Annotated in this window: 31 protein-coding genes, 1 tRNA gene and 1 pseudogene; 18 read left to right on the top strand and 15 right to left on the bottom strand. The window is 42.8% G+C overall.

The genetic code is table 11. The annotated features are described in order from the left end of the window. The first annotated feature begins 93 nt into the window (after window positions 1-93). Complete coding sequence (locus ABZD21_RS14410) at window positions 94-1,797, top strand: DEAD/DEAH box helicase (protein ID WP_372775760.1); 1,704 nt, start codon at window positions 94-96, stop codon at window positions 1,795-1,797. A 149-nt stretch (window positions 1,798-1,946) separates the two neighbouring features. Here the strand turns inward: ABZD21_RS14410 and ABZD21_RS14405 are convergent, their stop codons facing one another. Together ABZD21_RS14405 and ABZD21_RS14400 are read right to left on the bottom strand one after the other, a co-directional pair. Next, entirely contained in the window at window positions 1,947-2,198 is a 252-nt protein-coding gene (locus tag ABZD21_RS14405) for a DNA-binding protein (protein WP_372775759.1), read from the bottom strand. Between the two features lie 240 nt (window positions 2,199-2,438). After that, window positions 2,439-5,387 carry a glycoside hydrolase family 3 N-terminal domain-containing protein gene (locus tag ABZD21_RS14400; protein ID WP_372775758.1) on the bottom strand — a complete coding sequence of 983 codons (2,949 nt, stop codon included), beginning with the start codon at window positions 5,385-5,387 and terminating at the stop codon, window positions 2,439-2,441. Window positions 5,388-5,590: 203 nt separating this feature from the next. Between ABZD21_RS14400 and ABZD21_RS14395 the strand changes: the two genes are divergently transcribed. From ABZD21_RS14395 to ABZD21_RS14380, 4 genes are all read left to right on the top strand, one after another. Next, entirely contained in the window at window positions 5,591-6,760 is a 1,170-nt protein-coding gene (locus ABZD21_RS14395; RefSeq protein WP_372775756.1) for an exo-beta-N-acetylmuramidase NamZ domain-containing protein, read from the top strand. Beyond that, window positions 6,757-8,196: a sodium:solute symporter gene (locus ABZD21_RS14390; RefSeq protein WP_372775755.1), complete on the top strand. Its 1,440-nt coding sequence runs from the start codon at window positions 6,757-6,759 to the stop codon at window positions 8,194-8,196. Before ABZD21_RS14395 ends, ABZD21_RS14390 begins: the two co-directional genes overlap by 4 nt. Window positions 8,197-8,303: 107 nt before the next feature. Then, on the top strand, window positions 8,304-9,749 hold the full coding sequence (locus ABZD21_RS14385; RefSeq protein WP_372775754.1) for a hypothetical protein: 1,446 nt from the start codon (window positions 8,304-8,306) through the stop codon (window positions 9,747-9,749). After that, the gene (locus tag ABZD21_RS14380) at window positions 9,697-10,755 is read left to right on the top strand and encodes an endonuclease (protein WP_372775753.1); all 1,059 of its coding nucleotides are present in this window, start codon (window positions 9,697-9,699) and stop codon (window positions 10,753-10,755) included. Before ABZD21_RS14385 ends, ABZD21_RS14380 begins: the two co-directional genes overlap by 53 nt. Here ABZD21_RS14380 and ABZD21_RS14375 read toward each other — a convergent pair. Beyond that, window positions 10,752-12,164, bottom strand: coding sequence for a CCA tRNA nucleotidyltransferase (locus ABZD21_RS14375; RefSeq protein ID WP_372775752.1), 1,413 nt, complete (start codon window positions 12,162-12,164; stop codon window positions 10,752-10,754). The two genes, ABZD21_RS14380 and ABZD21_RS14375, sit on opposite strands and share 4 nt — an antisense overlap. A gap of 186 nt (window positions 12,165-12,350) precedes the next feature. Between ABZD21_RS14375 and trxA the strand changes: the two genes are divergently transcribed. Next, complete coding sequence (trxA, locus tag ABZD21_RS14370) at window positions 12,351-12,716, top strand: thioredoxin (protein WP_372775751.1); 366 nt, start codon at window positions 12,351-12,353, stop codon at window positions 12,714-12,716. A gap of 35 nt (window positions 12,717-12,751) precedes the next feature. On the opposite strand, the gene murF is transcribed toward trxA, so the two are convergent. Together murF and ABZD21_RS14360 are read right to left on the bottom strand one after the other, a co-directional pair. Further along, window positions 12,752-14,071 carry a UDP-N-acetylmuramoyl-tripeptide--D-alanyl-D-alanine ligase gene (murF, locus tag ABZD21_RS14365; protein ID WP_372775750.1) on the bottom strand — a complete coding sequence of 440 codons (1,320 nt, stop codon included), beginning with the start codon at window positions 14,069-14,071 and terminating at the stop codon, window positions 12,752-12,754. 44 nt (window positions 14,072-14,115) lie between these two features. Next, on the bottom strand, window positions 14,116-15,576 hold the full coding sequence (locus ABZD21_RS14360; protein WP_372775749.1) for an SUMF1/EgtB/PvdO family nonheme iron enzyme: 1,461 nt from the start codon (window positions 15,574-15,576) through the stop codon (window positions 14,116-14,118). A 219-nt stretch (window positions 15,577-15,795) separates the two neighbouring features. On the opposite strand from ABZD21_RS14360, the gene porU reads away from it, so the two are divergent. From porU to ABZD21_RS14315, 9 genes are all read left to right on the top strand, one after another. Then, the gene (gene porU, locus ABZD21_RS14355; protein ID WP_372775748.1) at window positions 15,796-19,272 is read left to right on the top strand and encodes a type IX secretion system sortase PorU; all 3,477 of its coding nucleotides are present in this window, start codon (window positions 15,796-15,798) and stop codon (window positions 19,270-19,272) included. A 101-nt stretch (window positions 19,273-19,373) separates the two neighbouring features. After that, window positions 19,374-20,549: a type IX secretion system outer membrane channel protein PorV gene (gene porV / locus ABZD21_RS14350; RefSeq protein ID WP_372775747.1), complete on the top strand. Its 1,176-nt coding sequence runs from the start codon at window positions 19,374-19,376 to the stop codon at window positions 20,547-20,549. Next, window positions 20,549-21,028, top strand: a complete 480-nt coding sequence (gene ispF, locus ABZD21_RS14345; protein ID WP_372775746.1) for a 2-C-methyl-D-erythritol 2,4-cyclodiphosphate synthase — start codon at window positions 20,549-20,551, stop codon at window positions 21,026-21,028. Before porV ends, ispF begins: the two co-directional genes overlap by 1 nt. Before the next feature lie 140 nt (window positions 21,029-21,168). Next, window positions 21,169-21,528 (top strand): CoA-binding protein, encoded by a 360-nt coding sequence (locus ABZD21_RS14340; RefSeq protein WP_372775745.1) that lies wholly within the window; start codon window positions 21,169-21,171, stop codon window positions 21,526-21,528. After that, window positions 21,528-21,860: a thioredoxin family protein gene (locus ABZD21_RS14335; RefSeq protein WP_372775744.1), complete on the top strand. Its 333-nt coding sequence runs from the start codon at window positions 21,528-21,530 to the stop codon at window positions 21,858-21,860. Before ABZD21_RS14340 ends, ABZD21_RS14335 begins: the two co-directional genes overlap by 1 nt. A 59-nt stretch (window positions 21,861-21,919) precedes the next feature. Beyond that, on the top strand, window positions 21,920-24,088 hold the full coding sequence (locus tag ABZD21_RS14330) for a tetratricopeptide repeat protein (RefSeq protein WP_372775743.1): 2,169 nt from the start codon (window positions 21,920-21,922) through the stop codon (window positions 24,086-24,088). 408 nt (window positions 24,089-24,496) lie between these two features. Further along, window positions 24,497-25,093 (top strand): LemA family protein, encoded by a 597-nt coding sequence (locus ABZD21_RS14325; RefSeq protein ID WP_372775742.1) that lies wholly within the window; start codon window positions 24,497-24,499, stop codon window positions 25,091-25,093. Between the two features lie 7 nt (window positions 25,094-25,100). Then, the gene (locus ABZD21_RS14320; protein ID WP_372775741.1) at window positions 25,101-25,541 is read left to right on the top strand and encodes a TPM domain-containing protein; all 441 of its coding nucleotides are present in this window, start codon (window positions 25,101-25,103) and stop codon (window positions 25,539-25,541) included. A gap of 5 nt (window positions 25,542-25,546) precedes the next feature. Beyond that, entirely contained in the window at window positions 25,547-26,341 is a 795-nt protein-coding gene (locus ABZD21_RS14315; protein ID WP_372775740.1) for a YgcG family protein, read from the top strand. A 159-nt stretch (window positions 26,342-26,500) separates the two neighbouring features. On the opposite strand, the gene ABZD21_RS14310 is transcribed toward ABZD21_RS14315, so the two are convergent. The 4 genes from ABZD21_RS14310 to ABZD21_RS14295 all read right to left on the bottom strand — a co-directional run bounded on the left by ABZD21_RS14310 (window position 26,501) and on the right by ABZD21_RS14295 (window position 29,816). Then, a complete protein-coding gene (locus tag ABZD21_RS14310) occupies window positions 26,501-27,277 on the bottom strand; it encodes a zinc ribbon domain-containing protein (RefSeq protein WP_372775739.1) in 777 nt (258 codons plus the stop codon). A 24-nt stretch (window positions 27,278-27,301) separates the two neighbouring features. Further along, window positions 27,302-28,399 carry a Nif3-like dinuclear metal center hexameric protein gene (locus tag ABZD21_RS14305; RefSeq protein ID WP_372775738.1) on the bottom strand — a complete coding sequence of 366 codons (1,098 nt, stop codon included), beginning with the start codon at window positions 28,397-28,399 and terminating at the stop codon, window positions 27,302-27,304. A 94-nt stretch (window positions 28,400-28,493) separates the two neighbouring features. After that, window positions 28,494-28,832, bottom strand: coding sequence for a MerR family transcriptional regulator (locus ABZD21_RS14300; RefSeq protein ID WP_372775737.1), 339 nt, complete (start codon window positions 28,830-28,832; stop codon window positions 28,494-28,496). A 12-nt stretch (window positions 28,833-28,844) separates the two neighbouring features. Further along, complete coding sequence (locus tag ABZD21_RS14295) at window positions 28,845-29,816, bottom strand: peptidoglycan DD-metalloendopeptidase family protein (RefSeq protein ID WP_372775736.1); 972 nt, start codon at window positions 29,814-29,816, stop codon at window positions 28,845-28,847. Window positions 29,817-29,991: 175 nt separating this feature from the next. On the opposite strand from ABZD21_RS14295, the gene alaS reads away from it, so the two are divergent. Then, complete coding sequence (gene alaS / locus ABZD21_RS14290) at window positions 29,992-32,616, top strand: alanine--tRNA ligase (protein ID WP_372775735.1); 2,625 nt, start codon at window positions 29,992-29,994, stop codon at window positions 32,614-32,616. A 77-nt stretch (window positions 32,617-32,693) separates the two neighbouring features. On the opposite strand, the gene ABZD21_RS14285 is transcribed toward alaS, so the two are convergent. The 6 genes from ABZD21_RS14285 to ABZD21_RS14260 form a co-directional block, all read right to left on the bottom strand. Next, window positions 32,694-34,721, bottom strand: a complete 2,028-nt coding sequence (locus tag ABZD21_RS14285; protein WP_372775734.1) for a S9 family peptidase — start codon at window positions 34,719-34,721, stop codon at window positions 32,694-32,696. A gap of 483 nt (window positions 34,722-35,204) precedes the next feature. Continuing rightward, entirely contained in the window at window positions 35,205-35,948 is a 744-nt protein-coding gene (locus ABZD21_RS14280) for a tetratricopeptide repeat protein (protein WP_372775733.1), read from the bottom strand. Beyond that, window positions 35,927-37,015 carry a glycosyltransferase family 2 protein gene (locus ABZD21_RS14275; RefSeq protein WP_372775732.1) on the bottom strand — a complete coding sequence of 363 codons (1,089 nt, stop codon included), beginning with the start codon at window positions 37,013-37,015 and terminating at the stop codon, window positions 35,927-35,929. Before ABZD21_RS14275 ends, ABZD21_RS14280 begins: the two co-directional genes overlap by 22 nt. After that, a complete protein-coding gene (locus ABZD21_RS14270) occupies window positions 37,012-37,638 on the bottom strand; it encodes a lysophospholipid acyltransferase family protein (protein ID WP_372775731.1) in 627 nt (208 codons plus the stop codon). Before ABZD21_RS14270 ends, ABZD21_RS14275 begins: the two co-directional genes overlap by 4 nt. Before the next feature lie 107 nt (window positions 37,639-37,745). Next, window positions 37,746-38,807, bottom strand: coding sequence for a mechanosensitive ion channel family protein (locus tag ABZD21_RS14265; protein ID WP_372775730.1), 1,062 nt, complete (start codon window positions 38,805-38,807; stop codon window positions 37,746-37,748). Window positions 38,808-39,304: 497 nt separating this feature from the next. Beyond that, a tRNA-Ser gene (locus ABZD21_RS14260) sits at window positions 39,305-39,389 on the bottom strand. A 139-nt stretch (window positions 39,390-39,528) separates the two neighbouring features. Here ABZD21_RS14260 and ABZD21_RS14255 point away from each other — a divergent pair. Next, window positions 39,529-40,305 carry a Bax inhibitor-1/YccA family protein gene (locus ABZD21_RS14255; protein ID WP_372775729.1) on the top strand — a complete coding sequence of 259 codons (777 nt, stop codon included), beginning with the start codon at window positions 39,529-39,531 and terminating at the stop codon, window positions 40,303-40,305. Window positions 40,306-40,406: 101 nt separating this feature from the next. Then, a pseudogene (locus ABZD21_RS14250) lies at window positions 40,407-41,133 on the top strand (GNAT family N-acetyltransferase); the annotation flags it as partial.

Genomic DNA, 41,133 nt, shown 5'->3' with positions numbered 1-41,133 from the left:
ATCGGTGGCAAGGGGATATATTGCAAAGTTAGTTTTTTGTCATCAGTGCTATTTGGACCGGAAGGGCGGTTAGCTCTTCAACTTAAAAATACGATGATGACATTTGAACAAACGGGTCTAAAGCCCGAACTACTCAGCGCCATTTCAGAAATGGGCTTTGAGCAACCGACTCCTATTCAGGAGAAAACGATCCCACACCTTATAAACAACGACAACGACTTGATTGCATTGGCGCAAACAGGAACCGGTAAAACGGCTGCTTTTGGATTGCCTCTGCTTCACAACGTTGATCTAAACAGCAAAGCCGTTCAGGCATTGGTTTTGTGTCCAACCCGTGAGCTGTGTTTACAGATTACCCGCGACTTAGAGGCATTCTCGAAAAACCTGAGAGGGTTTAAGAATGTAGCCGTTTACGGTGGTGCCGATATCGGCAAGCAAATTCGCGAACTACGCAGTGGCGCACAAATTGTGGTCGGAACGCCTGGTCGCGTACATGACCTTATTCGTCGCAATGTGCTAAATGTGAGCGATATCCGATGGTTGGTGCTTGATGAGGCAGATGAGATGCTCACCATGGGGTTCAAAGAAGAAATGGATGCCATTTTGGCGAATACGCCAGCGATTAAGCAAACCTTATTGTTTTCTGCAACCATGCCGGCTGAAATCACCAGCATGTCTAAGAAATATTTGCGTAATCCAGAGGAATTATCTGTTGGAAAGCGTAATCAAGGCTCTGATAATGTACAACATCACTACTATGTTGTGCACGCTAAAGATAAATATGCGACACTAAAACGTATCGCAGACAACTATCCGAATTGCTATGCGATTGTATTCTGCCGTACCCGCATGGAAACACGTGAAGTTGCTGAGCAATTTATGGCTGATGGTTACAATGCCGATGCACTTCATGGTGACTTGTCGCAGGCGCAACGCGATCATGTAATGGGGCGTTTCCGCAGCAAAAACCTGCAAATGTTGGTAGCGACTGATGTTGCTGCCCGTGGTTTGGATGTGACCGAGTTGACTCACGTAATCAACTACAGCTTGCCGGACGACCCGGAAGTTTATATTCACCGTAGCGGACGTACCGGACGCGCCGGAAAGAAAGGTATTTCAGTTTCGATTTTGCACATGTGCGAAACAGGAAAGATGCGTCAGATTGAGAAAATTTCGCAAAAACGATTCGAACGGAAATCGGTTCCGGGTGGCGAGGAGATTTGTGAAGTTCAATTGATGCACCTGATCGATAAAGTTGCTCAGGTTGAGGTGAATGAATCTCGAATCGATCCATATTTGCCAGCCATTATGGAGAAATTTGAAGGATTAAGCAGCGAAGATATTCTGAAACGCTTTGTGTCGGCCGAATTCAACAGCTTCTTGTCGTACTATAAAAATGCGCCTGATCTGAACGTGAGAGAGAAAGAATCTCGTGGACGCGATCGCGATCAGCGCGGTAGTTCTCGTGGTGGAGACCGGATGGACTTTTCGCGTTTGTTTATTAACGCCGGGAAAAAGCAAAATTTGAATGCGTCTCGTTTGTTGGGTTTGATTAATGAGAACCTTCAACGCAAAAACATCGAAATCGGTAAAATCGACATTCAACGTAAGTTTTCATTCTTCGAGATTGATAGTCGTTACGAAGCTGAATTGATTAATGCGATGAGCCGTGCTTCTTTGGACGGACATGGATTGAAGGTTGATCGGGTTACCGCCGAAGAACGACCACCATTCCAACGCAACCGAGGAAAGAAAAAAGAATTTTCAGGAGCGTCGGGAAAACGTAGCAGAAAATAGACCAAATTAAACAAGATTCATATCTGCACCGCATTTTGATCAGTTACTGATCAGAATGCGGTTTTTTTTGTGCTTGAGAAATGGCAAAAAGAAAACCGCCAGCAAGTTGCTGACAGTTCCCAAACAAAAACTAAAAATGTAAATTCGAATTAATGCACTTCTTTTAAAAGTTGTTCTGCTCGCTCTAATATTTGTGTGTCGTCTAATAAAACAATTCCGCCATTTGGCCCCGGTTCTACATGTATTCCAACAGATCGTCCACGATCATAATTAGCTCCTCCAAAATAATTCCTGACGGTTTCAACTTCCAAATTAAACTCTTCGGCTAATTGGTGAATTGACCCCTCAGGTAGACTGTCTTTGATTTTACGAAGCTCGTTGAAGGTGATTTTTCTCTCCATGACAGTAAGATTTTATGGTTATCAAATACTTATTAACTCCCATAAAGTTAGAATTAATAAATTAATAACATATCTAAAAGGGAGCGCACGCATGGTTTGAATGGGCGTGGTGGTGACAGATAAAATTTGTTGTAACCTTTTATTGGTGTCGAAATACTTGTCTTGATGGGGATTTTGAGGGGTGGAGGTGTTCGAAAGAGACTGATGTGTTAAAAAACATTTTAACAAATTTTAATAGTCTCACAGTCCTCTGAAAAGGCTGTCGTAAATAATTTGATGAAGGGCAGGACGGATGTTTAGTTGGCTGATTTTATTGTTGTTGCGAGTTGGGTTCACCCGGTTGGAGAGGAAGACCAACAGAATCTTATATTTCGGGTCCATCCAAACGAAAGTGCCGGTAAACCCGGTGTGTCCAAAACTCTCCGGACTGGCACTAACCGCCGGAAAAGCATTTTCCAGTGTGTTCTTATGATTGTCAATAAAGGGTTTGTCGAACCCTAGTCCACGGCGGTTGTCGTTTTTGGGGTATTGAATCCGGGTAAACTCGGCTATGCTTGTGGAGTCGATGAATTTGACTCCTCCATAATGCCCATATTGAAGGTACATCTGCATCAGTTTTGCCAGATCATTCGCACTTGAAAATATACCCGCATTTCCGGAAATACCACCTAGCATGCTGGCGCCTTCATCATGGACATATCCGTGCAATAATTCATGTCTGAATAGGTCGTCCTGCTCTGTTGGTACAATCTGCCGCAACGGAAAGTGTTTGTAAGCATTGTAAGTGATGGTTGATGCACCCAGTGGTCTGTAGAAATTATCAGACAGGTAGTCTTCGTAATCCCGATGGCTTAATTCCTCGATAATATTTGGGAATATAAGGAACCCCAGATCGGAATAGGTGTACTTTGCTCTGCTTAGCAGGGTTGAATTTTTTATTTCCTCATAAATCCGTTCTTTGTTGTGGCGATCCATGTAGAGGTGAGAGCAAACGCGGATATTAAAGTCGTTGTCCGGAGTATCGCGAAACACGGACAATCGTGAATTGCCATTTTTCTTCAATTCATTCTGCCAGAATGGGATCCATGGTTTTAGTCGGGCCTGGTGTGCCAGAACTTCACGTGACGTCATCTTTTCCTTATCTGTTCCCCGAAAAGGTGGCCAATAAAACGAAAAGGGCAGGTCGATATTGAAACTTTTTTCGTCATACAATTTCATTAAGGCCGGCAATGGACCTGAAATTTTTGTAACAGAAGCGATATCGTAAAGGTCGGATTCTTCTACCGGCTCACGTTGTTCGTAGGTGTGGTGTCCGTAGGATTTGTTGAGAATAACTTTTCCATCAATCGCAATCAGAATCTGACAGCCGGGGAAGGCTTTTTTGTTAATCCCAAGTTGAGCGATGCTGTCGACCCGGCGTTGCAAATAGGATGATGAGACTTTCACTTCCTCGGGAATTGTATATTTCAGGCGATCTACTTTTTTAAGATCAAGTCCATCGTTCAATCTGAAATAGGAATTGACGTTTACCGGTAGCCTGCCATTTGCAGCGATTGAACCAAATAGTGCCTGCGCTGCCAATTCTTCTGTAATCGAGTTTTCCTGATAGCTAAGCAGCAAGCCGTCAACGGTCTCAATACCCGGGATTTTTGCCAGTGAATAGGCATTCCCGAAAACCGCAAGGATTAGTTTTTTATCGTTCAGTTTTTTTATCCAGTCACTCATTCCGGCGGTTGTTCCATAGTTTCGACTCGGTGACAGGTTCAGGTTGTGTATGCCTCCTATAACTAAGTTGTAGGGTTTTAGTTGCTTCACAAGTCGGTTTATTTCCTCGGGTGTGGCTTCTTTTTTTAGGTTGAAAAAGTCTACAGCCATGAAGCGGGATGCCATTTTCTGAAAGGCTGTTTCTGATATTCGGCCGAAAGAAACTACGGCTACCTTTAGTGTGTCCAGTCGCTCAAGTGGAAGTAGCTGGTCGCGGTTAATCAAGGCGGTCAGCGATTGTTCATGTAGTAGCCTTTGGGTGAGTTGGTAGGATGGCTTGTTCAATTCTTCCTGAATAGCAGTCGCGTCAGTTGTGCGCAGGGTGTCCAGTCCCATCCATTTTTTCAGAGCCAAAATTTTGCGACAGTGTAAGTCAATTTCGGCTTCCGAGAGATCATTTTTCTGAATTGCCTTGTTTACCTCGTTTATCGCATCATTCAGGTCGGGGACAATCTCGAGCATGTCGTTACCGGCTTTTAACGCTAATACAGCCGCTTCTCCTGCTTTGTAGAGTTTTGTCACCCCATGCATATTCATCGCATCGGTAAAAACTAATCCTCCAAATCCCATATCCTCGATTAAGCGCCCCTGGATGATACGTGGTGAAAGAGAGGCCGGTAGTTTTTCGTTAGGTTCCAGGGCCGGTACGCGGATGTGTGCTGTCATGACGCCGCCAATTCCGCTGTCAACTAATTGTTTAAAAGGAAAAAGCTCAACTTCACGTAAGTGTGATTCGCGATGTTTGATTTGGGGTAGCCCAATGTGGGAGTCGACATTTGTGTCGCCATGTCCCGGGAAGTGTTTAGCTACGGCCAACAGTCTTGAATCCTGCATCCCTTTGGCATAGAGCCACGCTTTACGGGCCACATTCTGTGGGTTTTCGCCAAAGCTTCGGTAGTTGATGACCGGGTTGTTCGGATTGTTGTTGACATCGCTTACCGGCGCGAAATTGATATGGACTCCCATGCGCCTGAACTGAGTTCCAATTTCCCTTCCCATTTGGTAAATCAGGCTGTCGTTTTGTATTGCTCCCAGCGCCATTTGCAGTGGGTATCGCGGGGTGTCTTTCAACCGGAAGGCCGGTCCCCATTCGCCATCAATGGCGATCAGCAGGGGGATTTGACTTGCTTGCTGGAACAGGTTAGTCATCTGCACTTGTTTTGGCGCAGTGCCCTGCATAAAAATAATTCCACCAACCTGGTGATTCCGAATGTCAGCCAGAACAGCATCGGGGGTTGAGTTGGTCTCGCTGTATGCTTGCACAATAAAGAGCTGACCGATTTTTTGCTTAAGACTCATCTTCTGTAAAGTGCTGTCGACCCAGGCGTCATGCAAATGATTCAGAAAGGCTGGTTTTGTTTGCGCTGTTGATATTATGGGGCAAAAAAGCACTATTGAAATTAGTGCTACTCGCAGGTATTTCATTGAATAATTGTTTGATTGTTAATTGTCTGATGGAACGATCATGTTGTTGGACGTCATTGGGGTTGGTGTGTGACGACGCACGAACAAGCTTGTTTCATTGTTTTCTGTTTTCGATTTCAAAATTAATAAAGTTTAAGTGAACATGGAAAATCGGGAACGAATTAATCTCGTTTTGTTACATTCGTAAAAACAATTGGTTTGGTATGAAGTTTTTCGTTTTGGAACTTTTATTCCTGGTTAGTTGCTGTGTTGGCAGGACTCAGGATGTTAGGTGTGGCGCAGATCTCCCGGAACGGTATATGGGTTTGCTGGAAGGGCAAAAGATCGGGTTGGTTGTTAATCATAGTTCACGAGTTGGCGAACAGCATTTGCTCGATTTTTTACTTGATCGTGGAGTGTCTGTTCAAAAAGTGTTTTGTCCGGAGCATGGTTTTCGGGGAGACGCGGATGCTGGCGAACTTATTGGCGATCAGGTAGACGAGAAGACCGGGATACCAGTGGTTTCGCTATATGGTAAAAATAAAAAGCCGACCACTGATCAGCTGAAAGGCATCGATTTGCTGGTGTTCGATATTCAGGATGTTGGTGTTCGGTTTTATACCTATCTGAGTACCTTGCACTATGTGATGGAGGCCTGTGCTGAGAATCAAATTCCGTTATTGCTTCTTGACCGACCGAACCCTAATGGCGACTACATTGCCGGGCCTGTGCTCGACTTAAAGTTTCAGTCTTTTGTTGGTATGCATCCAATTCCCATTGTACATGGTTGTACGCTCGGCGAAATGGCGTTAATGATTAACGGCCAGCATTGGCTAAAAGATAGTTTGCAATGTCGTGTTACCGTTGTTCCGGTTGAGAATTATACCCATCAAACACCCTATTCACTTCCGGTGAAGCCATCTCCAAATTTGCCAAATGACCTGTCAATCCGCTTGTATCCATCGCTGTGCTTTTTTGAGGCAACTACGATGAGTATCGGGCGGGGAACACAGTTCCCATTTCAGGTTGTTGGTTATCCCGATCGCCAAATGGGGTATTTTCAATTTACACCGAAAAGCATCCCCGGGATGGCTAAAAAACCTAAGCAGGAGGGTAAGACTTGCTATGGTGAAGATTTGCGGGGCGAAACGCTTTCTCATCGATTTAGCCTGGGGCTTTTTCTAAAATATTATCACCATTTCAAAAAGGAACCGGATTTTTTAAGTTCTCCGAATTGGCTCAACCTTTTGGCAGGGACCGACGAATTGCTAAATCAGATTCGCTCGGGAGCTACTTTGGGAGAGATCGAGGATAGTTGGCAAAAACCACTGGAGGATTACCGAAATATGCGTCGAAACTATCTTTTGTACCCCGATGAAAATCCGTTAAAATGAGCCCACTTATCGTATTTGTTGTCATCGCGTCGTATTTTTTGTTATTGATGCTTATATCGGTCTTGACTTCACGTCGGGCTGATAATATGAGCTTTTTCAATGCGAACAAGTCATCGCCTTGGTATTTGGTTGCTTACGGTATGCTGGGCGCCTCTTTGTCCGGTGTTACTTTTATCTCGGTTCCGGGTGAAGTGGCGAATTCGTCATTCGCGTATATGCAATTTGTGTTCGGTAACTTGGTTGGTTATTGGTTGATCGCTTTTCTTTTATTACCATTTTATTATCGTTTAAATCTTATTTCAATCTATTCATTTTTAGAAGAACGACTCGGTTTTTATAGTTTGAAAACAGCTTCGTTTTTCTTTCTGTTGTCGAAAGTGATTGGAGCTGCTTTCCGGCTCTATTTGGTTGCCTTAGTTCTGCAATTGGCTTTTTTCGATGCTTTTGGCTTGCCCTTTTCTGTTTCGGTTGCCGTGAGTATTTTTTTGATTTGGCTTTACACGTATCGTGCAGGAATAAAAACGATTGTGTGGACAGACACACTTCAGACTACATTTTTGGTGATGGCTGTCGTGTTTACGATTTGGAAAATTAGTGATGCGATGGGGTTCAGTGCGATGCAGATGACTTCTTCGGTGTCGGATAGCGCACGAAGTCAGATTTTTGATTGGGAATGGCGGTCTCCTAATTTCTTCTATAAGCAATTTTTTGCCGGTATCTTTATGGCAGTGGTGATCAATGGGATGGATCAGGATATTATGCAGAAGAATCTCACATGCAGGAACTTGGGAGAGGCCCGTAAGAATATGCTGGTATTTAGTTCTTTGTTTGTTTTTGTGGTGCTGTTGTTTCTTGGGCTTGGCGATTTACTCTATCAATACGCCGATTTCCTGGAGGTGAACTTGCCTCCAATGAGCGATCAGGTTTATCCTTTTCTGGCTCTCAATCATCTTGGGTATTGGGTTGCCGGAGCTTTTTTAATTGGGATAACTGCTGCTGCTTTTTCTAGTGCCGACTCAGCCCTGACGGCCATGACCACTTCATTTTGTGTCGATTTTTTAGGATTGGAAAAATCGCAGAACCGAGCAAGTACAGCAATAAGGAAATGGGTTCATGTCGGCTTTTCGGTGCTGTTGGTTGTTGTAATCTTACTCTTTAAACTAATCAATGATCAAAGTGTTGTGGTAGCCGTATTTAAAGCTGCCGGGTACACTTATGGCCCAATTCTTGGCCTTTTCACCTATGCTTTCTTTGTAAAACGGCCTTTGTATGATCGTTTTGTGCCAATCGTAGCTGTTGTGGCACCGCTTCTTACATTTCTAATTTCCGCTAATTCAGAGGCCATGTTTTGGGGATATAAATTTGGGTTCGAGCTTCTGATTGTCAATGGGGTCCTTACGTTTCTTGGGTTGGTTGCCATTCGAAGAAGAGTGTGATTTAACGTTTTCTTAGCATTGCGCAGAAATGTTAAAAATTGTGAAAATGATTTCGTAATTTAGCGTACTATAGGCAGGGATAAACGCGTTAAACCTAAAACTAATTCTTGAAAAAACTCACCTACATATGTTTTCTGGTTGTTTCGTTGGCCTATTTGATATCCTGCGAAGATGAAAAATATCTGACAGCCACGGATGCGAAGCTGGTTTTTTCTGTCGATACGGTGAAGTTCGATACAATTTTTACGACAATAGGGTCTACGACCCAACACCTAAAAGTCTATAATCCCTACGATCAAACTGTTTTAATTTCCAGTATCCGATTATTGGGGCGAGACGACTCTAGATTTCGAATCAACATAAATGGCATCCCCTCCGATGAGTTGTTTGAAGTTGAATTGCCTGCCAAGGACAGTATGTATGTGTTTGTTGAAGTAACGATTGACCCCTTGGGCGATGATCAGCCAATTATAGTAAAAGACTCCATCGAATTTATTACAAATAGCAACTTGCAGTATGTTAACCTGGTTGCGTGGGGTCAGGATATTGAGCTAGTGCGGGACGCGATTACTGAGTCAACAGAGTGGACGAATGAAAGACCCTATGTTGTGTATAGCAATACAAGTGTTTCAAAGAATGCTATACTTACCGTTGATCCCGGAGCTCGCATCTATTTTCACAAAGGCACAGGATTGTACGTGCAAGGGAGGTTAGAGGTGAATGGAACGCTTGAGGAACCAGTTGTTTTCCAGGCTGATCGCTTGGAGGAGGTTTACAAGGAGGTTCCGGATCAATGGAACGGCATTTTGTTGTATTCAGGTAGTCATGACAATGTGTTGAATTATGCAGAAATTAAAAATGCCAATATTGGTTTACAGGTCGGAAATATCGAGAATGAAGGGTATGCATCGGTGCACATCCAAAATACGAAAATTTATAATCATGCCTACGCAGGTATATTCGCTCTGAAATCAAAGATTACCGCCTATAACAATTTGATATACAATTGTGGGTATTACGCAGCAGCCTTGCTAATTGGCGGAGAATATGAGTTTTATCACACCACAATGGCAAACTATTGGGGTGGATATTCTTCACGCACACGAACAACAGCTTCGTTAATGATTTCTGATCATGTTGTGGTGGAGCAAGCGGATGGAAAAAATGTGACTTACTCGGGTGATCTGACAAAAGCCCATTTTGCAAACAGTATTATTACAGGAAACATTATTACAGGCAATGAGTTGGAACTAGCTAGCTTGGGTGAGACCGAATTCAGCTACCGTTTCGATCACTGTTTATTGCAAGTTGCCGATACGATGAATGTGGATAATTCGAAATACTACCGCGATATTCTTAAAAATGTTCAACCAAGGTTTATCGATCCGTACGTGAAGATGAATTTTGAGTTGGATACCCTAAGTGCGGCTAAGGACTCCGGATTAGACGAAGTTGGCAGTTTGTTCCCTTTCGATCTGTTGAATCAAAATCGTACCCTTGATGAAGCTCCAGACCTTGGTGCATATGAGCGCGTGGAAGAAGGCTCTAATTAGTTTGCTCTTGTGGCTGACTTTTGCTTGTTCTGCATTGGGTCAGCCGGTCAAGCAAAATCAATCCCTTTCAATTCTTTTTTATAATGTGGAAAATCTTTTCGATACCGAGAATGATCCTTCGGTCGAAGATGAAGAATTTTGTTCCGGTGGACTAAGGAATTGGAATTATTTCCGGTTAAAGGATAAATTGAACAAGGTTTCGAAAGTAATTTTGGCATCGGCAGGTTTCGATACTCCGGCAATTATTGGTTTGTGTGAAGTTGAAAATCGGGACGTATTGGAGCTTCTGGTTTCTGAAACACCGCTCAAAAGTTTAGGGTATCGTTTAATTCACAAAGATTCGCCGGATGAAAGAGGCATTGATGTTGCGTTGCTTTACCGGCCAGATAAAGTCGAACCCTTGTTCTATCAGTATCATCCGGTGGCTAACAAAAACGGGACGGTTTTGACTACCCGGGAAATACTTCAGTGCGACTTTAAAATAATTCGTGACACGCTAACTGTTTTTATCAATCACTGGCCATCGCGATATGGAGGGCAGGCTGAAACTGAGGCCGATCGGATGCTGGCTGCTGCGAATTTGAAAGCTGCTGTTGACGAGTGTTGCCGGATGCGGGAAAAAGCCAAACTGGTCATCATGGGCGATTTTAACGATCAGCCAACTGATGTCAGTATTAAAAAGGTTTTGCAGGTGGTGGCAGTTGATGATCCTGCTCAAGAAGCAGAATTGATAAATCTCTCAGAGGTATGGAGCCCCAAAGGAACTTTGAAACACCAACAGAGTTGGCAGATTTTCGATCAGATTATCGTGTCGGATTATTTGCTCTGCAATACGTCCTGTTTTTGCTCGGCAAATGATGCCAGACCGGTCGAGCTGCCTTTTTTGTTTGAGTCCGATGAGCATTGGGGAGGGAAGCGTCTTTTTCGAACCTATCGAGGGTACACCTATGCCGGCGGGTTTTCAGATCATTTGCCGGTGCTGTTGAAACTACACCTTTCAAACTAGGATTTTACCGGAGTGAGTCCAAGTTCCTTTGCCACTTTAAGCATAAATCGAACCGCCTCATCATGGCTGTTGTGGATTTCACCTTCCAGAATGGCTTCTTTAATGGCGTTTTTAATTTGTCCAACTTCGCGGCAGGGAGACAACCCAAATAGCTCCATAATTTCTTCGCCCGATACAGGAGGTTGAAAATTCCGGACGTGATCCCTTTCTTCCAGATCCTTAAGCTTCTCCCGAACCAGTCGAAAGTTCTTCATGTATCGCTTTACCTTTTCCGTATTCTTTGAGGTGATGTCTGCTTCACAAAGGGTCATCAGATCATCAATATCATCACCTGCTTCAAACAAAAGTCGCCGAACAGCAGAATCGGTCACTTCTTCTTCTGAAAGAACGATTGGGCGCATGTGCAACGAAACCATCTTTTGGATGTATTTCATTTTCTCATTCATTGGCAATTTCATCCGGCGGAATAACCCGGGGATCATTTTCTCGCCAACATGATTGTGAGCATGAAAGGTCCAGCCAATGCCGGGTACAAATCGTTTGGTCCTGGGTTTGGCAATATCGTGAAGTAAAGCAGACCAGCGCAACCAGAGGTTATTCGTATTGGGGACTATCCGGTCGAGTACTTCTAAGGTGTGGTAGAAGTTGTCTTTGTGGGCTACACCTTTTTGTTCGTCAATTCCTTTCATTTGGTGTAATTCCGGAAAAATCAACGGCAAAAGCCCGGTCTTGTCCAATAGCTTAAACCCGATTGACGGCTTATCGGAAAGGATGATCTTATTTAGTTCCTCAATAATCCGTTCTTTTGAGATGATATTGATCCGATCGCGGAAATCGCTAATTGCCTTCAGGGTATTCTCCTCGATCATGAAGTTTAATTGTGTGGCAAAACGAATTGCCCGCATCATTCGTAGTGGATCGTCAGAGAAGGTGATACCCGGTTCGAGCGGGGTGCGAATAATCTTATTGTTCAAGTCGGAGATACCGTCGAATGGATCTACCAGCTCGCCAAAATTCGCTTTGTTCAACCCAATCGCCAACGCATTAATCGTGAAATCTCTCCTTTTTTGATCGTCCTCCAATGTCCCGTTTTCAACGGTTGGTTTTCGCGAATCCTGAGAGTACGATTCTTTGCGGGCACCAACAAATTCAACTTCCCAGTCGGAGCTTTTAATCATGGCTGTCCCAAAATTTTTGAAAACGCTCACAGGAGTTTTAGGTCCTAAACGCTTGGCAACGCATTTGGCTAAATCAATTCCGCTACCCAGGGTGACCACATCGATATCCTTTGAATTTCGTTTCAGGATGAGATCCCTGACAAAACCGCCGATAACAAAACATTCCTGATTTAATTGATCGGCTTCTTCTGATATAATTGAAAATATGGGGTGTTCTAAATGCTCTCTCATGAATCAACTTCTAGCAGTTCTAAACGAGGTTAAAGGATATTTATGTCATTTTGTTCAAAAGCGTGACAAAATTACAATTATTTCGTCAAGATAAACCGAAAATAAAGTTTTAAATTTATTGGTACGCGAATTGATATCTAAATATCTAAAAAAGTATATATTTGTATTTATTAAAAAACAATTGCTATGTTAGAACATTTAACCAAAGAAACATTCAAAGAAAAAGTATTCAACTTTGAACTCAATAAAGAATGGAAGTATGAAGGATCCAAACCTTGTTTGATTGATTTTTATGCAGACTGGTGTGGCCCATGTAAAATGGTTGCTCCGGTGCTCGAAGAATTACAAAAGGAATATGGTGACAGTCTCGATATTTATAAGGTAGATACAGAAGACCAACGTGAATTAGCCGGAATGTTTGGAGTCCAAAGTATTCCTTCGCTATTATTTGTTCCGGTCGATGGTCAGCCGCAAATGGCCCAGGGAGCACTTCCAAAGGCGACATTTGAACAGGCTATATCTGAGGTTCTTAAGGTTGAAAAACCAGCTTAAGTCAAAACGATTTTATGGGAGACTAATGGTTGATATTAAAAAATATCCAGAATTTTCTCAAGTTGAATTCCTCTGGAACCTTTGATCAGAATCAGGCTGTCTTTCATTTGTTTTTGTTGACGTAAATAGTTTGCAAGAAGTTCGATTGATTCGAACTTCTTCACTTTTGTGCCTGTTTTAGTTTGGCAAAATACAGAACCCACTAAGTAGATTGTATTCAAATGCGACTCCAAAAGAAAGTCTGCTATTTTTTGATGTTCGTCAGTCGAATATTCTCCCAATTCAAGCATGTCGCCCAAAATCACCAATTTTGTTGCATGATCAATGGTGCTGAAATTTTGCAGTGCCGCGAGCATGCTGGTGGGATTCGCATTGTACGCATCCATTATTATTCGATTGGTGCCACGTTGAATCAGTTGCGATCGATTGTTGGTTGGCGTGTATTTCTCAATCGATTTTTGGATCAATAATGGATCAATTTCAAAGTGAAAGCCAACGCGGGCTGCTGCCATTATATTTTCGAAATTGTATGCACCCAACAGCTTCGACCGGATATACAACCAGCCTTTCGGGAAAAGAACTTTAGCTGTTAAGAAGTACGGTGAGTCTTCTGCTTCTCCGCGTAAGTCGGCTTGGTCGGTTGTTCCGTAGGTTAACTGTTCGAGTCCTGCTGATTGCTTAAGCAGAAGTTCGTTGTCGGCGTTTACAAAGCATTTTCCTCCGCTTTCCCGAAGGAAGTCATACATCTCCGATTTCGTTTTAATTACTCCTTCGAACGAGCCGAATCCTTCCAGATGAGCTTTGCCCATGTTCGTAACCAATCCCATGTTTGGCTCGGCAATTTTACACAAATCATAAATTTCGCCCGGATGATTTGCTCCCATCTCAATAATCGCCAACTGGGTATCGGTAGTCATCTTTAGCAATGTTAGCGGAACTCCGATATGGTTGTTCAAATTGCCCTGGGTGTATGTAATATTGAATCGATTTTGTAAAACCGACGCGATTAATTCTTTGCTTGTTGTTTTGCCATTTGTCCCGGTGATCGCCAGAACGGGAATGCCTAATGTTCGGCGGTGGAGGTTTGCCAGTTCCTGAAGACTTTTCAATACATCGTCAACTAAAATAATCCTGGAATCAATCGCATAGTCCTGATTGTCAACTATCGCAAATGCAGCTCCTTTTGTAATTGAATCAGCAGCGAATTGATTGCCGTCGAAATTTTGTCCTTTCAAGGCAAAAAACAGACACCCATTGGGAATGTTGCGGCTATCGGTTGATATAACGGGGTGTTTTTCAAATAACTTGTAAAGCTCTGTTGTTTTCATGGGTGTACTAAAAAAATAAAACCTCATCGCAAAAATGAGGTTTTTTATCTGTTATATCAATTTGTTCTTGATTAAAATCCCTGAGGACTTCCAACTCGTGTCATGGCACAACGGAATCCCAGATCATTGGTTGATTCTCGTTGGTCCTTGTATCTGCGAGTTCCAGGAATCAGCCAATAAGGGCGATCTTTCCAGGAGCCACCTTTATAGACCCGTATTTTGTCGGTTATAAGCGATGTGAAACCACCGTCGTCACCTTTAGATTGAACATACATGTTTTCTGTTTGCAGTTTATCGCGTTCTGTGTTCCAATCTTGTCCTTCAATAATTTGCGACTGATAGTCACCATCTTGATAGTTACGAAAATCAGCGACAGTGTCAACAGCTAACTGACCAAATTCATCGAGAATCAAATTGCCATCCTGATCTTTTTTGTAATTGGTGTAAACAGTTCCCCTGAACGGTTGAAACTCGTTGACTTCTTCTTGTGAAAGCGGACGATAGACATCGGCTACCCATTCGTTTACGTTACCTGCCATACAAAACAGGCCGAAATCGTTCGGGTTGTAGGAATTAACCGGCGCGGTAATGTCAGCATTATCATTTAATGCTCCAGCCATACCCATCATGTCACCTCGACCCCGAACAAAGTTAGCGTTCATTCTTCCCCGGTCTTTGCGGCTATCATCACGCAGATAACTTCCGTTCCACGGGTACAGTTTGCGTTCCGTCAATAACTCACCTTCAGTGTTGCCGATCAAGCCATAAGCTGCATATTCCCATTCAGCTTCGGTTGGCAGGCGGTAATCAGGTAGCAGGATTCCATCTTCCCATCGAATTCGTCTGGCGTTTCCACTGGCATCTTCGACTGGTTTGTTTCCCTGGTTGCCTTCATACATACCAGCCAGGTAGGTTTCGGTGGTGAAAATATTCTGGCCCGATTGGGTATTGTCGTGTGCCAATACACCACGGTTAATCAGCAATTGCTCGTTTACCCGGTCGGTACGCCATTTACAATAAGCCTGAGCTTGTTCCCAGCTAACTCCAACAACAGGATATTTACTGTAAGCAGGATGTCGCAGGTAGTTTTCGAGGTATGGTTCATTGTAAGCCAATTCTTCTCTCCAAACCAACGTGTCGGGAAGGGCTTCCATGTATTTGTCGGGACGTTCAGGATATACGCGCTGAATCCAATATAGATACTCGCGATAATTCAGATTCGAAACTTCACATTCATCCATGTAGAATGAAGCAACAGTCACCCGGCGAGGAGAATTATTCCAGTCGTACATGACATCTTGCTCAACTCTCCCCATTGTGAAAGTTCCACCCTGTATGAATTTCAATCCCGGGCCTGCAAATTGTGCATATTCAGCATCCGCCTGAAATCCTCCGTTTTCAGGTTCGTTGAATTCCCATCCGGTTGTGTTCGAGGTATTTTTTTTGCTAAATCCGCCACCGTCTCCTTTAAATAGGCTACAACTGGCAAAAAGCACACTCAACCCCACGAATAATATGGCTTTAAATTTCATCTTTGCGAATTTTCAGTTTGATTTTCTCTCGACAAATATAAATAAATAGTTCAATATGAATCGAACGGCTTTTAGAACTTTGATCTAACGTTGAACTACCTGTTGTTATTGTCTCTTGTGAAAAATTTGTCACATACAGGGCGAATCTTTCAGATTTGGTTTCACCTGAAATAATTCTGACGCTCATCCGTTATTGGTCAGGATTTGTTAAATTGCCGCATGAGAAAAACGCTGCACCTGATTATATTATTGTCTCTGAGTGTAAATCTTTATGGAATTCCCTCAGCATTGATGCGTCTACCCATATTGACACAGCAGGCAACAGAAGATGATAATGTTCTGGCAGTGGAAGAGACCGCACAGATTCCCTCCGGGGCAGCTCAGGCTGTGCAGCTTAGTGCGGCTGAATGGGCTAGTTCATCTGTTTTGGCAACTGGAAATTGGGTGAAGATAAAATCTACTACACGAGGAATTTATCAGATCTCGTATAATACATTGCGTTCCTGGGGGTTCTCCGACCCGTCGAAGGTGCGTTTATATGGTAGCGGTGGATATATGCTTTCAAAGCTAAATGATGAGCCGTTTATGGACGATTTGCAGCAAAATCCGGTATGGCTCGGGAAAAATTCGAATAACGCAGATTGTCTCTTTTTTTATGCCGGTGGCACTATTCGTTGGTCGTATTACAGTTCTGTTGGCGCTTTTAAGCACGAAGGCAATGACTATTCAGATGAGAGCTATTACTATCTCTCCGATCAGGGTGAGCCACTTTTTATAGAGTCTATTCCGGTGGAAACAACAGAGCATGGAACGGATGTTTATTCTTTTTTAGACTACCAACTTTACGAAACAAATCTGGAAAACTTAATTCAATCCGGACGAAGGTGGTTTGGCGACCGTTTTCAGCCAGCGCAATCACGCGAGTATTCGTTTACTGTTGCCAACCCGTTAGCGAGTCAGCCGATTAGTGTTTATACCGAAACAGCAGGTCGATCATCGCTAAGTTCATCATTTTCGGTATACCTAAATAATAGTCTGAAAGGAACCGTAACTATGGCTGCAGTTTCGACCGGTGATCCGATTGCGCAATATGCGTCAGTTGGGCAGCAGCGTATTTCAATTGCCGACAATCAAACAACTTATAATTTCCGATTTACATACAATGCGACAAATAGCTCTGCGATTGGATGGCTCGACTATATTGAGCTCAATGTACAGCGGGAGCTAAAGATGGTTGGCTCGGTGATGAATTTTCGCGACCCGGCAAGCGTGGAGACAGGAACCGTTAGTCGGTTTAATTTGAGTAATGTCACGAGCGACCTTCAGGTGTGGGATGTTACCGACAATTTGAGTCCCAGGGCAGTTTCATTTTCGCAACAATCAGACTTGGTTCAGTTTACCTTGGGAACTGATTTATTGCGTGAATTCGTCGCTTTTTATCCGAAGGGAACTATTCCGGAAGCGACAAAAGTTGAGGATGTGGCGAATCAGAATCTCCATCAAATGGAAATTCCGGAAATGATCATTATTAGTCATCCTGACTTTTGGGAGAGTGCGTCTGAGCTCGCTGCTTTCCATGAAGAAAGCGACCTGATGGATGTTGAGGTGATTGAGCCCGGCAAGATTTATAATGAGTTTTCGTCGGGGATTCCGGATGTTGCCGGTATTCGTAATTTTTTGCGTTTCTGTTACGATAAATCGAACGCAGGGAGCGGACAACTAAAGTATCTGCTTTTCTTTGGCGATGGCAGTTACGATAATCAGAATATTTTGGGTGAAGGATTGAATTTTATTCCGACTTATCAATCTGAAAATTCACTTCTGCCCACATCTTCTTTTGTTTCCGATGATTTTTTTGTTTTACTCGATTCCGGAGAAGGGGAATATAGTGGTTTGATTGATCTGGGGGTTGGGCGAATTCCGGCAAACACAGTTGAAGACGCCCAAATTGCAGTAGATAAAATAAAGCAATATCGAAGCACAGATGCATTGGGTGAGTGGCGAAACGATATTTGTTTTATTGCCGACGATGAAGATGTAAACACGCATATGTCGCAGGCGGATCAGTTGGCCGATATTGTCGCTGCAGAAATGCAGGCTGTCAACACAAGTAAGATATACTTTGATGCTTACACCGAAGAGTCTAGTCCTAGTGGCGATCAGTATCCCGACGTGACGGCAGCTATTAATAGCAAAGTGAAAGATGGAACGCTTATCCTTAATTATACCGGTCATGCCAATGAATTGGCTTTGGCTGAGGAAAAGGTGCTTGGGGTTCAGGATATTGAAAGCTGGGTCAACTATAGTAAGCTGCCGGTTTTTGTAACTGCTACCTGCGAGTTTAGTCGATTTGATAGTGATGAGAAATCGGGAGGCGAGCATATTCTTTTTAACCCAAACGGTGGCGGAATCGCTTTGTTCAGTACAACAAGAGTCGTCTATTCAAATCCAAATTTTGTGTTGAACAGCGAGTTTTACAACCAATTATTTCAACGAGATGCAGATGGGAATTATTTGCGCATGGGAGATGTCATGAAGCGCACCAAGAATGCTGTAAACACAGGGATAAATAAGCGGAATTTCATGTTTTTGGGCGATCCGGCTTTGAAGTTGGCGATTCCACAGTATGAAGTTGTAACTCGAACGATTAATGGCGTAGATCCATCTGCGCTGGTTGAGCCAATCGGTGCTCTTTCGAAAGTAACAATTACAGGTGAGGTGGTGGATGCGGATGGTAATCGGATGGCTGATTTTAATGGGGAGTTAATTCCTGTGGTTTACGACAAAGAGGTTCAGACTAAAACGATTGGTAACGGGGGTGAAACACCATTTGAGTACAAAATACGTAATAATCGAATCTATCGGGGTGTCTCGAGTGTGACAAACGGGCAGTTTGAATTTTCGTTTATCGTTCCAAAGGATATCTCGTACGCCGTTGGAAGTGGCAAGATTATTTATTATGCCAGCAATGGCAGTATTGACGCGCACGGGGCAAACAGTAGTTTTCAAATTGGTGGTAATTCCGGGAACGTATCGTCTGATGTACAGGGGCCGAGTATTGAGTTATACCTGAACCAACCATCATTTCAGGAGGGGGATCAGGTTGGCGTAAACTCAATATTGTACCTTAAACTATCAGATGAGAGTGGAATAAATACGCTTAGTACAGGAATCGGACACGATATTACTGCTGTTTTAGACGGCGATAATTCGAATGTGATTGTTTTGAATGATTATTATCTGGCAGATCAGGATAGTTACACGACCGGTACAGTCGTTTATCCATTCACGAACCTGTCGGTCGGTGAGCACAGTCTGACAGTTAAAGTGTGGGATGTATTGAATAACTCGACTGAAGTCACGGTAAGTTTTGTTGTAACAGAGGAGTTTCTGATCGAAGATGTGGTCTGCTATCCGAATCCGATGGATGACTTTTCACGGTTCAAAATAATTCACAATCGCCCGGATGATGTGGTTGATGGAAGAATCGAGTTTTTCGATTCGAATGGACGCCTGCTCGACATTATTGAGCAAAAAATATTTTCAAATGGTAACGAAACCGAGCCAATTTTATGGCAAGTTACCGATCGGCAGGTACTCGTTCGGTCCGGAACCTGCGTGTATCGGGTCGTTTTAACCGGCACGGATGGCGCTTCGGCCAGTAAATCAGGGGTGCTGATTATTTTAAGAAGATAGCACAGTCGTGATACTATTTGGAGCTTTTTCCCGTTTAACTAGGAAAATAGTCTATATAAGTCTAAATAGTTATCTTTGCAGCCAAATCAAAAATGAATAAAATGAGATGTCAATTTGTATTGACGATGCTTGTCGCGTTGTTATTTTTAGCTTCAGGTAAGTCTTTCGCACAAAGTTCAACATCAGGATCGAATGTTGTTTCGACTGCTGTTCCGTTTCTAACAATCGCTCCCGACTCACGGGCCGGAGCCATGGGGGATGCGGGTGCTGCAACCTCTGCGGATATGAATTCTCAGCACTGGAACCCAGCGAAATACGCTTTTATTGAAAGTAATATGGGAGTGGCTTTGTCTTATTCTCCTTGGTTGCGTAATTTGGTTGATGATATTAATCTGGCTTATCTGGTTGGCTATAAACGTTTGGATGACCAGCAAGTAGTAAGTGCTTCACTTCGCTATTTTTCGCTAGGTAGTATCACGTTTCGAAATTCTATTGGGGAAGACATGGGGCAGCAGAATCCCAATGAGTTTGCTTTAGATTTTGGCTATACCCGGTTGCTTTCCGAAAAGTTTTCGGGCTCGGTAGCGTTGCGCTATATTCGTTCCGATTTGACTGGTGGGGCTAGTTTTGAAAATACTGAATCTCATGCCGGTAACTCGTTTGCTGCCGATATCGCGTTTTATTATCGCAATGAGATGCGGCGGAACCGTAAAAACTCAGTGTTTTCTGCCGGTATCAACATTTCAAATATCGGGAGTAAAATTTCATATACCGACGGTGAAACCAAAGACTTCATTCCGGCAAACCTTCGTCTGGGAACGGCTTACGAAGTTGAATTGGATAATTATAACGCCGTTTCGTTTGCATTCGATATAAATAAGCTGCTGGTGCCAACTCCCAATACAAGAACGGTTACCGATGATGATGGAGTTATTGTTGATCCCCTATATGAAAGTGACCAATCTGTAGTCGCCGGAATTTTTAGTTCATTTACAGATGCTCCGGGTGGTTTTGAAGAAGAATTGCAGGAAATCAATCTTTCATTCGGTGTTGAATACTGGTATCAGCAACAGTTCGCGCTGAGGGTTGGGTATTTTCACGAGAATGAAAACAAGGGAAACCGGAAGTTTTTGACCGCTGGTGCTGGGTTTAAATTGAATGTATTTACGCTCGACTTTTCGTATTTATTCCCAACACAAAGCAATCACCCATTGGCCAACACCCTACGTTTCTCTCTGGCCTTCGATTTTGACGATTTAAGTAAGAAGAGACGATAATGGTAATACGGGTAGGATTGGGCTATGATGTTCATCGTTTAGCCGAAGGAGAAAGTCTGTGGCTGGGAGGAATACAAATTCCACATTCTAAAGGAACAGTCGCTCATTCAGATGGAGATGTGTTAATTCATGCCATTTGCGATGCTATGCTTGGTGCCGCTAAGCTACGCGATATCGGGTATCATTTTCCGGATACTTCTTCCGAATTTAAAAACGTTGATAGTAAGCTATTGCTGAAAAAATGTCAGTGCTTGATTGCTGATAAAGGCTATCGGATTGGCAATATCGACGCGACAATAGCTGCGCAAAAGCCAAAACTCAAAGATTATATTCCGGGAATGGAAGATAAAATGGCTGAAATTCTGGAGGTTGATTCCGATTTGGTTTCCGTTAAGGCGACAACAACCGAAATGCTTGGTTTCGAGGGACGTCAGGAAGGAATATCAGCTTATGCTGTTGTATTAATTGAAAAGGATTGATCGAACGAAGCGAGCGTTGTACAGATTTCAAACAAAGGCAACCTAAAAACTCTACGAGTTTCACAAGTGATTCAAACGATTTTCAAGGGGCTGTTGTTTGATCCAACAGAGAATCAAAAGCATAATTTAAATAGATACCTGTGAAAAAAACATTAGTAATTGGAGCCAGTACAAATCCGGAACGCTACTCCTATAAGGCAATTACAGCATTGCGGCAAAAAGGCCATGAAGTGGTTGCTTTAGCAACAAAAGCTGGAAAAGTTGGCGACGTTAGCTTTGTAACAAACACTCAGCCATTGGAGGGGATTGATACCGTAACGATGTATATCGGGCCGCGACACCAAGATAGCTATATGGACTATATTGAGCAATTGAAACCTAAGCGGGTAATATTTAATCCGGGAACCGAAAATGACGCTTTTATAAAGCGACTTGAAAATAACGGTATCCAGCCTGAAATCGCGTGTACGCTTGTGTTGCTAAGTATTGGTCAGTACTGATGCTTGAATTCAACGGATCTTTCATCGAATTTTCAGCACTGTTACAGCAGAAATCGGCTGTATTGGCTTATTTTTCAACCGAAGAGTGTCAGGTTTGCAAAGTGCTAAAACCAAAGGTCATTGAGATGATAACGGAACACTTTGAGCAATTGAGCCCGGTTTATGTGCCGATAAATACTAATCCTGAGATTGCCGGTCAATGTCGGATTTTTGCAGTCCCCACAATTGTTATCTTCTTTGAGGGGAAAGAGTTTATTCGAAAGAGCCGGGGGTTTAGTTTGGAAGAGTTGAAAAATGATCTTTTACGTCCGTACCGATTGTTGTTTTCCTGATTGGAATTTGAATTACTAGTAAATAAATCTATTTTTGAACAACGAAAATAAAAGCTTGCTTGAAGAGAGTCTTAGAAAAACTGGTTTACATTGTCGTTTTCCTAATCTGTGCGCTAAATTGTTATAGTCAAACGGCAAAGATCGATAGCCGTTCCGCTTTAATCCCGCAACTCGACGGGAAAGAGTTGGTTGAGGTTTATATTGACTTGTCTAAAGAGTACCAGTATCTCGACCCTTCTAAAGTAATTGAATACGGCAAAATCGCGCTTGATATCGCAAGTGAAAACAGGGATCGTCCCGGAGAGACAAAGGCTCATCTGATAATCGGAGCCGGATATATGTTGTCCGGAAATTTTGAGGAAGGCAGAATTAATACAGAGAAAGGTCGAGAGTTAGCTGAGGAGATCGGTGATCAGCAATTAATAATGCAGGGGCAGATTACGATGGCTTCGTATTATATGAATCATGGTCGTTATCCGAAGGCATTGGAGTTGTATCATGAGGCACTGGCCAAAGCCGTTGAACTAAAACTTGACGACAAAATAGCGATCATCCAATTGAATATTGGCTCCGTTTTAACAGCAAAAGGAGATCGGGTGAGTGGCTTGCGTTATTTGCTCAATGCATTGGAATATTACCGGAAAAAAGAAGACTCGAATATCGAAGCCCGTATCTTAAACAACATCGCGGTCAACTACCATTCCTGGAAAGATTATGATCGGGCGCTGGAATACTACCTGGAAACCTATGAGCTGAATAAGAGACTCAACGATTTCGTTGGTCAGGCGATTGTATTGAATAACATCGGTGAGATTTATAAAGATAAAGGGGTATACGAAAAAGCAATTTCTTATTATAATCAGGTAATTCAAATTTCAGATAGCATTCAGTCCGGGGATTTTGATCGAGCCTATGCCTGGCTTGGGCTGGGAGAGGTTTATATGCTAAAAGACGATTTTGAGAATTCGGATCGATATCTGGATTTAGCCTTGTCTACTTTTGTAGAGGTGAAGATGCAGGATGGAATCGCTAATACGAAATATGTTCTGTCACAGGTCAGTCTGGAGAAAAATCACCTTGAGCAGGCTTTGAAGCAAATTAATGAGACGAGAGATTTAGCGAAGGAATGCGGTGTAATTGATTTGGAACAACAGTCATGTCAGCTTAAAGCGCAAATACTAAATCGGCTAGGTAGATATAAAGAGGCTTATGCGTGCATGGAGGAATATTCGAATATTTCCGACTCATTGTACAATCGTGAGCGTATGAGTAATTTCGCGCAAGTTCGGTCAGAGATGGATTTCGCTCAGAAGCAAAAGGAAGTTGAGCTTCTTCAAAAAGACAACCAAATTAAGGATCTCGAAATTAAGAAGCACAAATATAGTACGTTGATCTTGTCACTGGGGATTGTTTCGCTGATCTTGATCTCGCTGGTGATGTTATATTTTATTTCGGAACGTAAGAAAGCAAACGATTTGCTCACCTTTAAGAACCGAAAAATTGGTTTGCAGCATCAGGAGTTGTTGAAAGTGAATGAAACCAAGGACAAGTTTATGTCGATTATCGGCCATGATTTGCGAAACCCTATCGGCGCTTTTAAAGATGTGATCGGGCAATTGGCCGACTTCCCGGATATGTTTCCGGAGGAACTCCGTCAGCAAATAATTAACGAACTGCGCGACGAAGCGGAGAGTACCTACTTTTTGTTGGATAATCTTCTGTCATGGGCCAAAAATCAAAAAGACACCATCAGTTTCAAGCCGGAGCGGCTGGATCTGTCGTCATTGGTAAAAAGCAACATTCTATTGAACTCCCGGTTCGCCGAGAGCAAAAAAATAAAGGTAATTACCAAACTGGAAGGAGAGCTGTTGGCTTATGCGGATTTCAATATGGTGAATCTCATTTTCCGCAATCTACTCTCCAATGCGATTAAATTTACCGGTAGCGGCGGTTCAATTAACGTCACTGCAAATGAGCAGAATGACTTTCTGATGATTTCAGTCCAGGATACAGGGGTGGGAATTTCACCCGACGATCTTTCAAAGATCTTCAACCCGAACGACCATGTTTCAACCTACGGTACAAATCACGAAAAAGGGTCAGGTTTGGGACTTTTGCTCTGTAAGGAATTTGTAGACGCTAATGGAGGAACTATCAGCGTAGATTCAGTTCAGGGGGAGGGAAGCACTTTTTCTTTCACGTTGAAAAGATACAAGGATACAATTTAAGCAGATCTGTTTCGTCGATTACCCACAGATTCTGGCGAACAAGTTGCGACTGCAACCTGAGGAAGCGTGGCCAACCTGACTGCAAGGAGAAAAATAACTCCAGATACATATCCGACAAAATGGCACGAACTATTTTTGAATGGACGAGTTTGCGAAGTTTAGACGTAGATGTAAAAGACTTGTATTGAACTCTTTTTTATTCGTAACGTTGATTCTGATAGCAGGAGCTTAAATTTGGTTTTCAACAAAGAATCAACTTTTGACATGGTTTAGGTTTTGGTTCGCCTTTTGATTAACCCATTACAGCGACAAAAACGTTGCATTCCCCGATAAAGGGTGATTATCGTTCTTCTATTTTATCATATTTCGATTATTAACAGAAAATACAGATCTCAAATTTTTATGACTATGAAAAAGACATGGATAATTCTGGCCGTGATTGCGGTTGTTGTTCTTTTTGCTTACTCGTCTATTAAAGGTACCTATAACAATATGGTTCGCATGGACGAGGGAGTGAGTGCCAGTTGGGCTCAGGTTGAAAACGTTTATCAACGCCGTGCCGATTTAATTCCCAACCTGGTGAATACCGTAAAAGGCTATGCGTCGCACGAACAGGAGACTCTTCAGGGGGTAATTGAAGCGCGCTCGAAAGCGACTTCTGTAAATCTAAATGCCGACAACTTAACCCCCGAAGCGCTCCAGCAATTTCAGGAGGCTCAAACAGGTTTAAGTTCAGCGCTAAGCAAGCTGATGGTGGTTGTTGAACGCTACCCGGACCTGAAGGCCAATCAGAACTTCCTGGATTTACAAGCTCAATTGGAAGGAACTGAAAACCGGATTGCTGTTGAACGTCGAAAGTTTAATGAGTCAGCTCAAACATTCAACACATTCATACGGACTTTCCCGAAGAATATTTACGCTAGTATGTTCAACTTTGAAAAGAAAGCCTATTTCGAGGCCGAAAAAGGAGCAGAGAAGGCTCCTGTAGTTAACTTCGAAGAATAAAAATTGTATGGCAGTTATAGATTTTTTTACAGAAGAACAAAAAAAGCAGATTACCGATGCGATTAAAACGGCTGAATTAAATACCTCCGGAGAAGTTCGGGTGCATGTTGAAGGTCGTTGCAAAGGGGAAGTGCTGGATTGTGCGGCTTATTGGTTTGGGCAGTTAAAAATGCACAAAACCGATGCTCGGAACGGCGTTTTGTTTTACCTGGCCGTTTACGATCATAAGTTTGCAATCCTGGGAGATGCCGGCATAAATGCCCGGGTTCCTGAAAAATTTTGGGATCAGATTAAACAGCATATGCTTTCACGATTCAAGGAGAACTTGTTTGCAGATGGTTTATCGGAGGGGATTTTAATGGCTGGCGAGCAGTTAAAGAAACACTTCCCGTACCAAAAAGATGATGTTAATGAACTTTCGGATGAAATCTCGTTCGGAAAAAACTAGAAACGATGATGAAACGATTTTTCTTTATAATAGCATTGCTAATTGGTTTTAGCTCCTTTGCGCAGGATATTCCGGATAAACCTAATCCGCCCAGGTTGGTGAATGATTTTGCGAACGTACTTAGCTCGCAGCAAGTTAGTCAGATGGAGGGGGAGTTAGCTCAATTTGCCCGGCAAACTTCAACCCAGATTGTGATTGTTACTGTTCCCAGCCTGAACGGCTACGATGTGTCGGACTTTGCTTTTCAGCTAGGTGAGAAATGGGGCGTTGGTAAGGATGGGAAGGATAATGGAGTGGTTGTACTTTTCAAACCCAAGACTGATGAAGAGCGCGGACAGGTGTTTGTTGCTGTCGGTTACGGGTTGGAAGGAATAATTCCCGACGCAACCGCGAATCGCGATATTATCAATGCTGAAATGATTCCACGGTTTAAACAAGGGGATACGTTTGGTGGATTATATGCAGGAACCAAAGTGATAATGGGTTTAGCGGCACAGGAGTTTACTGCTGAGCAATACCACGAGAAAGTGAGTGGTGGCGGTGGTGCCGGATTTGGGCTTTTTGGCCTCTTTTTAATCATTGTATTTATTCTTACCCTATTCCGCGGTAGACGTGGTTACTATACGGGCGGAAATAGCCTGCCATTTTGGTTGCTTCTTGGCGGATTGATGGGCAGCAGTTCTCATCGTGGTTCGTATGGTAATTTTTCCGGTGGCAGTGGTGGCTTCGGAGGTGGAGGCGGCTTTGGCGGTTTCGGTGGAGGCGGCTTCGGCGGTGGCGGTGCTGGTGGAAGCTGGTAAGCGTCACAATTAAAAAAAGACTAAATCATAATATAGAAGTCTGCAAGCTGATTAAAAGCATGCAGGCTTTTTTTTATGCTGCCTCAGCATGAAGACACCTGCCGGAAATGACAAAGCCATCCGAGAGGGATGGCTTTGTCGTATTCTGATGGTTTGAAATTAATCTTCAGCACCAGCTTCAACGTCCATGATGTCTTTGTCAACCAAAATACGTCCGCAATATTCGCAAACAATAATTTTTTTGCGGTTGGCGATATCCATTTGACGTTGTGGTGGGATTTTATTGAAGCAACCACCGCAGGCGTCACGTTGAACAGTTACAACGGCCAAGCCATTGCGGGCGTTTTTCCGAATCCGTTTAAATGCAGTAAGCAAGCGTGTTTCAATCATGCCTTCGATTTTCTCGCCTTTGCTTTTCAATTTCTCTTCTTCAATTTTCGTCTCAGCGGTAATTTCATCCAGTTCTTTCTTCTTGCGTTCCAAGTCTTCTTCGCGATCAGAAAGCTGAGCTTTTGAACTCTCAATCGTTTCTTTCTTTGTGTTCATTTCAAGGGTGAATTCCTTGATGCGTTTTTCAGAAAGCTCAATTTCCAGCTTCTGGAATTCAATTTCTTTACTCAATGAATCGTACTCGCGATTGTTGCGAACGTTGTTTTGTTGCTCCGTATATTTTGCAATCAATGCTTCCGATTCCTTGATGGCTGATTTCCGGTTTTGGATTGATGTTTCCAGCGTTTTTACGTCATCGTCAAAATTGCTGATCCGGGTTTTAAGACCGGTGATATCATCTTCCAGGTCTTGAACTTCCAACGGAAGCTCGCCACGAAGGGTTTTGATTTTGTCAATATCAGAGGCTACAGTCTGTAGTTCGAAAAGTGCTTTTAGTTTCTCACTAATTGGCACGGTTTTGTCTTCTTCGCGATACTGTGTATTCATATTTTGAAAGCTGTTTTGTTCTTTTTAAATCAAGTAGTTAATCGGATTGGTTTTAACAGCCGATAAACGGATGGCAAATTTAGGGAATTTTTTCGTAAGTAATTCATAAAAAACTTCTTTAGTGAATTGTTCGCTTTCAAAGTGACCAATGTCAGCTAAAACAAGTTTTCCTTCTGCCTCGAAAAACTGATGGTATTTCAGATCGCCGGTGATAAAAATATCCGCATTGGCCGCCATTGCCTGCCGGATGAGGAAACTCCCGGAACCACCACAAACCGCAACTTTATGGATGCTTTTGCCCAGTAAAGGACTGTGTCGAACAACCTGACAGTCGAACTGTTTCTTTACGAATTGAAGAAATTCGTTTTCAGGCACTGGTTGGTTCAGTTCACCGATCATTCCGGCTCCAACCGTTGCAAATTCATTATCGAGCGGATAAATGTCGTAGGCTACCTCTTCGTATGGGTGTGCAACGAGTAAGGCCGAAATAACGCCATTCTGTATGTGCGCGGGGAAGATGGTTTCAAAACGAACTTCTTTTTCGTAATGCAGCTTACCCTGTTCTCCAACAAAAGGATTGGTCTGTTCATTTCCACGAAAGCTACCTTCGCCATTTAAGCGATACCCACACGAGTCATAATTGCCAATGTGTCCGGCTCCGGTTTCGAATACCGCTTGTTGCACCGAAGTCGCATGTGATTCCGGAATGAAGGTGACAAGTTTCTTTAATTGGCCTTTTGCGGGCGCTAATGTTTTGCAGTTTAGAAGGCTCAGACGTTCACAGATTTTACTGTTCACACCACCGTGTACACTGTCCAGATTGGTGTGAGCGGCATAGATGGCAATGTCGTGTTTAATCGCTTTAATCAGGCATCGTTCCACTTCGTTTTTTCCGTTGATTTTTTTGATCCCGCTGAAAATCAGGGGATGATGCGCTATGATTAGCTTGAAGCCTTCGTTGATTGCTTCATCAACTACTTCCTCAGTTACATCCAGACATATCAGGATGTTGTTAATCTCAGTACTTCCGTGTCCCACTAAAAGCCCGGCATTGTCGTAGCTCTCCTGGTAGGCCAGGGGTGCAATCGATTCAATATAGTTTGTTATTTCGCGTATTTGCATGAAGTTAATTTTCCGGGTTTCGAGGTCGTTGCCGAACGAATATAACAGCTCCTAACAGGATTCGACCTTAAAAATCAAAGAGATCGAACGAATGTTAATCCAGTTCGTTTTTTATGTCGATCAGCATTTGCCGAATGGATTGCAGACGTTCAACCATTTCGTGCTGTTCTAATACTTCTTTTTTGTTGTCTTTCAGCTTTTGTTTTGCGCCTTTTAGAGTCAGTCCACGTTCCTTTACCAAATGATGAATCAACTTTAATTGTTCAATGTCATTTTTGGTAAACAAGCGATTCCCCTTCTTGTTCTTGAATGGTTTCAACGCCTCAAATTCGTTTTCCCAATAGCGAATGTGTGAGGTGTTCACCTGAAACATATCAGCAACTTCACTGATAGAATAGTAAATTTTTTCTATTTGAGGCTTCTTGTAAGGCACCAGTATGGCAGATTAGTCGTACGATTGACCGGCATTTACAGAAAGTGCAATCATTCGTTCATATTCGTCGGGGGTCAAATCTTTGAAGTAATAATATTGCGGATTGACCGGTTTTCCGTTTCTATGAACTTCGTAGTGTAGGTGAGGGCCGGAGGATGTTCCTGCATTTCCGACATAGCCAATAACGCTTCCACGTTTCACCTTTTGGCCTTTTTTAACGTTGAATTCGTTCATGTGGCCATACAGTGTTTCGTAGCCAAAACCATGATCAATCACCACCCAGCGTCCAAATCCGCTTCTTGACGTTTCAGCTTCTTTGACCACTCCATCTCCGGTAGCATAAATTTCAGTTCCAATAGGAGCAGTAAAATCCATCCCGTAGTGAAAGCGGCGGATTTTATAAATAGGGTGAATCCGGAATCCCCATCCGGATGCTGTTCTTTTTAGGTCTTTATTTGATACTGGCATAACCGCAGGAATACTGGCCAGCATCTTTTCTTTATTCATGGCTAAACTTACAACTTCGTCGTACGATTTGGACTGTACATACGCTTGTTTGGAAATGATGTCGAGTTTGCGGGCTGTCTTAATAACCAGTTCCGAGTTGTCCAGACTTTCGAGTTGTGAATATTTGTTGATCCCGCCAAATCCGGCATTACGCACTGAACTTGGAATCGGATCGGCTTCAAAAATAACTCTGTAAAGGTTGTCGTCCCGCTCCTGAAGGTCACTGAGCACTTTCTCCACGTCCTTCAGGTTTTTATACATCATTTCGTATTGGGTGAGTAAACGCTGATTCTCGCGTTTCAGAATTTTTGTTTTCGGAGTTTCGTAGAATTGCAGAAAAACCACCAGCATTACGGCACTCATTACCAAGCTGACGGAAAAAAGAACAAGAAGGCGCGATAGTCTAGCTTTAAAGTTGGTTTCAACCTTCACATAGTTCAACGTTTCGGGGTTGAATTTATACTTCGCTTTTACCATAGAAAACCAATTTCTTTTTTACAAGTGTAACAAATTTAAGTAATTAATCTAACTTTGCAAGACTTTTAAATCAAGCTGGTTTGATCGGTGCAAACTTAAGCTTTTTATGCTGGAATGCAGCTTGATAGCAGTGCAATTAAAGCTTTTTAACAAATATTATAACATAGAAGAAACGATGGAGATGAATTCCAAAGCCATTCGGAAAGCCTTTCTGGATTTTTTTATTTCTAAGCAACATACAATCGTTGATTCGGCCCCAATGGTCGTAAAAAATGATCCAACATTGATGTTTACCAATGCTGGAATGAACCAGTTTAAAGACATTTTTCTGGGCAATCAGCCGGCCACATCGGTTCGGATCGCGGATACCCAAAAATGCTTGCGCGTTAGCGGGAAACATAATGATCTGGAGGAAGTTGGGCACGATACTTACCACCATACCATGTTTGAAATGTTAGGAAACTGGTCTTTCGGTGATTATTTTAAAACGGAGGCGATTGATTGGGCATGGGAGTTTCTGCATGATCAGATGGGCATTCCTGCTGACCGTATGTATGCCACTGTTTTCGAAGGAAGTAAAGATGACAACCTGGACCTGGATGCAGAAGCGAAGGATCTTTGGTTGAAATATCTTCCTGCTCAGCGTGTGTTGAACGGAAGTAAAAAGGACAATTTCTGGGAAATGGGCGACACGGGTCCCTGTGGACCTTGTTCCGAGATTCATGTTGATTTACGCGACGATGAAGAGCGGGCGAAGATTCCCGGCAGCGAGTTGGTTAACAAAGATAACCCTCTGGTGATTGAAATCTGGAACTTGGTTTTCATTCAATTTAACCGGAAAGCAGACGGTCGGCTTGAAGAGCTGCCTGCCAAACATGTTGACACCGGAATGGGATTTGAACGGCTTTGTATGGTGTTGCAGGGTAAAAAGTCGAATTACGACACGGATGTTTTCCAGCCTGTTATTGCTGAAATAGCCGCTTTGTGTGGAATTAAATATGGCGAAAACCAGAAGTCGGACATTGCCATGCGCGTTATCGCCGATCACTTGCGGGCGATCTCGTTTGCAATAGCCGACGGACAGCTGCCATCGAATAATAAAGCCGGATATGTAATCCGTCGTATTTTGCGCCGTGCGGTACGGTATGGCTACACGTTCCTGAATTTCCGCGAAGCCTTTATCTTCAAATTGGTTGAAGTGCTTAAGCGCAATATGGGAGATGCTTTCCCGGAATTGAACGCTCAACAGGTGTTGATTGAAAAAGTGATTAAGGAAGAAGAAGAAAGTTTCCTTCGCACACTGTCGACAGGGATTAAATTGCTCGACGAAATCATGGGAAAAGCAAAAGCTGAAACGAAAACGGTTATTGAAGGTAAAGATGCCTTTACTCTATACGATACGTTCGGCTTTCCACTTGATTTAACTGAACTGATTGCCCGTGAAAACAACATGACCGTTGACGGCGCTGGCTTTAACAACGAAATGGATGCGCAGAAAAATCGATCGAGAAATGCGGCACAGCAGGAAACTGACGATTGGGTGGAGCTGATGCGAATTGAATCGACCGAATTTTTGGGCTATGACAAACTGGAAGCGGGGGTTCATATCGCGCGTTACCGAAAAGTGACTCAAAAGAAAAAAACATATTATCAGCTGGTGTTCGATCAGACTCCATTTTACGGAGAATCAGGCGGCCAGGTCGGTGATCAGGGATACATTGAAGCAAAAGGTGTAAAGACCATGGTTTTCGATACGCAGAAAGAAAACAACCTGATCGTACACTTGGTTGAAAGACTGCCGGAAGATCCGGAACGGGCTTTTACAGCAGTTGTTAACGTTGACCGACGGATGCAGGTTGCGAATAATCACACAGCCACACACTTGCTGCATGCTGCCCTGCGCGAAGTGCTGGGAACTCATGTTGAGCAAAAGGGATCGTTGGTGAATGCCGATCATCTGCGTTTTGACTTTTCACATTTTCAGAAAGTATCTGATGAGGAGCTGGCCAGGGTAGAACTGTTGGTCAATGAGAAGATCCGCCGGAATTCGGTTTTGGAAGAAAGAAGAACAATTCCGATTAACGAGGCAAAAAGCCTGGGTGCAATGATGTTGTTTGGCGAGAAATATGGCGACCAGGTTCGTGTGATTAAGTTCGGCGAATCAGTTGAGTTATGCGGAGGAACGCATGTGCAGGCAACCGGTCAAATTGGGTTGCTGAAAATTGTCTCAGAAAGTGCTGTCGCAGCCGGAATCAGGCGTATTGAAGCGATCACAGCGTCTCGTGCCGAGAAGTTCATCAATGATCAGTTGGCGCTGCTTCTTCAGATCAGAGAAGCCATTAAAGGATCGAGCGATGTGTTGGCGAGTGTTTCTGGTTTGGTTCAGCAAAACAATGAGCTGTCAAAGCAAATAGAAAGTTTTCAGCGTGAAGGTTTGAAAATTATGAAATCGAACCTGAAAAGTAAAGTAATGATGGAGAACGGTATCAACATCATTGCCGGTAAGATTGAAATTGACAATGCCGCTTTGGTGAAGGATTTGGCTTTTCAGCTGAAAGGAGAAGTTGAGAATCTGTTCCTTGTAGTTGGTGCCGAAATTGATGGAAAACCATTGTTGACAGTGATGATTTCGGACAATATTGTAGCCGAAAAAGGCTTGCACGCAGGCAAGATCATTCGCGAGGCAGCCAAAGAAATGAAAGGTGGAGGCGGAGGCCAGCCATTTTACGCGACAGCTGGCGGTAAGGACATTGCCGGATTGCAGGCAGCGATTGAAAAGGCTTGTTCATTTCTGAATTAGTAGTCCTTAATTCGAATAGAGATAAAAAAAGCGACCGGCTATGCCGATCGCTTTTTTGTTGTACATATTTGTCACATCTATTCCGTTATTCCAAGAAGGCTGAATAAGAACGCATCTTCGAGGGCTAGTTCCCGAATCCACTCAAAACGACCCGATGCACCGCCATGTCCGTAGTCCATGTTTATTTTCAGGAGTAGGGGGTTGTTGTCGGTTTTCAGATCACGCAGTTTTGCCACCCATTTTGCCGGTTCCCAATATTGAACCTGAGAGTCGTGCAGTCCGGTCGTGACAAGCATGGCCGGGTATTTTTTCGCTTCAACCTGATCGTAAGGCGAATACGAAAGAATGTAATCGTAATATTCCTTGTCCTTCGGGTTGCCCCATTCATCGAACTCGCCGGTGGTAAGGGGAATCGTTTCGTCGAGCATGGTCGTCACCACATCAACAAACGGAACAGCAGCAATTACTCCTCGGTATAAGTCGGGACGCATATTCACAACAGCGCCCATCAGCAAGCCTCCGGCGCTACCTCCTTTGGCAAATAGTTTTTGAGGATTGGTGTAGTTCGCTTCAATGAGATGTTCCGAACAGGCAATAAAGTCGGTGAAGGTATTCATCTTGTTCAGCAGTTTTCCGTCGTCGTACCATTTTCGGCCGTTAACTTGACTGCCACGAATGTGCGCAATAGCATACACAAATCCCCGGTCGAGCAATGAAAGCCGGCTTGAACTGAACGAAGGATCAATGGTATAGCCGTAGGAGCCGTAGCCATAGATCATCGTCGGGTTGTTTCCGTCCTTCTTCATGCCCTTGCGGTAGATGATACTCATTGGTATTTTTGTTCCATCTTCGGCCATCGCGTATTCACGTTTGGCCTCGTAGTTTGTTGGATTGAAATCGCCAAGAACCGGTTGCATTTTCATTAGTTTCCGATCTTTCGTATCCATATTGTAATCGAAAACCGAGGTCGGAGTCGTTAACGAAGAATAGTTGAAACGCAGGTTGTTAGTGTTGTATTCTCGGTTGGTTCCAATGCTGGCCGAATACACTTCTTCGTCGAAAGTAATGTAGTGCTCAGTTCCATTCCAGGGCATTACACGCAGGGAGTTTAATCCCTCTTTGCGTTCCTGTACTACCATGAAATCCTTGAACAGGTCGAAGTCTTCAATGTAAACATCATCGCGTTCAGGTATTACTTCAATCCAGTTTTCTTTTCCCGGCTTGTCAACCGAAGTTTTCATCAGTCGGAAATTCTGAGCGTCGAGATTGGTGCGGATATAAAAGTCGCCTCCGTAGTAATTGACATCGTACTCCAGTCCCCGAATACGCGGTTGAATCACTTTAAATTCACCTTCGGGTTTGTTGGCATCCAGAAACTGGTATTCGGTGGTGAGGGTGCTGTACGAAACGATCATCAGATAATCATTTCCTTTGGTTTTGAAGATTCCGGTGCCAAAGGTTTCGTCGGCTTCGTAAAATACCTCCACATCATCAGAAACCGGACTTCCGAGAATGTGCTTCATCACTTTGATACTTCGCAAGGTTTCTTCATCGCGTAGCGAATAATACACCGTTTTATTGTCGTTTGCCCAAACTATTCCGCCAGTGGTCATTGGAATTTGGTCTTCCAGTAAATCGCCGGTTTCCAAATTTTTAAAGTAGACTGTATAATTACGTCGGCTCACGGTGTCGACTCCATAGGCCAAAATTTTGTTGTTCGGGCTCACTGAATTTCCACCAATAGAAAAATACGCATATCCTTCAGCCATTTTGTTCACATCAAGCAGCAATTCCTCTTCGGTCTCCGTCGATCCTTTTTTGCGGCACAACAGGTAGTACTCGGTTTCGGGCACTGTTCTGGAATAATAATAATAACCGTTAGACAGGTACGGAACCGATTCATCGTCCTGTTTAATCCGACCTTTAATTTCTTCGTATAGCTTTTCCTGCAATGGTTCGGTGTGCGCCATCATTTTGTCGGTGTAAGCGTTTTCGGCATGCAGGTAGTTTTGCACCGCACTATCCTCGCGCTGGTTTAACCAGTAGTAGTTGTCGATCCGTGTATCACCGTGGATCTCAAGTTTATGTGGGATTTTCTTTGCCATAGGGGCTTGGGGTACTTGTTTGTGTTCGCACGAAGCTAAAAAAAATAATACAAAAGAAAATAAGACGAATTGCTTTGTATTCATAGTGATTGTTTTTGATTTCGAATTGTTTGTCTGCAAACAGACCAATAAGTTACACTGAATTTGGGAAATTATTAATGAACGATTTTAGCTTTAACAAACAGGCTCGAATGCTGAAAGTTTATTTTTGCAGCCGATAACTAAGTTTATCGTCGGTGGCCGAAGAGCCTCCGATACGAATGACCTGAGTTCGATTTTAGAATAGAGTAATTTGATCGGTATGGATAACATGGTATTTGATTGCCGGTTTTTCGGGAATACACAATAAGCTATTAATCCTGAAATTAAGTTTGTGACAAAATTTGCATACGACCTTTAAAGGGAATGTTCGAAGGAATAAGTCTATTCAGCTCGTTGCTAATTGTCTAGTTAGTAGAGTGTTTTCTGGTCGTGTTTTGTCTTTCATTTCAGTGCGTTCATTTTCTCCAGTAAATCAGGGTACAGTTCATTTTTTACCCACCTGAAGTCAGGTTCAATGTTCAATATTTTGTTGTAGTATGCTTTGGCATTGCTATAGTCTTCGAGTTCGCTGTGAGCTTGGGCAATCATAGCCAACAAACTCAAATAATTCCAATCCTGGTCGATGTTGGCCTTATTTCGATACATTAAAACTTCAGCTTTTTTATAGTACTCCAGAGCAACTGATTTTGAACCTCCAAAAACAGGAGGTCGGTAGAATTGAGAATTGGCGTATTGGATGTACCCAAACGGATTAGTAGAATCTTGTTTCATTGCCGCCAAGGCACAATCGACACTTTTGGGGCCAATAAATGGAGCTTTAAAGCGGTTTAGGCCTATTCTGAATCCATAAAAAGCAGATTTGTATGAATTTACAAGAGAGGAGTAATTGCCTGTTTTTTCGAGAAAAGTTAGGTTCGTTTCTCCAAGGTCGAGATAGTTTTCTGCTAGTTCACTCTTTTTGTTTCCAATGCACCAGGCGATGAAACCATATTGGTAATTAAGCAGTTCTAGTCTGAATGCAATGCTTTTAACCTCTTGTTGGTTCATCTTGTCGATTGTCTTTTGCCACAAATCCATATCATTCTGAATGTACGCTCTGTAGATGTCGGATTTATTGGATGCAATGACGTTTGAAGAGCATAAAAGCAGACAGAACATCAATGTTAAATAGTTCGCCCTTTCCATTCAGATTGATTTTTAAATTTGTTGATTATTGCTTTGGCGATAAAAAGTCCAATGACTAGTTGCTGCGGGATTAGCAGAACTAAATTTAGCAACATGTTTTGCCTGCTGATAATCGAAATTACAATTCTGGACAAGAGGAATATTGTTAGCGCCAGATAGAATTGAAATAATCCGACCCCATAGAAAATCGCCAAAAGCCCAAATGTGGTGATGAGCCAAAATACGATTGCCAGGGTATACGAATTTCCAAAAAAAGAAGTGACATTTTTCGAAAACCCATTCACCGCTTCTCCAAGGCTATTGTACATGCGGCACTCAACATTGTCGTCCCCCGGAAGGCAAACAACCGAAATTTTATTGTTCTTGTAGTACCGGGCAATATTGATGTCTTCTACTTTGTTGTCTTTAAATTTTTCGTGCGGGCTGGTAGCGAAATACGTTTCGCTTTCGAATAACATAAACTGCCCGTTGGCTGCGGCCAATGAGGTGGACTTGGAATTGCGCACAAGCGCCAATGGCAGAAGTGATAGTAGAATGTAGTTCATATTTGGAACCGTTAATCGTTCGCCGATAGTTTTCATTTTTTGCTTCGGGAATATTGAAAGTAAACCTGATTTGTATTTCACGGCCAGAGCGATACTGTTTGCAATTGCTGAATTTTTCACCTGAACATCGGCGTCTAAAAAAAGCAGATACTTGCCTTTGGCATATTTCGATAGGCTATGGCAGGCGAAATTTTTCCCTAGCCAACCTGAAGGTAGGTTTTCAGAATTTATAAGGGTGATCCGCTGATCGGTTTTTGCAATTTCGGCAACAACTTCCGAAGTTCTGTCGGTTGAAACGTCATTGAAAACAATGATCTCAATGTTTTGATACTCTTGGTTGATCAATGCACTCAGCAAAACCCCAATGTTTTTTTCTTCGTTTCGGGCGGGAATCAAAACAGAAATCAAGGGGGCGGATTTACCCTCAACAGGCTTTAATTGAACGACAAACACGAGATTGCTTAATGCAACCAATAGTTGGATGACGTAGAATGCGACTATAAAATAAGCAATGTAGATCATTTGTTACCTGTTGAGTTCTTTTGGCGTTCAACTGAGCGAGCATAGAATAGGTTGTAGCTTTCCTGAATTGAGTTAATATCAAAAGCGTTACTCTCATATTCTTGCAGATGAATAAAAATACCCGGTTTTCGGTTCGAAAAATAATCGATTAAATTGGCCATAAATACAATTTGAACAGCATTTTGTTTGTCCTTCACGATTCGTTCTACTCCTTTTTCAAAATGAAAAGTCTGGTTGTGGAGGCTCTGAATTTCGCCTTGCGGAAAAATAAGGAGCATGTTTTGGCGATCGTGAAGTAATTTGGCACTATAATTTAATGTATCAACCATGCTTTTCGATTTTTTATTGACCGAAAACCCACCGGTGTATCTGAGAAGCCAATACTTTTGAAGTTGTTCTTCGAGCATCATAAAATGAAATTTCCGGTGCAAGACATTCGAATTGACGTACATGCCCCAGAAGCCATCCCACCAGCTTATGTGGTTCGAAATTAGCAATATGGGGAGTTCTTTTTTGTTCAGATGCCCGATAATTTGAACTGTGCCAAAATGTCGGTTGATAATCCAACCTGCATACTTCTGAAAAAACGGATAAATTAGAAAGTTGTGTTTTGCGGTTAACATTATCGGGATTTTTTGTAAAACAAAAAGTGACAGAGGAACAAGGAACGACAAATTAAACGCGAATCGGTTTGCGATCCAATCAAAAGTCATATTGTGCCGGGCATGGCTTATTTTGAAGCGCCTTTTTCTTTGTCAACTTGTTCTTGAATACTTTTGGAGATACGCTTTTTTAATTCTTCATCTTTCTTGATCATCAGATTTATTTTTTCAATCTCCTTTTCATCTTTTAAGTCCTTGAGTTTTTCTTTTAAAGCTTCTTGTCTTCGGTTGATCTCCTTTAGGGAGTCTTTTTTTAGTTCAAGTTTTTCCGATTTTATCGCCTCGTCAAATATTAAATCTTCCGGAGATTTTTCGTTGGTGGTGTCTTTGGTGGTGACCAGCGCGGGGATGAATTCCTTATCGTCAACTCGTCGTTGGTTCATGAAAGTTGGTGAAACGATTTCAATTTTTACTTTGTGAAGTTGATCCATGACGGATGCGTTAAGCTGTGAGATCGTGCTGAAGTACTTGCTGCTATCTTCCAGAAATCCATGGACTTTGTAAACAACTGAAAAGTCACCCAAGCTTGTTATATACACATACGGATCAGACAGTCCGGCTGCAAGGGCCGCATTTTTTAATGCCTCTTCGATTTTATCGCGAGCTACGTCGTAACCCAATGAGACGGAACTTGAAATTACCGAATTTGTTTTGCGGATCAGTTTAACCGGGTTGTTGGCGATATAGAGATTTGGAATCGTAATGAAATTGCTGTCTTCGAGTTGAATTTCGGTGTGAAAAATACTTTTTTTGATCACTCTCCCATGGAAGTCTCCAATTTTAATCAGATCACCGTTTCGAAAGCGATTCATGGAATTATTCATGATACCCGCAATAAGATTACCAAGAACTGTTGTTGAACTTAAGGCAATACCGGCACTTATGATGATGCCCATAAAACTTAATATTTGCCCTTTTAGCGCTTTGTCAACCGGCAGAACAAGAATGAATGCCAGAATACCAATGAGTGTTAGCAAAAAGGAACTCGCTCCCTTTGTAATATTGCCGCTCGAAATAGTTGATTTAATTCGGTTAAAAACCCAGTTGTTTAAGATTAAAAGTAGCGTCAGTCCAATCAGCACTGCTGTTGGTTCCATCAATGACTCCAATATTTTAAATAGGTGTTCCATCTTTCAATTGCTTTATTGCCGGAATGGATGGTGTGCTGAATTTTTTTTTTGTTCCTTTTTGTCCATCGGCCAAGTGTAGTCCTAAAAGTAATCAATTTCATGCGAGCACAGTCGCCGCTGTGACTGATATTTCTGGTTTTGCTCGTTTTTTAAGTGAATGTAATTGAAACAGTGTTACTGGTTTCTTCAGTTTTAAATTGATTCATGCTGTCGGGAATGGCGTGGGGTGCAAAAAAAGGACGAAATGGCATGGGGAAATTGAGCGATAAGAAATTGCTTGTTGTCTGCACGATCTGTGGTGTTTCTTGCTGTTCCGGTTCGTATCCCCGGGTTGCAGCTTTGTTGCAGAGCCTACTGTTTGGTCATTCGAAGTAGTTTTAGCATTCAGTGCATAGCGATATAGGCCCACAATAAGTCCTTTTAGGAACGAGTCTATTAGCATTCAGTGCAATAAAAAAGCCTGTAAGTGTTGACCTACAGGCTTGAATTACTTTTTGCGGAGAGAGAGGGATTCGAACCCCCGGATCCGTGAAGATCAACGGTTTTCAAGACCGCCGCATTCGACCACTCTGCCATCTCTCCGTTTGCGGTGGCGAAAATAGAAAAAATCTAATTGAAAAAACAACAAATTGCCTGCAGTTTCGGCAGGTTTTTATTAACAGCTTTATTTTGGCATCATTTTTATAGCATATTTGTCCTGAATTTTAAATCACATTGAACTATGAATTTGACAAAATCATCCAATCCGGTTTTTGGACAAAGTGTCTTTAGTCGTTTGGATAGTCGTACTGACTCGGGTGTAATGACCATCAATGGTACGATGAATAAAACCGGTCTCATGTTGTTGATTGTTACGTTTGCCGCTTTATTTACCTGGCGTAAATTCTTCGGTGTAGCTGATTATTCATCGCCCGAAGCAGCTTTTTCGGCCATTTCGCTGTGGATGATCGGTGGTGGAATCGGAGGCTTTATAACGGCTTTGGTAACGGTGTTTCGACCACAAAACTCAAATGTAACCGCACCTTTGTATGCCGTTTTCGAAGGATTGTTTCTGGGAGGGATCTCAGCTTTCTTCGAAAGTATGTACCCAGGTCTGGTGATGCGTGCCGTCGCTTTGACCTTAGGCGTGTTTTTTGTGATGTTGTTATTGTTTCGTAATGGAACCCTGCGTGCCAGCGGAAAATTTAAAATGGGTATTTTGGCTGCTACAGGTGGTATTGCACTGGTCTATTTTGTGAGCTTTATAGCCGGCATGTTTGGCGCCAATCTTGAGTTTTTACACGGGAACAGCAATATAAGTATCGGATTTAGTTTGGTTGTTGTAGTGATTGCTGCTCTGAACCTGATTTTAGATTTCGATTTTATTGAACGCGGATCGAACACCGGTGCGCCAAAAATCATGGAATGGTACGGAGCTTTTGGGTTGATGGTGACATTAATCTGGCTGTATCTGGAAATTCTTCGTTTGCTGGCCAAACTGGCTTCGCGGCGCGACTAAAAACAACTAGCAAGATATTGCCATGCAGGGACTTTCAGTCCCTGTTTTTATTTTAGCACCGGAAGTGTTATTTTCGGGCGGATTTATTCAAGCTAAGCTCTATGCAAATTATCAAGGTAGACGATAAGAAATCGGTGAACGCGTTTCACGAGCTGCCATATACCATATATCAAAACGACTCAAACTGGGTTCCTCCATTGCGAATGATGGTGGAAAATATCTTCGACCCAACCAAGAATAACAGCCTGGAAACGGGCGAGGCAAAACGATGGATGGTTGAGAAGGACGGTCGGATCATTGGTCGGATTTCGGCTTTTGTAACCGAAACGTATGCTCGTAGTTTTGAGCAAGCAACCGGTGGAATCGGCTTTTTTGAATGTGAGAATGATCAGGAGGCGGCAAACCTGCTTTTTGATACGGCGATTGATTGGCTGAAGTCGAAAGGCATGGAGGCGGTTGATGGCCCGATCAATATTGGTGAAAACTTTTTTAATTGGGGAGTTCTGGTCGACGGTTTTATGCAGCAGGGGTTTGGCATGCAGTATAATTTGCCTTACTATGCCAGCTTATTTCAGAATTACGGGTTCGAAGCTTACTACGAACAGCATAGCTATCATCTCGATATTACCAGTCCCGATTTACCGGAGCGCTTCTGGAAAATTGCAGCATGGGCGGCTAAAAAGCCTGGGTATACTTTCGAGAAGTTTCGCTTTGCTGAGAAGGAGCGGTTTATCGCCGATTTCATGGAAATCTACGAACAGGCGTGGGTCAAACACGATAACTACAAGCGCATCGATCCGAAGGATATCCGGGCGATGATTGAGGAGT

Origin of the sequence: Mangrovibacterium sp., assembly GCF_041596335.1 — a bacterium.
Lineage (GTDB): Bacteria > Bacteroidota > Bacteroidia > Bacteroidales > Prolixibacteraceae > Mangrovibacterium.
Note: the sequence above shows the minus strand (reverse complement) of the source record. Positions and strands in the feature narration are given on the sequence as shown.

Bases quoted from the DNA above. Each gene is read 5' to 3' on its own strand.
- ABZD21_RS14410 (WP_372775760.1), top strand. From the start codon at position 94: ATGATGACATTTGAACAAACGGGTCTAAAGCCCGAACTACTCAGCGCC.
- ABZD21_RS14405 (WP_372775759.1), bottom strand. From the start codon at position 2,198: ATGGAGAGAAAAATCACCTTCAACGAGCTTCGTAAAATCAAAGACAGT.
- ABZD21_RS14400 (WP_372775758.1), bottom strand. From the start codon at position 5,387: ATGAAATACCTGCGAGTAGCACTAATTTCAATAGTGCTTTTTTGCCCC.
- ABZD21_RS14395 (WP_372775756.1), top strand. From the start codon at position 5,591: ATGAAGTTTTTCGTTTTGGAACTTTTATTCCTGGTTAGTTGCTGTGTT.
- ABZD21_RS14390 (WP_372775755.1), top strand. From the start codon at position 6,757: ATGAGCCCACTTATCGTATTTGTTGTCATCGCGTCGTATTTTTTGTTA.
- ABZD21_RS14380 (WP_372775753.1), top strand. From the start codon at position 9,697: ATGAAGCTCCAGACCTTGGTGCATATGAGCGCGTGGAAGAAGGCTCTA.
- ABZD21_RS14375 (WP_372775752.1), bottom strand. From the start codon at position 12,164: ATGAGAGAGCATTTAGAACACCCCATATTTTCAATTATATCAGAAGAA.
- trxA (WP_372775751.1), top strand. From the start codon at position 12,351: ATGTTAGAACATTTAACCAAAGAAACATTCAAAGAAAAAGTATTCAAC.
- murF (WP_372775750.1), bottom strand. From the start codon at position 14,071: ATGAGGTTTTATTTTTTTAGTACACCCATGAAAACAACAGAGCTTTAC.
- ABZD21_RS14360 (WP_372775749.1), bottom strand. From the start codon at position 15,576: ATGAAATTTAAAGCCATATTATTCGTGGGGTTGAGTGTGCTTTTTGCC.
- porU (WP_372775748.1), top strand. From the start codon at position 15,796: ATGAGAAAAACGCTGCACCTGATTATATTATTGTCTCTGAGTGTAAAT.
- porV (WP_372775747.1), top strand. From the start codon at position 19,374: ATGAGATGTCAATTTGTATTGACGATGCTTGTCGCGTTGTTATTTTTA.
- ispF (WP_372775746.1), top strand. From the start codon at position 20,549: ATGGTAATACGGGTAGGATTGGGCTATGATGTTCATCGTTTAGCCGAA.
- ABZD21_RS14335 (WP_372775744.1), top strand. From the start codon at position 21,528: ATGCTTGAATTCAACGGATCTTTCATCGAATTTTCAGCACTGTTACAG.
- ABZD21_RS14325 (WP_372775742.1), top strand. From the start codon at position 24,497: ATGAAAAAGACATGGATAATTCTGGCCGTGATTGCGGTTGTTGTTCTT.
- ABZD21_RS14320 (WP_372775741.1), top strand. From the start codon at position 25,101: ATGGCAGTTATAGATTTTTTTACAGAAGAACAAAAAAAGCAGATTACC.
- ABZD21_RS14315 (WP_372775740.1), top strand. From the start codon at position 25,547: ATGATGAAACGATTTTTCTTTATAATAGCATTGCTAATTGGTTTTAGC.
- ABZD21_RS14310 (WP_372775739.1), bottom strand. From the start codon at position 27,277: ATGAATACACAGTATCGCGAAGAAGACAAAACCGTGCCAATTAGTGAG.
- ABZD21_RS14305 (WP_372775738.1), bottom strand. From the start codon at position 28,399: ATGCAAATACGCGAAATAACAAACTATATTGAATCGATTGCACCCCTG.
- ABZD21_RS14295 (WP_372775736.1), bottom strand. From the start codon at position 29,816: ATGGTAAAAGCGAAGTATAAATTCAACCCCGAAACGTTGAACTATGTG.
- alaS (WP_372775735.1), top strand. From the start codon at position 29,992: ATGGAGATGAATTCCAAAGCCATTCGGAAAGCCTTTCTGGATTTTTTT.
- ABZD21_RS14285 (WP_372775734.1), bottom strand. From the start codon at position 34,721: ATGGCAAAGAAAATCCCACATAAACTTGAGATCCACGGTGATACACGG.
- ABZD21_RS14280 (WP_372775733.1), bottom strand. From the start codon at position 35,948: ATGGAAAGGGCGAACTATTTAACATTGATGTTCTGTCTGCTTTTATGC.
- ABZD21_RS14275 (WP_372775732.1), bottom strand. From the start codon at position 37,015: ATGATCTACATTGCTTATTTTATAGTCGCATTCTACGTCATCCAACTA.
- ABZD21_RS14270 (WP_372775731.1), bottom strand. From the start codon at position 37,638: ATGTTAACCGCAAAACACAACTTTCTAATTTATCCGTTTTTTCAGAAG.
- ABZD21_RS14265 (WP_372775730.1), bottom strand. From the start codon at position 38,807: ATGGAACACCTATTTAAAATATTGGAGTCATTGATGGAACCAACAGCA.
- ABZD21_RS14255 (WP_372775729.1), top strand. From the start codon at position 39,529: ATGAATTTGACAAAATCATCCAATCCGGTTTTTGGACAAAGTGTCTTT.